Source organism: Caulobacter sp. (assembly GCF_965279145.1).
GTDB lineage: Bacteria > Pseudomonadota > Alphaproteobacteria > Caulobacterales > Caulobacteraceae > Caulobacter.
In genome coordinates, this window is sequence record NZ_OZ257139.1 from 1,186,276 (window position 1) to 1,242,225 (window position 55,950).

The following is a 55,950-nucleotide window of genomic DNA, read 5'->3' on the forward strand; positions in this document are numbered from 1 at the left end:
CAGGCGCGCGACGACAATGAGCGCTTCTTCGACCACCGCCGCGAATGGGCCCGCACCGACTGGGACGGCGGCGGCCTGCCCCGCCATGATTGGGAAGAATTGCTGGCCAAGGCCCGCAAGCTGGCCGACCAGGCCGGCCACTACCGCTTCGCCCTGCCCCGCGAATTCGGCGGCCAGGGCGGCTCCAACCTGTGGATGGCGGTGATCCGCGAGCATCTGGCCAGCAAGGGCCTGGGTCTGTTCAACGACCTGCAGAACGAGCACTCGATCGTCGGCAACAATCCCTTCGTGCTGATGATCCGCGACTTCGGCCGGCCCGACCAGCAGCACCTGATCACCGACATGCTCGACAAGGGCGCCTTCCGTCCGACCTTCGGCCTGACCGAACCCGACCACGGCTCGGACGCCACCTTCATGGAGACCCGCGCGGTGCGCGAGACCCACAAGGGCGAGAGCGGCTGGCGGATCAACGGCGAGAAGATGTGGACCACCGGCATGCACGCCGCCACCCACTGCTGCCTGTTCGCCCGCACGTCCGGCGAGGACGGCGACGCCAGGGGGATCACCGCCTTCCTGGTGCCCGCCCATACGCCCGGCGTGAAGATCGAGGAGTACCTCTGGACCTTCAACATGCCGACCGACCACCCGCGGGTCAGCTTCACCAATGTGTGGGTCCCCGACAGCGCCATGTTCGGCCCCGAGGGCGGCGGCCTCTCGCTGGCCCAGCACTTCGTGCACGAGAACCGCATCCGCCAGGCCGCCTCCAGCCTGGGCGCGGCGACCTTCTGCATAGAAGAGAGCGTCAAGTACGCCCGGATCCGCAAACCGTTCGGCAAGCCCCTGGCCGAGAACCAGGCCATCCAGTTCCCGCTGGTCGAACTGGCCAGCACCGCCGAGATGCTGCGCCTGCTGATCCGCAAGACCGCCTGGGAGATGGACCAGATGACCAAGCCGGAGGTGGAAAAGCGCCTCTCCGACAAGGTCTCGATGTGTAACTACCAGGCCAACCGCCTGGTCTGCGAAGCCGCTGACCGGGCCATGCAGGTGCATGGGGGCATCGGCTATTCGCGCCACAAGCCGTTCGAGCACATCTATCGCCACCACCGCCGCTACCGGATCACCGAGGGCAGCGAGGAGATCCAGATCCGCAAGGTGGCCGCCTGGCTGTTCGGCTATCTGGGTCCGCGCCGGAAACAGTTTGCGGAAATGGAGAAGGTTTAATTTCGAGCGACCTGACGTGGATCAAGCGACGCGCTATCTAACGTGGGTATGCGATCGCTCGCGTCCCAGGCGGCGGTGTCATGCTGAAAAGGGCGCGCCTGTTTCACGTCTCGGGCGTTGCTTGATCCGGACAAGGCTCTTGGAGGGCTGAATGAATCTTTTCGCCAAAACCGCCATGCGCGTCGCCGTGGTCGCCACCCTGGCCGCCACCCTCGCCGGCTGCGGTATCAACACCATCCCGACCCAGGACGAGGCGACCAAGACCGCCTGGGCCGAGGTGCAAAACCAGTATCAGCGCCGCGCCGACCTGGTGCCCAACCTGGTCGCCACGGTGAAGGGTTATGCCGCTCAGGAAAAGGGCGTGCTGGTCGAGGTGACCCAGGCCCGCGCTAGCGCCACCCAGGTCAAGGTCGACGCCTCGACCATCACCGACCCGGCCGCCTTCCAGCAGTACGCCGCCGCCCAGGACAAGCTGTCGGGCGTGCTGGGCCGACTGATGATGATCCAGGAGAACTATCCGGACCTGAAGTCGAACCAGAACTTCATGGCCCTGCAAAGCCAGCTGGAAGGCACGGAAAACCGCATCACCATCGCGCGGCGCGACTACAACGAGACCGCCCAGAAATACAACACGACGCTGCGGACCTTCCCCAGCATCTTCTGGGCCAAGACGCTCTACAGCAGCCAGAAGCCGGCCCAGCTGTTCCAGGCCACGGCCTCGGCGCAGAGCGCGCCGACCGTCAGCTTCGACTCGGCGCCGCCCGCCTCGGCTCCGGCTCCGGCTCCGGCTCCGGCCCAATAGGGTGAACACCCCAGCCAAAAACCTTGTCATCCCGGAAGCCTCGCAGAGGCTCTCCGGGACCCAGGGACCGGCGCACAGTGGTCGCCCCTGGGTCCCGGCGCTACGCGCTGCGCGCTCCGGCCGGGATGACAAGACGGGCATGGGCGGCTTGGTGATCGCGGTGCTGGCCGCGCTCTACCTCTGTCTCTCCCTGGCCCTCCCCGCCTTCGCCGCGCCGAAGTTCCCGGCCCTGTCCGGACGGGTGGTCGACGAGGCCAACATCCTCTCGCCCCAGGTCGAGCAGGACCTGACCGAAAAGCTCAAGACGCTGGAAGACACCACCGGCCGCCAGGTCGTGGTCGCCACGGTCCCGACGCTGCAGGGCTATGAGATCGAGGACTATGGCTACCAGCTGGGCCGCACCTGGAAGCTGGGCCAGAAGGACAAGGACAATGGCGCGATCCTGCTGGTCGCGCCCAATGACCGCAAGGTCCGCATCGAGGTCGGCTACGGTCTGGAGCCGGTCCTGACCGACGCCCTGTCCAGCGTCATCATCCAGAGCGCAATCATTCCGAAATTCAAGGCCGGCGACATGGAAGGCGGCGTGGTGGCGGGGGCCGACGAGATCCTGGCCCAGCTGTCTCTGCCCGACGACCAGGCCAAGGCCAAGGTCGCCCAGGCCGCGCAGCCCCAGGCCAGCCAGAGCAGCGGCGGCGGTGGCGGCCTGGCGGCGATCCTGGTCGTCCTGGTCATCTTCTTCCTGATCACCCGGCTGCTGTCCGGACGGCGCGGCCGTCGGCACGGCGGCGGCCTGGGCTCGGCCCTGCCCTGGATCATCCTCAGCGCGCTCAACAGCGGCGGACGGGGCGGCGGCTCCGACTGGGGCGGCGGTGGCGGCGGCGGTTTCTCCGGCGGCGGCGGCTCGTTCGGCGGCGGCGGAAGTTCGGGGAGCTGGTGATGCGAAAAATGACTCCCGAGGACCAGGCCCGCATCGCTTCGGCGGTGGCGGCGGCCGAAAAGACCACCGCCGGCGAGATCTTCTGCGTGCTGGCGCCCGAGGTTTCCGACGATCGCGAGACCCCGCTGGTCTGGGCGGCGGCCACGGCCCTGGTGCTGCCGGCGGCGGCCCTGCTGGCCGGCCTGCGGCCCGACATGCTGACGAGGCTGTTCGGCGGCTGGACCGTCGGCCACGCCACCGCGATCGACACCGCCATCTTCTCGACCCTGACGGTCTATATCGCCCTGCAGGCGGCGGTGTTCATCCTGTCGGCCCTGTTCGTGTCGATCCCGCCCGTGCGCCGCGCCCTGACGCCCGGCGCGCTGAAGACGGCGGCGGTCAAGCGGGCGGCCATGGACCAGTTCATGAGCCACGGCCTGCACCTGACCCGCGACCGCACCGGCGTGCTGATCTTCGCCGCCTTGGCCGAGCATCGCGTGGAGGTCATCGCCGACGAGGGCATTTACAAGGCCGCGCCCAACGCGGTCTGGGACGCGGTGGTGGCCGACCTGGTGGCGGGCATGAAGCAGGACAAGGTCGCCGATGGCTTCGTCGCCGCCGTCGCCCGGGTGGGCGAGATCCTGTCCAACCATGTGCCGGTGCGTCAGGCCGACACCAACGAACTGCCCGACGGCCTGACCATCCTGCCCAAACGGTAAACGACAACGAGACGCGCCATGTCCAGCATCGACCCAACCCGCGAGCAGTTCGACGCCTTCAAGGGCCTGCCGCGCGACACGCCGATCCAGATGCTGAACCTGGTGCGGCTCAAGGCCGTCGCCGACTATCCGGTCGATCATCCCGAGCGCGGCAAGGGCCGGTCGGGGCTGGACGCCTATCGCGCCTATGGTCGCGAGACGGCCGCGCTGTTCGCGAAACTGGGCGGCCGGCAGATCTGGGCGGGCAAGCCCGAACTGGTCCTGACCGGGCCGACGGACGAGCGCTGGGACCTGGCCTTCATCGCCGAATATCCCAACGCCGGGGTCTTCTTCGCCATGGTCACCGACCCGGACTACCGCGAGTTCGTCAAGCACCGGCAGGCGGCGGTCGAGGACTCGCGGCTGATCCGGCTGTCGCCGCTGACGCCGGGCGAAGGCTTCGGGGAGTAAGGCTACTCCGCCGCCAGGGCGATCGGCGCCGACCTTGCCCCGCGCACCAGCCGCCCGGGCAGGGCGCCTGTCGGCTCGCCGTCGCGATAGGTGACGGTCCCCGCCACGATGGTCGCCACATAGCCGCGCGCCGTCTGGGTCAGCCGCCGACCGCCGGCCGGCAGGTCGTAGGCCACGCGCGGCGCCTCCAGGCTCAGGCCCTCATAGTCGATGACATTGAGATCGGCCCGATAGCCCGGCGCGATCAGGCCGCGATCCATCAGGCCCACGGTCTGGGCGGTGTCGCGGGTCTGCATCGCCACCATGGTCTCCAGCGCGATGCGCGGACCGCGCGTGCGGTCACGGGTCCAGTGGACGAGATTGCTGGTCGGGAAGCTGCCGTCGCAGATCATGCCCACATGCGCCCCGCCGTCCGACAGGCCGGGCACGGTGTCCCTGTGGTTCAGCATCGCGAAACTGGGGTCCAGCGAGCCGTCGGCATAGTTCAGGAACGGATTGTAGAGCATGCCGCGCCCGCCGTTCTCCAGCAGGACGTCCAGCGCCACCTCGGCCGGATCGCGCCCCGAGGCCGCTGCGCGGGCGGCCACGGTCATGTCGGCGGTCGGTTCATAGTCGGGAGCCGCCGCCATGGGGAAGAGATTGTCCCAGGCCCGCAGGGTGCGGATCGTGAACGGCCCGGCGGCCTCGCCGTCATAGGCCAGCAGGCGGGCGCGGAAGTCGGGGTCGGACAGGGCCGCGACCTTGTCGGCCAGCGAGGCCTTGGCGATCTCGCCGAAGACCGGGTTTTGGCTGAAGGGGTTGAGGGTCAGCTCCAGGCCAAACAGCACGCCCACGGGGCGGCCGCAGACCTGGGCCTTCATCGGCTGGCCGGCGTCGACGGCGGCGCTCAGTTCCGCCAGCATCGCCTTCCAGCCGTTCGGCGAATGGGGACTCTGAACCAGCGAGAACGACAGCGGCCGGCCTGACGCCTCGACGATCCGGCGGACCATGGAAAGCTCGGCCAGCCCGTCGGGATGGAAGTCCGAGACCAGTTGCAGCACGCCCTTGCCGGCGGCGGCCAGGCCCATGGCGATGCCGGTCAGCTCGTCCTCGCCCGCCGTCAGGGTCGGGGTGGGCTGGCCGTCGCTGGTGCGGTGATTGAGGGTGCGCGAGGTGGAAAAGCCCAGGGCCCCGGCCTCGACCGCCCGTTTGGCGATGGCGGCCATGGCGGCGATGTCGGCGGGCGTCGCCGGCTCGCGATGGGCCCCGCGCTCGCCCATCACATAGACCCGCAGGGCCGCATGCGGCAGCTGGGCGCCGATATCGACGTCGAAGGCCCGCGCCTCCAGCGCGTCGAGATAGTCGGGAAAGCTCTCCCAGTTCCAGGGCAGGCCCTCGGTCAGCACCGGGAAGGGAATGTCCTCCACACCCTCCATCAGACGGATCAACCGGTCGCGGTCCTCCGGCCGGCAGGGCGCGAAACCGACGCCGCAATTGCCCATCACCACCGTGGTCACGCCGTGGCCCGAACTGGGCGTCATGCGCGCGTCCCAGGTCGCCTGGCCGTCATAGTGGGTATGGATGTCGACAAAGCCGGGGGTGACCAGACGCCCTCGGGCGTCGATTTCCTCGCGCCCGGCGGCCAGATCTGGCCCGACGGCGGCGATCAGGCCGCGCCGGACGCCCACGTCGGCGACGAAACCTGGCGCGCCGGATCCGTCCAGCACCGTGCCGCCGCGCAGCACCAGATCATAGGCGTGATCCGCCATGGCCGCCGCCTCCCATATATTATCGTTGTTAACCAGCGTCCGCCCACCTGCCGCGAACGTCAAGCCGCTTTACGTTCGCGTGACCTTTCCCGCGCGGAATTCCGAGTCTAGGGTGGCCGCCAATTCAAACTAACGTTTAACGGGGAGAAGCGCCCAATGCGCGAAGCGGTCATCGTCTCTTACGCCCGCACCGGTCTGGCCAAGTCCAACCGCGGCGGTTTCAACAACACCCACGGCGCGGCCATGGCCGGTCACGCCATCCAGCACGCCGTGTCGCGCGCCGGCCTTGACGGCGGCGAAGTCGAAGACGTGGCCCTGGGCTGCGGCGGTCCCGAAGGCGCCACCGGCATGAACGTGGCCCGCAACGCCGCCATGTGGGCCGGCCTGCCGGTCACCACCTCGGGCCAGACCATCAACCGCTTCTGCTCGTCGGGCCTGCAGGCCATCGCCACGGCGGCCAACTATGTGCGCAACGACGGCGCCAATGTCGCCATCGGCGGCGGCGTCGAGTCGATCTCGCTGGTGCAGGGCGGCGGTCACATGAACCGCTTCCACATCACCGAAGAGAAGCTGATGGGCACCCATCCGGCCCTCTGGATGGCGATGATCGACACCGCCGACATCGTGGCCAAGCGCTACAACATCAGCCGCGAATACCAAGACGAATACGCCCTGCGTAGCCAGCAGCGCATCGCCGCCGCCCAGGCCGCCGGCCTGTTCAAGGACGAGATCGTCCCGATGGCCACCAAGATGAAGGTGGTCAACAAGGAAACCAAGGAAGAGAGCTTCGTCGACTACGTGGTCGACAAGGACGAGTGCAACCGCGCCGACACCACCCTGGAAGGCCTGGCCAGCCTGAAGCCCGTCATGGGCGAGGGCAAGTTCGTCACCGCCGGCAACGCCAGCCAGCTGTCGGACGGCGCCGCCGCCGTGGTGGTGATGGAAGCCGCCGAGGCCGCCCGTCGCGGCCTGACCCCGCTGGGCGCCTTCCGCGGCTTCGCCGTCGCCGGCTGCGAGCCCGACGAGATGGGCATCGGCCCGGTCTATGCCGTGCCGCGCCTGCTGGAACGCCATGGCCTGAAGGTCGACGACATCGACCTGTGGGAACTGAACGAAGCCTTCGCCAGCCAGTGCCTCTATAGCCGCGACAAGCTGGGCATCGATCCGGAAAAGTACAACGTCAACGGCGGCTCCATCGCCATCGGCCACCCCTTCGGCATGACCGGCGCCCGCTGCGCCGGCCACCTGCTGATGGAAGGCAAGCGTCGCGGCGCCAAGCTGGGCGTGGTGACCATGTGCATCGGCGGCGGCATGGGCGCGGCGGGTCTGTTCGAAATCTTCTGATTTCGATCAGGACGGACAAGAGGCGCCCATCACTTTTGAAGTGGCTGAAATCGCATTCGCGATTTCAGCGCGGCGCGGCGGGTCTGTTCGAGATCTTATAGCGTGAATGAGCCCTCCCCCTCGATGGGGGAGGGTTGGGTGGGGGTGATCGGGCGCTTGCCGGCTGAACCGCCGCGTCACCCCCATCCCTGCCCTTCCCCCATCAAGGGGGAAGGGAATCGAAAATCGGGCCGGAACCCTCCATCGGGGTCCCGGCCCGTTCCGTATTCTGGCGGTGCTTGAACCCCGCGCCTTCGTAACCATCTGTGTTGCTGAAGGCGGATCACGCGATGTTCGCGTCGACGCCAGACCAGAGACCCGCCATGGCCATCAAGGCCTTCTTCGCCCTCGCCCTCGTACTGTCCGTCGCCATCGGCCTGCTCATTCCCACGCCCGGCGCCGGCAGGCCGCAGGCCAAGACCTCCGCGTTCCAGACGATCGAACTGCGACACAGCTAGGGTTTGGGCTGGGCCGTCAGCTGGTCGGTGTGATCGGCGCAACCCGCCAGCGTCTCCCCGTCGATCCACACCTCGGCGCGGAACCGGTAGACGCGGTCCGACATGCCGTCGGTGCAGACGCCCGGCGTCAGGCGCACCACCAGCCGTCCCTCGCCTTCCCTGGCGCCGTTTGAGTCCCACACCCCCTGCTGGCCGTCCAGCCGAACGCCGGGATTGGCGTTGCTGACGTCGGGATGATCGGGCCGCGTCAGGGCGACGCCGCCTGACCGGATCCTGACGGTCCAGAACGGCTCGGTCCCCAGCACGTCGATATCGCCGGTATAGTCCGGCCCGCTGGCGGCCGGCGCATCAGCGGGCGGTGTCGCCTCCTCCGAAACGCCCATCGACTCGCCACAGGCGGCCAGGGTCAGGGCGGCGGTCACGACCAGAGCAAGCGTGGCGATGGTGCGAAGCATGGCGGCGGCTATCCCCTTTTACCCGACTGAGGCTAGACTCCGGCAGCATGACTCGAAAAGCCTCTCGCACCTTCCTGGAATTCTTCGCCGGCGGCGGGATGGCCCGCATCGGCCTGGGAGACGGCTGGTCGTGCGCCTTCGCCAACGACTTCGATCCGGTCAAGGCGGCGACCTACCGCGCCAATTTCGCCGACGCGGCAGAGCATTTTCATGAGGGCGACGTTTGGGCGATCGAGTCGCAGACCCTGCCGACCACGGATCTGGCCTGGGCCTCAAGCCCCTGCCAGGACTTCAGCCTGGCCGGCGCGCGAGCGGGTCTGAGCGGCGGCCGGTCCTCGGCCTTCTTCGGGTTCTGGCGGCTGATGCAGGCCCTGAACGCCCAGCAGCGCGGGCCCGACACCATCATTGTCGAGAACGTCGTGGGGCTTTTGACCTCGCACGAGGGACGCGACTTCACCGCCCTGTGTCAGGCCCTGACGGGCGAGGGCTATCGCTTCGGCGCGCTGGAGGTGGACGCCTCGCGCTTCACCCCGCAGTCGCGGCCGCGCGTGTTCGTGGTCGCCACCCGCAAGCCCGCCGACGCCCTGAGCGGTCCCAGCCCCTTCCAGACCCGCGCCGTGAAGGCCGCCTACGACCGCCTGCCCGAAGACCTGCAGGCCGGCTGGATCTGGTGGGGTCTGGACGCGCCGCCGGCCCGCAACACCGACCTGGCCGCCATCCTCGAACCCGACGCGGATGCGCGCTGGAGCAGTCCGGAGAAGACCCGAGCCCTGCTGGCCCTGATGGCCCCCGCTCACCGCGCCGCCGTGGACCTGCGCGTCAGGACCGGCGAGCGCGCCGTTGGCTCGGTCTTCAAGCGCATGCGGGCGGGCGAGCAGCGGGCCGAGGTGCGGTTCGACGGCCTGGCGGGCTGTCTGCGCACGCCGCGCGGCGGCTCTTCGCGCCAGACCCTGCTGGTCATCGACCAGGGCCAGATCCGCTCGCGCCTGATCAGTCCGCGCGAGGGCGCCCGGCTGATGGGCCTGCCCGACGGCTACGCGCTGCCCGGCAGTCAGACCGCCGGATTGCACGTGATCGGCGACGGCGTCGCCCCGCCCGTGGTCCGCTGGCTGGCAGAGCGCCTGCTGGAGCCGCTGGTCGATAGCAAATCTGCAAGCCTTGCCGCCGAATGACCCGCTGACAGGCAAAACCCCACGCCGTAAGGTGAGATTAGACCCGCCAACCTTTCGCGAGAAACTCCCATGGCCGATGGCGCCCCCTCCTATGATGCGGCCCGCTTCAAGCGTTCCGGGCGCGGCAAGATCTATGACTCCATCCTCGACACCATCGGCGACACCCCGCTGATCCGCCTGCCGCGCCTGTCGGCGCAGATCCAGCCCAAGGGCGAGGTCGTGGCCAAGCTGGAGTTCTTCAATCCCCTGTCGTCGGTGAAGGACCGCATCGGCGTGTCGCTGATCGAGTCGCTGGAGGCCCAGGGCCTGCTGACGCCGGGCGACACCATCGTCGAGCCCACCAGCGGCAACACCGGCATCGCCCTGGCCTTCGTGGCCGCCGCCAAGGGCTACAAGCTGATCCTGGTCATGCCGGAAAGCATGTCGATCGAGCGCCGCAAGATGCTGCTGCTGCTGGGCGCCAAGCTGGAACTGACCCCGGCCGAGAAGGGCATGCGCGGCGCCGTCGCCCGCGCCCAGGAGATCATCGAGGCCACGCCCAATTCGGTGATGCCGCAGCAGTTCGAGAACGCCGCCAATCCGCTGATCCACCGCGTCTCGACCGCCGAGGAGATCTGGAACGACACCGCCGGCGCCGTGGACGCCGTGGTCTCGGGCGTCGGCACCGGCGGCACCATTTCGGGCGTCGGCCAGGTGCTGAAGGCCCGCAAGCCCGGCCTGAAGATGATCGCGGTGGAACCGGAAGCCTCGCCGGTGCTGTCGGGCGGCGCGCCCGGCCCGCACAAGATCCAGGGCATCGGCGCCGGCTTCGTGCCGGGCATCCTGGATCGCGGCGTGATCGACGAGATCGTCCAGGTGTCGAACGACGACGCCTTCGCCATGGCCCGTCGCTCGGCGGCCGTCGAGGGTCTGCCGGTCGGCATCAGCTCGGGCGCGGCGCTGACCGCCGCCTTCGACCTGGCCCTGCGCGACGAGTACGCCGGCAAGCTGATCGTGGCGATCATCCCCAGCTTCGCCGAACGCTACCTGTCCACGGCCCTGTTCGAGGGGCTGTAGGCGCCCGGCCCGGCGTCGCCTCTATGGCGAGGCGACGCCGAGACCCTTCGCGATGACCACCGACGTCTATGACAAGGCCAAGCGCTCGGCGGTGATGGCGCGGGTGAGGAGCCGGGACACCAAGCCCGAGCTCCTGCTGCGAAAGACCCTGACCAGCCTGGGCGCCCGCTATCGCCTGCAGCGCAAGGACCTGCCGGGCAGGCCCGACCTGGTGATGCCGGGGCGCAAGCTGGCCTTCTTCGTCCACGGCTGCTTCTGGCACGGCCACGACTGCGCGCGCGGCGCCCGCGTGCCCAAGGCCAATCGCGACTACTGGCTGGCCAAGGTGGCGCGCAACAAGGCGCGTGACACCGCCTCGGCGCTGGCGCTGGAGGCCGCCGGCTGGCGGGTCGAGACGATCTGGGAGTGTCAGATGAAAGACGCGCCGGCCCTGAAAGCCCGGTTGGCGGCGATTCTGGATCAGACGGCCGCGGCCGGCGTCAGGCTCGCCCCGTCCCGCTCGTCGCCGGACAGAACCTGAGCCAGGGCCGCATAGAGTTCGATCGGATCGATCGGCTTGGCCACGTGAGCGCCCATGCCGGCGGCCAGGCAGGCCTCCCAGTCCTTGGGCGTGGCCGAGGCGGTGACGGCGATCACCGGAGTGTCGCGGTTGGGGCCCGAACCGGCGCGCAGGATCCGGGTGGCCTCGCGGCCGTCCATGCCGGGCATGTAGACGTCCATCAGCACCGCGTCGAAGACCTCGGCGCCCAACAATTCCAGGGCCTCCTCGCCGGACTCGGCCAGGGTCGCCTCCACGCCGAACGGCTGCAGGACCAGCTCGATGGCGCGGCGGTTGACCACGTGGTCATCGACCACCAGCACCCGCGCCCCGGCGATCGACGGGCCCATCTCGCCGACCTCCGGCGCCTGGGCGTGCTCCAGAGCCAGTCGCACGGTGAAGGTCGCGCCGCGGCCCGGGGGGCTTTCGACGGTCAGGTCGCCGCCCATCAGCCGGGTCAGCTCACGGCTGATCGTCAGACCCAGGCCCGAGCCGCCGTGCTGGCGCACGACAGAGGCGCTGAGCTGGTCGAAAGGCGTGAACAGGCGCGGCAGCGATGCGGCGGAAATCCCGCGACCGGTGTCGCTCACGGCCACCGTCAGGTGGTGGACCATGTCATCGCTGACACAGCCCAGTCGCACGGTGATCGCGCCGCGTTCAGTGAACTTGATGGCGTTGGACAGCAGGTTGTTGAGCACCTGGCGCAGGCGCAGGGCGTCGCCGGCCACCCAGCGGGGCAGGCTGGCGGCCCCCTCGACGCGAAGGCGCAGGCCCTTGCGAGCGACGTCCGGCCGCCAGAAGCGCAGGGTGTCGGACACGGTCTGGCGCAGGTCGAACGGGGCCTTCTCGATGGCCATGCGGCCGGCCTCCAGGCGCGAGAAGTCCAGCAGATCGTTGAGCAGGGTTCGCATCAGGCCGCCGGCGTCGCTGATCAGTTGCGCGTGGACCTTGGAGCTGGCCTCGGGAACCTCGCTGTGCAGGCGCGCCGCGCCCGCCAGGATGGCGCTGATCGGGGTGCGCAGTTCGTGGCTGATCATGGCCACGAAGGCCGACTTGGCGGCGACGGCCTCCTCGGCCTCGTGCCGGCGGCGCTCGGCCTCGTCCTTGGCGGCGGCCTCGGCGCTGAGGGCCGCCGACAGCGTCCGGTTGGCGACCGCGACCGAGCCCACCAGCAGCAGGGCTCCAAACCACAGGGCGTTGGCCAGGGGCGCGCCCGGATTGGCCATGCGGGCGATGAAGGGCACGATCAGCAGATACAGCAGATGCGGCGCCGCCGCCGACAGGGTCGCCAGTCTCAGGCTGGCGTTGACCGCGATCACGTTCAGCAGGGATCCGGCCAGCAGCATGGCGCCCAGGGTCGGGGCGAACCGCTCGTGCGAGGCGAACAGCGGGATCGAGAGCGAGCCGAAGATGGTCGAGGTCAGGACCGGCGAGCAGGCCATGGCCCGGCGTCGCCATCGGGACGGAACGCGTTCCGGCTCAAGGATGATCGGTCGCCCGACCCACAGCTCGACGCCCTGGGCCAGGGTGTAGAGCCCGGCCCAGACCCATACCCATTCCATGCGGATATAGAGGTGCAGCAGGACCGCGATCATCAGGGTGGCGGTCAGGCGGAAAAGGGTCGCGGCGCGTCTCGACGCCGCGGCGCGCGCGTAGTCTCCCTGCGGCTGCTCAACCCCCATCGGCGCCAGATCCCCCCCCCGGTTGGCCGTTACATCCTGTCGCGCTGGCCATCTGTCCCGCCGAGACCCTAAGATGACGTGAAGCACCACCTTTCCGTCAATGGTCCGGAACCCGACATTTCCTTGGGTTGCTTGCAATTTTAATGGCGAACGCGACCGCCCGGGGATTCAGGAGAGGTATATTTTACCCCATCGGCACGGATAACGCCACATTCTGGGGATCAGGGCTTGGCGCCGAACACCCGCTCCAGATCGGCCTCGTCCACACCGTCGATCTCGAGCCGTTTGAGGCGCGCGGTCGCGCCGGCCGCGAGGCGCACGGCCGATCTGGGAACCTTCAGGCTCTTGGCGATGAACGCCGTCAGGGCGGCGTTGGCCTCGCCCTCGACCGGGGCGCTGGTCACCCGCACCTTCAGATAGGGACGCCCCTCGGCGTCCGCGGCCCAGCCGTCGGCCCCGTCGCGCCCACCCCGGGGGGTCAGGCGGACGGCCAGGATGACGGCCAAGGCGGTCGGCCTAACCGAGCGCGGCCACCAGCGGGCCGGCCAGATAGACGTTGAACAGGATCTGGATGACCTTCAGCGCCAGCCACGCCACGATCGGGCTGATGTCGATGCCGCCGATGCTGGGCAGGACCCGCGCGATCGGGTTCAGGACCGGATCGGTCAGCCGCTCCAGCATCATCAGGATCTGACCCACCACGCGATTGCGGGTGTTGATGATATCGAACTGGACCAGCCAGCTGACGATGGCCCGCACGAAGATCAGCATGATCAACAGGCCGATAATCGTATTGAAGAGCCAGACGATAGCCGAACCCATGGTCGTTCCTTTGCGTGACGTGTCGCAGGGGGATGTAGCGCTTCGACCGCCTAAGTCCAAGGGCGCGCATTCCCCCGCTTGACGCGAGCCCCGGCCCGCCTTATTCCCGCGCTTCCTTGGGGCCGTAGCTCAGATGGTAGAGCGCCTCGTTCGCAATGAGGAGGTCAGGGGTTCGATTCCCCTCGGCTCCACCAAGGACCTCTAAGTCGTTGAGTGACTTAGAAACTCCGCAAAATCAGCAGCTTAAAATGATCGAGCCTCCTGCGTCTGCTACACACGATGCAGAGGGTAAGATGCCGACTGGTCTCATTCGTCGCGGGGCTCGCTACTCCATTCGACGCCGCATCCCGCTTGATGTGCTGCATCACTACCCGCCGCCGAAGAAGGAAATCACGCGGGCGCTCGGGACTGCCGACCCGAAGCATGCAAGAAAGTTGCTGCCGCTGAAATGGGCGGAACTTGAGCGGGAGTTCGATGCTCACCGCGCAAAAGGCGTGCGGACCACCGATGGCCAGTCCCGTGCGCCCGCATCGCCACCCACAGTCGCGAGCAAGGGAGTTGACCCTTTCGCCACCATGAGCGAGGCCGAGTGGATCCACCACATCGAAGGCGCTGAGCTTAACCAGCAGGAGGAAGACTTCGCAGATGAGAGGCGCGAGGCTTTGGATGAGTATGAACGCAAGATTATGCCCGGAGACGGCTCGGGCCTGACGTCCGAGCAGAGCCTCGCTCGCGACCTTGTGACGCACCAAGCTTACTTTAGGAAAGTCGCCGAAGAACAAGCCGCGATCGCCAGATCGGAGATAGAGCGGCTTCGCGCCGCCCAAGCCCAACAGTCCGCGCCCAATCTTAGCGGAAACACAGCCACTCCCGTAGCTGCGGTGACCAGCGAAACGCCCCTCGATAAGGTCGTCGACAAGTGGGCAGTAGAGCGAAAAGTCGACCCGAAAGGGGTCGATGCACACCGGGCGGTTGCTCGCTGGTTTAATGAGCGCACGGGCGACCTCCCAGTGGAGAAGATCACCAAACGGGATGTGCTCACCTTCAAGGACAAGCTGCTGGCGGAAGGTACGACAGCAGCCAACGTGAAGGTCAAACTATCGCGCCTGCGGACCCTGCTGAACTACGCCGTATCGAATGACTACATCCCGGTGAACCCGGCCCAGGATGTCACGCTCATCGTACCGGACGCGGAGAAAAACAAGCGCAAGCCCTTCGACCTTCCGTCGCTCGCGGCGATCTTTGGCAGCCCGATCTACGCGCAAGACGAACGTCCGACCGAGGGCAGAGGCGAGACTGCCTACTGGCTTCCGCTCCTCGCGCTATTCACGGGTGCGCGCATGGAGGAGTTGGGTCAGCTCCGTCCATCCGACGTGCGGGAGGAAACCTATCCCGACGCCGACGAGGAAGAGCGGACGGCCTGGTTCATTCATGTCATGGAAGACGAGGAAGATGACCTCAAGCTCAAGAACGCTGGCAGTGAACGCGTCATTCCTGTGCATCATTCGCTAGTGCAGCAGGGCTTCATTCGTTTCGTCCAGGCCGCCAAAGATGTGGGACAGGCTCGGCTCTTCCCTGCGCTCCGACCGAACAAGTATGGGCGTCTGACCGCGAAGTGGGGGGAGTGGTTCAACGACTATAAGCGCCAAGTTGTTGGTATCACCGAGGGGCGAATGGTATTTCACTCGTTCCGTCACACCTTCAAGCGGTACGCCCGCCATGTGAAGATGGTCGAAGGCGTGCAGCGGCAGATCATGGGTCATAAGGGCAAGGACGCTGCTGACGACTATGGCGACGGTTACACGCTTCACCAGCTTGTCGAAGGGATGCGCCAGTACAAGGTGCCGGGGTTCAAGCTCCCGCCGCTGCCGCCTGCCTTCAGGGCGGGTGACTAGCTCATACCCTCGCACCACTTCGTGGAAGACGTGGGTTGAATGACCGTAGAGTGCAGGCGTCACGGAACTCTATGGCCCGCGTCTGCGCGCGCTTGCGCTCCCTAAAGCCCTGCCGCCGATATGATTTCTGAGGGCTTCACGCTCATTGCTTCAGCTATGCGCACGATGTTCAAGAACGTGATGTTCCGTTTCCCGCGCTCGACCTCACCCATGTGCGAGCGATCCACGCCTGACGCGTCCGCCAGAGCCTCCTGAGACATACCCAAGGCCAGCCGCTGCGCACGGATAGCCGCGCCCAGCTTCAGCAGGCGTTGATCGCTATCTGTTTTTCCTGAGACCCGTGGCACGGCCGGGAAGGTCGCGAGATGCGGGATTTTCAACCACGGGATTTACGCACCAAAATGAGGCGCCTATAGGTGATGAAGCTCACCGGCCGAAGCCCACCGGGTTCAATGGTGTGAGCCACAGGGGAACGCCATGCTGGGATGGATCAAGAACACTGCGCGCAAGAGCGAGGCCGCCGTTCTCGTTCAGCAGGCGCTAGACCACCACATCCTCATGGGCATGAAGCCGTTCGATACGGATAAGGTCTCCAACGCACTTGTGGCGCTGGTCTGGGACAGAAAGCCGGAACTGTTTGAGGGCAAGATGGGAAAGCGGCCGCATAAGATGTCTGTCGCAGCAATCGCTCTCGCTACAGGCCTTCACGAGTTCGAAGACGGCGGCGTTGCGCAGAAGACAATCTTGCTCGCTCTAGGCGCTGTGCTCATGGAAATCGCGAACAACGGTAGATTTTATGATCTAGGCGGTGCTGATCAATGGATGATCGATAGAGCCGATCAGGCTTACGGCGAGATAAGCGAAAAACTTCAGCCGAGCCAGGATGCTATTCTCGGTAGCTTTGTGTAATACTCCGGGCAATCCGCGATCATCGAGCGTATTTGAGACAGATTGCTCTCTCGCTTTCGCAGCTCACGTATTCCGTCGTTCTTATTATATGCCCGTGCTCATACAGACATCTATCAAATGTCGACATGCTGCCTAATGACTACTCCCATATGTCATATTCGGTGATTTCACATCGATATGCTTACCTTGGATTGTAAGATAGAGGTACGTATTCTCTCCGGGCATATTCCAGTAAATAGATGCAGCCCATACGCGGTAGCGCACAGCCCTTGCGCAGGATCAGGCCGGGGAGTGAGCCCACTCCACAAGGCTTCTGTGCATGATGGTAGCGAAACCCGGCCAAGCGCCATCTGTGCAAGATGGTATCAAAACCCCTGATCAGCCCTCGCCATTCCGTGCCCACCAGAGCCCAAAACGAGCGCGTTGGCCTCGCAGGTGCTTCAGTGAGCCAAACCGGCCACAACGCGGCCCGAGGGGGGCGGCATGGCCCATCTTGGTCAGCCTCCCGCTGCGCCGTACCGCTTCACCGTGGCCTCTGAAATCCCGAAGTGCCGCGCCGTGTCGCGGATCGACCGTCTCTCCTCCCCGACACCCCGCCACGCCCTCACAGAAGCCGCGTCGCAGGCCTTCGGACGGCCGAGGCTGTCTTTCCCTCGGTGCGTCTTCCCCGTGGCCTGTAGCGCCGCCCTGGCGGTGGCACGTCCCGCCTCCGTCCGTTCCCTGATCTTGTGGCGCTCCATGTCCGCCACCTGGGCGAGGACCGCGAGGATGATTTCCCCCACGCCCCTGCCAATCTGCCCGAGGCCGTGAATGTCCACCGTCACGCCCATATCGAGCAGGCTGCGCACGGTGGTCTGCACATCCAGCGCATCCCGGCCTAGCCGGTCCACCGCATAGACGCAGACTGTATCGCCCTTGCGGAGTTGCCCTAGCAGCTTGGCGAAGCCGAGCCTGTCTGCAGCCATGGTCCCGCCGCTGACGCCGATGTCCTCATACTCAGCATCGAACTGACCGCCCAACGCATGGCGCTGAGCTTCAATGCTCTGATCCCCGGTGCTGACCCGGTAGTAGGCAAGGCGGTGGTTCACGGCGGATAGCTCACAAGTTAGGGGCTCGATTTCCCTAGCTCATAACCGTGGCTCAATAAGCCCGTCAAGTACCTTTAGAGCCACGGCTTATAACTTACAACTTATGCGCCATCGCACCTCATGACGGCCACGCCGAAACAAGCTGAGTTGTCCGCCCAAGCCCGCGCCAGCAAGCACCTAGTTCTCGCTCATCCCTAAACTTTCACCCGCCAACAACGCGACAGGCCTCGCTGTCACCAGCGCAGTACGGGCGGCGAGGCGCAGACGAAAGCCGTTCGCCCGAACCCACCCCAAGGGGCAACCCGGCTCATCAGAGTTTCATGAATGCCCCTCGCGAAAGCACATCATTTTTTCGGTCCACGAGAAATCTCGTGGTCAAGGTTGAGCCAGAGTGGGATTGTTGCACCATGCTCAAGACCTTCACAGCGATACGGGACGAAGCGCACGCGCACCGCGAATGGTTTGAAGTCGTAGGCCAGAGCCTTGTTACCCAAGCGGTGCCGCAAAGCGTATTCGCCCTAGCGTCTACGTTCTGCGCAAGCGGTGCGGAACTGGATGGCCGCCCAGTCACACAGTCAGATTGCAATGTCGTCGTTGCGGCCCTCGTCCAGTCGTTGAAGGTGTTCGAGGACTGCAAGCTGATTAGCGGGACCGAGGAAGTTCGCTTCACCGAAAGGCTCCGCCTGCCGGTGTCAGAGCGCGCCGCCCAACTCACATCGCGCGGAAGGGCAATCCTGGCGCTTCCGCATTGGCAGATCGAGTTTCTGTTTCAGCGCCACCTTATAGCTAAGCTTATTCGAGGGGCGTGGAAGCCGTTCGCGGGTGCCGTAGCTGTCGCGAGCACGGTGGCTGGAGTGCTGAAGTTGATACTGTTGTGGCGCTCCGAACAAGCTGCGGTGACAGGCGCGCTGGTTGGCGCTGCGATGCTGATTGGCCATCTATGGCAGCATCGCCGATGAGCAACATTTACGCGCACCATGAAATCGGCGCCCCAAATAGTCGATCATGAGCAAGGGTCTCAAGATAACGCGCAATGCGCCCTGCCCTTGCAGGAGCGGCAGGAAGTTTAAACACTGCCACGGGAAGCTTTCTAAGGACGGCCGCTTTCCTTCGAAATCATTGGATGCGTCGGACCTGCCACCAGACTTGATTAGCGCGATCAAAAATATGAACGCCAAAGTGCAGCGAGAGCTTTCTTGGCCACAAGTCCACGGTGCAATCCTTCCTTCCGCTCACACCTCGATGGGGGACGGACGCCGCTTAGCTTCCGCTGGGAACGCCCTCTGGCTGCTTGAGCACGATGAGACGTGGCACGGCTTTCTGTATGATCTATTGCGCGAGCAACTAGGTAATGATTGGTTTAATGCCGAACTCTCCAAGTCGCCTGAAGAACGTCACATATTGGCACGTTGGTATATGGAGGTCTGTAAACTTGAGTTAGATGATAATCAGCGCTTCACAAAGTGGACACCACTTCAGGATACCGGCGCAACTCTGGCGTTTAGATCAGTAGCTTATGATACCTTCTGCATGATGCAGGCAATGAGCCTGACCCCCAAACTGCTCGCTCGCCTACGTCACCCCGACCAGTTTGAAGGAGCGCGGTATGAACTGTGGGTGGCCGCAACGCTCGCTCGCGCTGATTTCTCGCTGGAGCTTTTGAACGAGGATGACCGGCGCTCAAGGCACGGGGAACTGATTGCGACCCATCGCAAGTCCGGCTCAAAGTTCTGGGTTGAGGCTAAGAGGCGACACCGGCAAATCGACAAGGTCGTGGGCAATGCTGGGGCAGTGCAAGTTGACGTTCAGGGATTGATCGCAGATGCGGTCGGTAAGCCTGCCAATCATGCTCGATTGATCTTTATCGACGTCAACCTCCCACCATGGCACGGAACAATAGAAAATGCGCCGTGGGTTCGTCAGTTTAGGACTTCAGTCAACGTACTGGAAAGACAGCCTCTATATAGGGGACGCGATGACTTGCGCGCCTATGTCATGGCGACTAACCACCCCTACCATTATAACTCAAATACGATACCAGATCCTCGGCATCATTTCATTGGTACGAGTTTCAATATGCCAGACCTCGATCCAAGGAGGCTGAATGAGCAGCATCCCGTCATTATGGAGCTAATGCACTCGATCAGTCGCCACTTTGCGATCCCGGACCAGTTTCTTTGATCCTTAGGTAGCCAAGTGAGACCGCCCTGCGATGTGACGGCGCAAGGCGCTTCTCAGTCGCCCCATGCTCTGCTACACAGGCGCACCACAAACGTAGCACGCAGCGCTTGTTAAGTAGTTGATTTTGCTGGACTGGGGGCGTTTCCCCTCGGCTCCACCAAGGACCTCTCCCCAGACATCCTCGTCCGTCGCGCGTCGCTATGTCGGGAACCCGGCAGTCGCGCGCCGCGCCAGCGGTCATAGTGCCGTTTCCCCGCCCGGACGCCGGACGCGGGGCCGAGGCCCGACATGACCTTCTTTTGCTACGTCTATTCGCGGGATTCGGATGTCCCCCACATGGAGGCCCTGGGCAGCCCGACTCTGGCCGACGCCAAGGCCCGGGCTCGCCGGATGCTGGATGAGCACGCCGCCACCATGCGGGCCGAGCTGTTCCACGACGATTTGCGCGTCGCCATCATCGCGCCCGACGAGATCGATTGCGCCCACGCGTCAGGCTGATCGCCGGGGCATGTTCATCCCCCTTTTGGCCGCAGCCGCGTCATTCTGACGCGGAATAGACCCGCGACGACTCGTCACAGGCTTCAAAGCCGCCCGTTAACGGGATATCCGTCGCCTCACGTCATGGTCCCGGAAAGCGTTCGACAGAAATTCGAACCGCGAGGGATGACAGAATGCGCGCGACGACAGGCCATCACGCCAAAGGAAAGACTTGCCGAACCCTGGCTGGCCTTCTGGCGGCGGCCTCTGCTCTGGCGGTCTCTGGCGCGGCGTTCGCAAGAGACGACAAGGCGGCCGCGCTCGACCTGAGCGTCAACTACACGGCCGATGTCGCCGGCGTGGTCAGCGGCGGCGTCGCCAAGCGCGGCCGCTTTCTCGACAATCTCGACATCGCCGCCGACCTGGATCTGGACAAGGCCCTGGGCTGGCGCGGCGCCACGGCCCACGCCCTGCTGCTGAACAACAGCGGCGGCATGCCCAATGACGACGCCGGAACGGCCCAGGGCATCGACAATATCGAGGTCTCCCGCCATCGCACCCGTCTGTTCGAGGCCTGGATCCAGCAGTCGTTCGCCAACGACAAGGCCTCGGCCCTGGTGGGTCTCTACGACCTCAACAGCGAGTTCTATGCCGATGACTCGGCCGGCCTGCTGATCGCGCCCGCCTTCGGCATCGGGTCGGAACTGGCCGCCACCGGCCCCAACGGCCCTTCGATCTTTCCCTCCACCGCCCTGGCGGTGCGGCTGAAATGGACCCCCGCCGAAGACGTCTATGTCCAGGCCGCGGCCCTGAACGCCGACGCCGGCGTGCTGGGCGATCCGGGCGGCGTCGACACCTCGTTCAACCACGGCGCCCTGCTGATCGCCGAAGCCGGCTGGACCGGCGCGGGCAAGGTCGCGGTCGGCGCGTGGCGCTACACCAAGAAGCAGGACGACATCCGGGATCTGACCCCCGCCGGCGATCCGGCCCAGCGCAACGCCGTGGGCGCCTATCTGCTGCTGGAGCATCGACTGACCGGCGAGGACGCCGCTCGCCAGGCCACCGCCTTCGCCCGACTGGGCGTGTCGGACGGCGACACCACCGACTTCAGCAGCGGCTGGCAGGCCGGCGTGCTGGTCGAAAAGGTCTTCGCCAGCCGTCCCGACAGCGCCTTCTCGTTCGGCGTCAACCAGGCCTATTTCTCGAAGAAGGCCCGCGCCGCCGCGATCGACGCCGGGGGTCGGCTGAAGCGCGCGGAATCGGCGATCGAGGTGACCTATTCCGACAGGATCGGCCCGGTCACCCTGCAGCCCGACCTGCAATATGTGATCGACCCGGGCGGCGACGCTGGCATCGGCCACGCGCTGGTGGCGGCCCTGCGCGTCAGCTTCGGGTTCTAGGGCGCTCGTCCGAGGCGGAAGACCGCCTCGCGATGAAGCAGGAAGCCGTTCCCCCTCACGCTATCGCATGCCGTTGGTGTCCAGAACGCCCGGAAAGGTGCGACAAGGCCGGACGCCGGTCCGCCACCGCCGGAAGCGCCGAGGTCAGTGTCGATCCCGGATCATCGCGCCGCGCGCCCGTCCGGCAAGCATCCATCCTTCGTCATATGCGATAGCCCTGGGCCGAGCGGGGGCGGCGGCCTCCACGCTCCCCTGACACGAAAACGGGCTCCCCGGTCGCCCGGGGAACCCGCCTCTTATCGCCCCCCAGTGGGCAATCGGATCAGAACTCTTCCCAGTCTTCCTTGACCGCGGCCGCGGTCGAGCCGCGCCCCGGGCGAACGGCGGTCTTGGGTCGGGCGTGGTGAACGGGCGCGGGCGCCGCGCGGGGCGCCTCGGCGGCTCCGCCCGCGGCGACCTTGAAGCGGCCGACCAGGCTGGAGAGTTGGTTGGCCTCGCCTTTCAGCGCGTGGGTCGCGGCGGTGGCCTGCTCGACCATGGCCGCGTTCTGCTGAACCACCTGGTCCATCTGGTTCACGGCCTGATTGACCTCGTGCAGGCCCGTGGACTGCTCGCTGGCCGAGGCGGCGATCTCGTTGACCAGGCTGTCGATCGAGGCGACCTGCTCGACGATGCGGCGCAGCGCCTCGCCGGTCTGGCCCACCAAATCGACCCCGGCGCCGACCTGGGCGGTCGAGGTCGAGATCAGGGTCTTGATCTCCTTGGCCGCGTCGGCCGAGCGCTGGGCCAGGGCCCGCACTTCCTGGGCGACCACCGCGAAGCCGCGACCGGCCTCGCCCGCCCGCGCCGCTTCGACGCCGGCGTTCAGGGCCAGAAGGTTGGTCTGGAAGGCGATCTCGTCGATCACGCCGATGATATTGCCGACCTGTTGCGAGGAGCCCTCGATCTGGGTCATGGCCGCGACGGCCTGGCTGACGATCTCGCCCGAGCGCTGGGCGTCGCCGCGCGCGGTGGCGACCACCTGCGAGGCTTCCTTGGCGCCCGAGGCGGTGCGGCGGACCGTGGCGGTGATCTCGTCCAGGGCGGCGGCGGTTTCTTCCAGGCTGGCGGCCTGCTGCTCGGTGCGACGCGACAGGTCGTCGGAGGCGCGAGCGATCTCGTCGGAGCCGGCGCTGACGCCGTCGGTGGTGGCGGCGATGCTCTTCATCGCGTCCTGCAGACGTCCGGCGGCGGCGTTGAAGTCGGTCTTCAGCTGCTGGGCCTTGGGCGCGAACTCCACCACGATGCGGTGGGTCAGGTCGCCATTGGCCAGGCGGTCCAGGGCCTCGCCCAGAGCGCCGAACGCAACGGCGTCGGCCTGGATCTCGGCGGCCTTGTCGGCCTCGCGCTCGGCGCGTTCGCGCTCGGTCAGGGAGCGCTGGCTGGCGGAGTCGCTTTCCAGTCGCTCCTTGGCGATGGCGGCTTCCTTGAAGGTGGTGACGGCGGCGGCCATCTGGCCGATCTCGTCCTTGCGGCCGGAGGCGGGCACCTGGATCGTGTGATCGCCCGAGGCCAGGCGGCGCATGGCGGCGGTCATGGCGGCCACCGGCGCGGCGATGCCGCCCGACAGCATCAACCCGCCGACAACGGCGATGGCGGCGGTGATCAGGATGCCGATCGCCAGGGTCAGGGTCGAGGCGGCGGAGGCCTTCTTCTGGGCGGTGGCTTCGGCGGCCAGGACCCCCTCGCTGTCGGTGACAATGGCTTCGATGGCGTTCTCGACAGGCTCGACGGCCTGGTCGGCGACGCCGTCATGCTTGACCAGTTCGATGGCCTGCGGACGCGTGGCCGGATCGGCCCCCAGGCTCTCTCCCGGCTCGATGGCCTGCTTGCGGTATTCGGCATAGGCGGCGTCGACGGCGGCGATACGGGCCAGACCCGCCTCGTTGCCGTCGGCCAGCTTGCGCAGCTCGTCCAGGGCGCCGAGGAACTTGGGCTTGTGAGCTTCTTCCAGGCGCTTGACGTAATAGTCGTCGCCCGACAGCAGGAAGCCGCGCAGCGAGTTCTCCTGGCGGGTGAGGCGGAAGGCGGCCTTGTCGGCGGCGCGCAGCGCTTCATGCGCGCGCTCGGTCCGGGTGACCGACTTCTCGTAGCCCAGCTTATTGGCGTAGAGCGCCCCACCCATGAGCATGATCGTGGCCAGCATGACCGCGAACACGGCCATCAGCTTGTGGGGAATTCTCAGATCGCCGAACGACAAAACACCCTCCTGGGTTTAGCTTCAGCGCCGGAAAACCTTCAAAGACACAGGCAGTTACCACCCGAGCCCCAACCTCGGCGCCAGCCTAGCTGTGCCATCGGAAGAGTTTCCGCGGGATTAACCGTGACGCGGCGTAAGGTCGCGGCCAGGGCAATGTCGCTCATTTTTTGATCAGTGCGCCTCATCCCAGTTGAGCGCGGCCCGCGCCTCCACCGTGAGAGGCACCGAGATCGCCACGGCCGGTTCGGCGGCCTTCTCCATCACGTGACGGGCGACAGCGCAGGTGGCCTCGGCCTCGGCTTCCGGGGCTTCGAAGACCAGTTCGTCGTGCACCTGCAGCAGGACCCGGGCCGACAGCCCGGCCTCGACCAGGGCGGCGGGCATGCGGATCATCGCCCGGCGCATGACGTCGGCCGCGGCCCCCTGGATCGGGGCGTTGATCGCCGCGCGCTCGGAGAACTGCCGCTGCGCCGCCGACTTGGCGTGGATCTCGGGGATGTTGATGCGGCGGCCGAAGATGGTGCTGACATAGCCGTGCTGACGCACGAAGGCCCGGGTCTCGTCCATATAGGCCTGGATGCCGGGGAAGCGCTCGAAATAGGTCTTGATATAGGCCCCGGCCTCGCCTTGGCCGATGCCCAGCTGGTTGGCCAGGCCAAAGGCGCTGATGCCGTAGACGATGCCGAAATTGATCGCCTTGGCCCGGCGGCGCACGTCGGACGGCATGCCCTCGATCGGCACGCCGAACATCTCTGACGCCGTCATGGCGTGGATGTCCAGGCCGTCCTGGAAGGCCTTCTTCAACTGCGGGATGTCGCCGATATGGGCCAGCAGGCGCAGCTCGATCTGGCTGTAGTCGGCGCTGATCAACACCTTGCCCGGCGCGGCCACGAAGGCCTTACGGATCTTGCGGCCCTCCTCGGTGCGGATCGGAATGTTCTGCAGGTTGGGATCCGACGACGACAGCCGCCCCGTGGTGGTCGCCGCCAGGGCGTAGGAGGTGTGGACCCGGCCGGTGTCGGGCGAGATCGCGGCGATCAGGTTCTCGGTATAGGTGCCCTTCAGCTTGGACAGCTGGCGCCAGTCCAGCAGCACGCGCGGCAGTTCGTGCTCCAGGGCCAGGGCCTCCAGCACGTCGCTGTCGGTCGACCACTGGCCGGTGGCGGTCTTCTTGCCGCCCTTCAGGGCCATTTCGCCAAACAGCACGTCGCCGACCTGCTTGGGGCTGCCCAGGTTGAACGGGTGGCCGACCAGCTGCTGCGCCCGGGCCTCGAAATCGGCCATCCGCATCGAGAACTCGTTGGAGAGCCGGCGCAGGGTCTCGGGATCGACGCGGATGCCGTCGTTCTCCATCGCCGCCAGCACCGGCGGCAGCGGACGCTCCAGCGTCTCATAGACCGTCAGCAGCCCCTTGGCCGCCAGCTGGGGCTTGAGCACATGGTAGAGCCGCAGGGTGACGTCGGCGTCCTCGGCGGCATAGGCCGTAGCCTCGGTCAGGCCCACATGCTTGAAGCTGATCTGGCTCTTGCCCGTACCCGCCACCTGCTTGAACGGGATCGGCTTGTGGCCCAGCCACAGCTCCGACAGCTCGTCCATGCCGTGACCGTGCAGACCCGCCTCCAGCACGTAGCTGATCAGCATGGTGTCCTCGATCGGGGCCACCTGCACGCCATAGCGCGACAGCACGGCGATATCGTACTTGCCGTTCTGGGCCACCTTCAGCACCGCCGGGTCTTCCAGCAGGGGCCTGAGGACGGCGATCGCCTCGGCCAGCGGGATCTGCTCCAGGCTGGCGGCCGTCTCGAAGGCCAGGCCCTCGGCCTTTTCCTCGTGGGCCAGCGGGATGTAGCAGGCCTCGCCCGGCGCGACGGCCAGCGACACGCCCACCAGGCCGGCGGTGGCCGAGCCCAGGGCGTCGGTCTCGGTGTCGAAGGCCACGACACCCTTGGCGCTCGCCCTGGCGACCCAGGCCTTCAGGGTGTCGAGGTCGCGCACGCAGGCATAGGCGCTGGTGTCGATGACAGCCGGCTGGGCGACCGGCGTCGCGGCGGCGCGGGCGGCCGCGCCCATGTAGGAGACCGTGGCCACGGGCGCGCCGGGCGCGGCGGCGGGCCCTCTGTCACCAAGCGGGCGGTCCAGGCTGCGCGGCGCCGCGGCGGCGCTGCCGTCCCCGACCCGGCGGGCCAGGGTGCGGAACTCCATCGTCTCCAGGAAGGCGGCCAGCACGTCCTTGTCGGGCTCGCGCAGCACCAGGTCGCTGATCGGTTCGGGCAGCGGCGTGTCGCAGTCCAGCTGCACCAGCTGGCGCGACAGGCGGATCTGGTCGGCGAAGTCGATCAGGGTCTCGCGGCGCTTGGGCTGCTTGATCTCGCCGGCCCGGGCCAGCAGCGTGTCGAGGTCGCCATACTCGTTGATCAGCTGGGCGGCGGTCTTGATCCCGATGCCCGGCGCGCCCGGCACGTTGTCGACGCTGTCGCCGCACAGGGCCTGAACGTCGACGACCTTCTCGGGATAGACGCCGAACTTCTCGAACACCTGCTCGCGGTCGATCCGCACGCCCTTCATCGGGTCGTACATCGACACCCCGTAGCCGACCAGTTGCATCAGGTCCTTGTCGGAGCTGACGATCACCGTCTCGCCGCCCTGCTCGCGCACCCGGCAGGCATAGGCGGCGATCAGGTCGTCGGCCTCGTAGCCGGGCAGCTCGATGGCGGGCACGCCAAAGGCCAGGGTCGCCTCGCGCACCAGCGGGAACTGCGGGATCAGGTCTTCCGGCGGCGGCGGCCGATGGGCCTTGTACTTGTCGTAGAGCTTGTTGCGGAACGTCTTTTCCGAATGGTCCCAGATCACCGCCAGGTGGGTGGGCGTATCGCCCTGCATGTCGCGCAGCAGCTTCCACAGCATGTTGCAGAAGCCCTGCACCGCGCCCACCGGCAGGCCGTCGCTCTTGCGGGTCAGGGGCGGCAGGGCGTGATAGGCGCGGAACAGATAGGCCGAGCCGTCCACGAGGAACAGCCGCACGGGCGCCCCCTCTGCGGCGGGCGTCGAGGCGGGCGCGGAATCGGCGGGAGCGGCGGTGTCGGTCATGGCCGGAACATAGGCCGGACCCCGTGCGCCGCAAACCCTCCCGCCGCCTCGCGAAGACCATTGGCAAGACGCTCGGCCGTGGGTTAGGCTCTACCCAAGGCTGCAAGCCTTCATCGCCCACGTTCAGGCGGCGATGGGTTCCGGGGAGTTTTCCGATGCTGCGTTCATGGACCCTGGCGATCCTGGTCGCCGCGATCGCCGCCCCGGCCCTGGCCCATGACGATGACGACGACGCCCCGGGCTGGCGTGCGCAGTTCATCGCCGGCGCCAAGCCCGCCGACATCAAGGCCGCCTATCCCAAGGCCGCCTTCGACCAGAAGATCTCCGGCGACGTCGCTTTGGCCTGCGTGGCCGACGCCGACGGCCGGCTCAAGGACTGCAAGGTCTTCCAGGAAGATCCCGCCGGACAGGGCTTCGGCGCGGCGGCCCTGACGCTGGTCGGGAAGGAGCGGATCAAGACCAGGGACATGTCGGGGGCCTCGGTCGCGGGGCGGCCGGTCAAGACCTACTTCCAGTTCCTGGCCCCAGGCGACGCCAATCCGCAGTGGGTCAGGAAGCCGAGCAGCGCCGATCTGGCCGGCGTCTTCCCCACCGCCGCCGTCAAGGCCTCAAAGGACGGCCGCGCGGCCATCAACTGCGACGTCACCGTCGAAGGCTTCCTGCAGAACTGCAAGGTGGTGTCCGAGGACCCGCCCGGCCTGGGCTTTGGCAATGCCGGCCTGCAGCTGGCCCCGCAGTTCCGGATGAGCCCGAAGATCCGCGGCGGCAGGGCCATGGCCAGCGAAATCACCGTGCCGATCATCTGGGCGGGACTGACCAACGGCAATCTGCGCCCCACCGGCCAGAGCCTGGTGCTGGACCCGCCCTGGATCCAGGCCCCGACCGTCGCCGAGGTGACCGCCGCCTGGCCCGCCGAGGCCGGCGACCTGCCCTCGGGTCAGGCGGCCCTGCGCTGCGACGTCAACAAGGCCGGCGGCCTCACATCATGCGACGTCATTTCCGAGAACCCCAAGGGCAAGGGCTTCGGCAAGGCCGCCAGGACCCTGTCCCGATCCTTCAGGATCAATCTGGGCGGCGACCCCGCCAAGGACCATGACAACTACAAGATCGACGTGCCGTTCCGCTTTCGCAATCCGGCCACGCCCGACACCCGCAGGGTGACCAAGCCGCGCTGGATCCGCTCGCTCAGCCCCGAAGGCATGGCCGACATCTACCCCGTGGCGGCGATGAAGGCCGGGGTGATGGCCGGCCTGGGAACGGTGACCTGCCAGATCACCGCTCTGGGCGAACTGACCGACTGCCAGGCCGCCGGGGAGGAGCCCGCCGGCCTGGACTTCGCCGCCGCCGCGATCAAGGCCGCCGGCGTCATGCGGATGAACCCCTGGACGCGCGAAGGCGACCCCGTCGAAGGCCTGCGCATCACCCTGCCGATCCGGTTCAGTTGGGAAGGACCGGCGGACGAGGACGACAAGGCGCCGGCCAAGCCCTGACGCCTATAAAACGCGCCCGCGACGGGCCCAATCCGGGCTCGCGGGCGGCGTGGCCTTTTGAAGCCCCCCAAAAGCGTCGAAAACCTGCTATGGTGTGTGACGCGCTGATGTCAGCGCCGTTTCCATCAGCGAAATAGCCCTCTCGGCGTCACGGCTTCGCGAACGGTCACCGGACCGGATCGCGTGGCCGCGCATTTCGCGCGGACCCAGAAAGTAACATGACAAAACGCGCCGAAATCATTTGGGCCGCTCAAAACGGTCGTCACAGCACCTATGAGCGGATCACCCATATCGGCGGCGGCGTAGCCAATCCCTGGAAGCTGACGATCAAGGACGCCATCAAGCTGGTCGACAACGGCAAGTGGCGCTTCTTCGTGATGCGCGACGGCGTCGAGGTGAAGGTCGAGGCCCTGACCAGCCGCACCGGCTGCCGCTATCTGAAGACCGCCAACGACCGCAACGAACCGCACGACCTTCTGACCCTGCCGGATTTCCCGGCCGAGGAAGAGACCGCCGCGCCGGCCCTGACGGATCAGGCCACCGCCTGACCTGTGGGCGGGGCGACCCGCCTTGATAAGCCGTGATCCGGCGCCCAGTTAGGACCAGCCAGCCCTGTCTGGCTGGAGTCCTGCATGCTGGTCCTGATCCTGTGCGCGGCCCTGGCCGTGATGATGATCTTTCCTGACACGCCGACCGGAAAGACCCTGCGGCGCCTGCTGGTCGAAGCGCCGGCCAGGACGCTGTCGCGCCTGACACCCGGCCACCTGCTGATCGCGCTGGCCTTGATCGGGATGAGCGTCCTGGTCGCGGCTCTGTTCGAGACAGAGGGCCTGCGCCTGCTGGGCATGGCCCTGCCGGAGGGCCTGGCCTGGCTCGCGGCCTTCGATGTCGCGACCTTCCTGGATATCTTCGCCGCCGCCGCGATGATCGCCGCCACCGCCCGCCTGCGCGCCCTTCAAGACCTCGCCCGGTCAGCCCGGACCTGGGCCCGATCCCTGGCGTCGCGGATCCCGCGGACGCCCCGGCGGGCCGGTCGCGGCCGCCGACGCCGCTCGCCCCGGCCCGGCTCACCGCCCGCCAAGGGCGATGACGGCGAGGGCGCCTGGCCTGCGGCGTGGGCGCCCGCCTGGGCCTAGGACGCGGTTGGCTTCCATCGAAGCGACCACCCCAAATCCCCGTCTCCCCGGCGAAGGCCGGGGCCCAGATTCATCCGGAGCGTCTCGTGGGTTTCATCTAGGTCCCGGCCTTCGCCGGGAAGACGGGAAATTTGGATGCGTGATTCAATCTGAAGCAAACTCGCCCTAGCCCGCCACCAGCTTGCCGATCGCGGCGATATAGGCCGCGAAGGCCACGCGGCCGGCCTCGGTCATCCGCGCGCGGGTCAGGGGCTTGCGGCCCAGGAAGCTCTTGTCGATCGACACATAGCCGGCCTCCTCCAGCTTGCGCAGATGGATCGACAGATTGCCCTGGGTGGCGTCGAGCACGGTCTTCAATTCGGTGAAGTCGGCGACCTCGACGTCGGCCAGATAGGCCATGATGCCCAGGCGCAGGCGGCCGTGGATCACCTCGTCGATGCCGCCGATGTCAAAGGCGCCCATGGCGGCTCAAACCTCGCGGCGGGCGTCGCGCGCCATGATCGCGCCGGGCACGGCCAGCCAGGCGAAGCAGGCCAGGGCCGCCACCAGGTTGAACGTCGGCGTTCCGATCACCAGGCCCATCACCACCGACGTCGTCAGACAGCCCAGCGAGACCGTCAGCATCCAGATCTTCCAGCGCAGCATGAAGGCCACGTACCAGGCCGCCCCCTGCAGGGCGAAGACCACACACGGATAGAGCATCCAGATCATGAAATCGTGCTGGCGCCAGGCGTTGACGCCGAAGATCGCCATCAGCGCGATATTGGCCAGGCCCGCGCCCCCGAAGGCGGCGTTCAGTGCGCGCGAGCCCGTGCCGGCGCCGACGCCCTTGGTCTTGTCCCGGACGATCAGCACCACCATCACCAGCACGAACAGCAGGGTGCAGCCGGCCACGAAGGCCAAGGTCGCCGACTCCGACAGCTGGATCAGGTTGATGGACTGCCCCCAGTGCACCAGGGTCTCGGCTCCATAGATCAGGCCGGCGGCCATGTAGATCAGCGCCCCGGCCATGCGCGGGCGGCCGCCCTGCTCCACCACGGTGCGCATATAGGCCAGGTCGTCCTGGGCCGATTGGGTCTTGGCGGTCATCGGGAGGGTCCCCCTCGGGCGTCTGGCGCGGACGAGCCCTCGCCCTGGCGGCTCGCAGGATGAGTTAGCGCAGACAGGTTTATTTTGTAAACTTGTTTTTGTATCGAGCACGGGGATCGGGATCGCGCTGTCCACGGATGGGCACGGGGATCGACGCCCCAGATCCTCCCCCTGAAGGGGGAGGCGGCCGGAGGCCGGTGGGGGAAGACCGCATTGAGTCTGCAGGACTTCCCCCTCCGTCGGCTTCGCCGACACCTCCCCCGCTAGGGGGAGGACCGACGCGAGCATCCAGACAATCGACGCAGCCGCGTTCAAACCTGCCGCATAATCATCTCACCTCGTCGCGAGGAAAGGGCGCAAGGCCAGCGACCATGGCGGCGGCGGGGTGTGATCGAGCGGGCAGCTCAATCGATGGCGGGAGGAGCGCTTTGCGCTCCGGGCCGTCAACCTCGTTGTTCTCTGGCGGCGGTCGGCCGTGGAAAACTAAAACGACGTGGCTTCGAGGGTCGAGCGAGCAACAGGCGGGCTGAAAGGCCTCGCGGTCCAGGTGGGAGTCGCTCTCCCCCTGCCCGTCGGAGGCGTCGAGGGCGAGGCGATAACACCGCCGGGCCGGAAGCGCTTTCGCCAGAACGATCACGCGGAGCGTCGGTCTTCGTCGAAACGGTAATCTCTAACTCACATCCGGACGTGGTCCGGACGCTCCGCGACCCTTTCCATCACTCAGCGAGATTTCGCGTGAGGCTGCAACGCCGTGTCCGCCAGACTGGCCCCCTCCGCGCCTTCGGCGCTCCTCCCCCGGCGGGGGAAGATGAAGACGCCGCCCTTAGGGCAGAGGTCTCGGTTTGCGGTGCTCGTCGATGGCCACGAAGGTGAACATGCCCTCGGTGACCTTGTGGGCCTGCTCGCCGTCGCGGCGGCGACGCCAGGCCTCGACCCCGACCTTCAGCGAGGTGCGACCGGTATGCACGACCTTGGCGAACAGGCTGACCTCGTCGCCGACAAAGACCGGGCTGATGAAGGTCATGCCGTCGATGGCGATGGTGGCGCAGCGGCCCGCCGCGCGGTGGAAGGCGATCGAGGCCGCCGCCAGGTCCATCTGCGACAGCAGCCAGCCGCCGAAGATGTCGCCTTCGGGATTGGTGTCGGAGGGCATGGCGATGGCGCGCAGCACCGGCGCTTCATGCGGCCATTCCGCCGCCGCCCAGGCCTCGGCCAGGGTCTCGGCGCGGCGCGAGGGCGGGATGTCGTTCACGACCTAGTGGCCGCCGGAGCCTTCATAGACCCCCGGGGCCAGACGCTCGTCCTCGTCATGGCCGGCGGCCGTGGTCGCCACGAAGCGGCGGTCGCAATAGGGGCAGTCGACGAAGCCGGCCGCGCCCAGTTCCAGCCAGACGCGCGGATGGCCCAGGGCCCCGCCGACGCCGTCGCAGGCGATGCGGTGCGAACGCACCATGATGGTTTCCGGCGCGGGACCGGCGCCGATGGCCGTGACGGTGACGTCCATGGCGGTCGGAGCGGTGGCGGTGACGGTCTTGGCCTTGCGCGCCATGTTCGAAAAACCCTTGAAGTCTGGACGCGGCCTTGGCGTGGCGGCGATGCAGGCATACCTATGCGACCTGTCGCGCCGCCGTCAATTCAAGCCGCGCGCCTTGCGTGTTCTAACGTCCCTTGCGGGACCTGCTTTGGCCCCTTCGTCCCGTTCGGGACCTGTCTGGACGTTCCATGGATCTGCCCGCCTACGCCATCGAAGCCGAAGGCCTGTTCAAGACCTACGCCGCCACCAAGACCTCCCCCGAGAAACGCGCGCTGAACGGCATCGACCTGAAGGTGCCACGCGGCTCGATCTTTGGCCTGCTGGGGCCCAATGGCGCCGGCAAGTCGACCTTCATCAACATCCTGGCCGGCCTGACCCGCAAGACCAGCGGCACGGTGCGGATCTGGGGCCGCGATATCGACCAGCGCCCGCGCGACGCCCGCGCCGCCATCGGCGTGGTGCCGCAGGAACTGGCCACCGACGTCTTCTTCACCCCGCGCGAATCACTGGACGTCCAGGCCGGCATGTACGGCGTGCCCAAGAACGAGCGGCGGACCGACGAACTGCTCAACGCCCTGGGTCTGTCCGACAAGGCTAACGCCTATGTGCGCCAGCTGTCGGGCGGTATGAAGCGTCGCCTGATGGTGGCCAAGGCCATGGTCCACCAGCCGCCGGTGCTGATCCTCGACGAGCCGACCGCCGGCGTAGACGTGGAACTGCGCCGCCAGCTGTGGAGCTATGTGAAGGGCCTGCACGACCAGGGCGTCACCATCGTGCTGACCACCCACTACCTGGAAGAGGCCCAGGAGCTGTGCGACCAGATCGCCATCGTCAATCGGGGCGAGGTCGTCGCCTGCGAGCCGACCTCGATGCTGCTCAAGCGCATGGACAGCCGCAATGTGGTGGTCACGCCGGAACAGCCGGTGACGGCGGCTCCGGTCCTGGCCGGCTTCGAGACGAAAATCCGGGCCGGCGGGGCCTTCGCGGTCAGCTATCGCACCGGCCAGTCCAGCGTCGAGCAGGTGCTGGCGGCGGTGCGGGCCAGCGGCATGCTGATCAAGGACATCGCCACCGAAGACCCGGATCTGGAGGATGTCTTCGTCTCCCTGACCTATGGCGACCCGAACGCGGCCGATCCGACCAAGGACTGACCAGGAGCGCTTGCGTTCCCGAAGCGCTTGGACAAACTCCACCGCTCAAGTTGGGGGTGCGTTGATGAGTTTCCTGGAAAAGCAGTTCGGGCTGAAGGCCCAGGGCACCAGCCTGCGCACCGAGGCGCTGGCCGGGTTCACCACCTTCCTGACGATGGCCTATATCGTCATCGTCAACCCGACGATCCTGGGCGAGGCGGGAATGCCCGTGGCCGCCGTGGCCGCCGCCACCTGCCTGGCGGCGGGGATCGGCTGCATCCTGATGGGGCTGATCGCCAACTATCCCATCGCCCTGGCCCCGGGCATGGGGCTCAACGCCTATTTCACCTACACCGTCGTGATCGGCATGGGCGTGCCCTGGCAGACGGCCCTGGGCTGCGTGTTCCTGTCGGGCGTCGCCTTCCTGGTGCTGACCGTGGCCGGGATCCGGCAGCTGATCGTCGGGGCCATTCCCCGGCCGCTGTTCTCGGCCGTCGCGGCGGGGGTGGGCCTGTTCATCGCCTTCATCGGGCTGAAGGAAGCCGGCATCATCGTCGCCAACCCCGCCACCACCGTGGCCCTGGGCGACCTGACCAAGCCGACCGCCGTCCTGGCGATCCTGGGCCTGCTGATCATCGGCGCGCTGATGGTCTGGCGGGTGAAGGGGGCGATCCTGATCGGCATCCTGGCGGTGGCCGTCGCCGGCTGGTTCATGGGCCTGACCAAGATCGCGCCGGGCGGCTACAGCCTGGCCGAGCTGTCGGCGACCGCCTTCAAGCTCGACATCCCGGCCGCCCTGAACCTTGGCGGCGGAAAGGGCGGCGTGGCGATGGCCATGACCCTGGCCGAGATCGTCTTCGTCTTCCTGTTCGTGGACCTGTTCGACAATGTCGGCACCCTGGTGGCCGTCACCAAGAAGGCCGGCCTGGTGGCGCCGGACGGTTCGATCCCGCGCCTGAACCGCATCCTGATGGCCGACTCGGTGGCCACCATCGCCGGCTCGATGGCCGGCACCAGCACCGTGGTCAGCTATATCGAGAGCGCCTCGGGCGTGCAGGCCGGCGGCCGCACGGGCCTGACGGCGGTGATCGTGGGACTGCTGTTCCTGGCCACCCTGTTCTTCGCGCCCCTGGTTCAGGCCATCCCAGCGGCGGCCACCGCCCCGGCCCTGATCCTGGTCGGGGCGATGATGATCGGGGCGCTGAAGGAGGTGGACTGGGAAGAGCCCGGCGTGGCCATTCCGGCCTTCCTGACGGTGATCACCATCCCGCTGACCTTCTCGATCGCCAACGGCCTGGCCTTCGGCATCACCAGCTACGCGGCGCTGAAGCTGGTTCGCGGCCAGGCCCGCCCCGCCGACTGGCTGCTCTACCTGCTGGCCGCCCTGTTCATCGCCCGCTTCATCTACCTCGGACAAGAATAGGAGAGCCACGCAAGAGGCCGTTTGCGCCCGCCCCGCCTTTCGGCTAAGACGCCGTTCCCCGCAAGGCGGACGCACTCGTAGCTCAGCTGGATAGAGCGCTGCCCTCCGAAGGCAGAGGTCACAGGTTCGAATCCTGTCGAGTGCGCCAGACTCCTCACATCGCTAGACGAACCGGTAGCCGACGCCCGGCTCGGTCACGATGATCCTGGGCGCGGCCGGATCGTCCTCCAGCTTCTGACGCAGCTGGCCGACGAAGACCCGCAGGTACTGCACGTCATGCTCATGGGCCGGCCCCCACACAGCGGTCAGGATCTGCTTGTGAGTCATCACCTTGCCGCCGCCCCGCGCCAGGCAGGCCAGCAGGTCATACTCCTTGGGCGACAGGCGGACCGGCGCCTGGCCCCGGGTGATGCGGCGGTTCAGCAGATCAACCGTCACCGCGCCCGAGGTCAGGACCGGTTCGGCGCCGTCCTGCTTAAGCCGATGGCGCAGGGCCACCCGTAGCCGGGCCAGCAGTTCGCCGACCCCGAAGGGCTTTTCGACATAGTCATCGGCCCCGGCGTCGAGCGCGTCGATCTTCTCGGTCTCGCGGTCGCGGGCCGACAGGATCAGGATCGGCCCCTCATAGAAGGCCCGCGCCCTGGCCAGCACCTCGCGGCCGTCCATGTCGGGCAGGCCCAGGTCGAGCACCACCGCGTCGGGGGCCTTGCGGGCGATTTCGCGCAGGCCCGACGTGCCGTCGTCGGCCCGCACGCACTCATAGCCGGCGGCGTCGAGGGCCGGGCCCAGGAAGCGGTGGATCTGGGGTTCATCGTCGATGACGAGGATGCGGGGGCGCCAGGCGGTCAAAGCATGTGTCCAGGGGTGGGCGTGTCCTTGCGCAGGCTGATCAGGATCCGCGTGCCGCGTCCATCATGGATCGGGCTGGCGGCGGCGATTCGGCCACCCATGGCCTCGACGAAGCCCTTGGCGATCGCCAGGCCCAGGCCCGAACCCTTGCCGCGCTCGCCCTTGCGGTCGCTGGCCTCCTCCATGCGGCGGAAGCGCTCGAACACCCGCTCCAGCTCGGCGGTGGGGATGCCCCTGCCCTCGTCCTCGATCGACAGCACGACATTGCCGCGATCCTCGTAGGCGGCGACCTCGATGCGCGAGCCGTCAGGGCTGTAGGCGATGGCGTTCTCCAGGATGTTGACGATCGCCTGCTCCAGCAAAGACCCATCGGCCCGCACCATCGACAACGATGCCGGATAGTCGCGCGACAGATCCCGCGCGCCGAGGCGACGCTCGACCCGCTCGATGGCGGCGGCCAGCACGTCGCGGACGTCGATCCAGTCGCGACGACTGACCAGGGCCCCGCCCTCCAGCCGCGTCATGTCCAGCAGGTCTCCGACATAGCGATTGAGCCGCTCGGCCTCCTCGCGGATCGACAGCAGAAGGTCGGCGCGAACCTTGGGCTGCAGCGACTTGCCGAAGTCGATCAGCGTCGTCGCAGCGCCCAGCACCGTCGACAACGGCGTGCGCAGGTCGTGGCTGACCGAGTTGAGCAGGGCCGAGCGCAGGCGGTCGGACCGGCGCAGGGCCTCGGCGTCGGCGGCCTGGTCCGCGAACTCGGCGCGCTCCAGGGCGACGGCGCCCTGGTCCAGCAGGGCGGCGGCGAAGCGCTCGTCTTCCTCGGCCGCCAGGGCCTTTGGGTCGAGGCCCGCGACGCCCGAGCGCGCCTTCACCCCCTGCAGCGGCCGGAAGGTCCAGGCGGCGTTGGGCAGGGTGCCAGTGCCCGCGCCGGCCGGCTCGCCCCGCTCCCACGCCCAGCGGGCGGCGGCCATGTCGGCGGTCGAGAGCAGGGCAAGCTTCGGCGCGCTGGCGGCCGTGGCGATCTCGCCGTCGGCGGCGGGCAGCAGAACGACGGCCGCGCCGCCGGTGGCGGCAGCCAGCTGTTCGGCCAGGGCCTCGGCGGCCGTCTCCTTGCGGGCCGCGCCCGACAGGCGACGACTGGCGGCCAGCAGCGCGGTGACGGCCGAGGCCCGCCGGGCCGTCGCCCGGGCCTGGTCGCGCACACGGCCCGTCAGCCACCCCGTGGTCAGGGCCACGGCGAAGAACACCACGAAGGTCAGGACATCGGCCGGATGGCCGATCCAGATCGTCAGCCGGGGCTCCAGAAAGAAGAAATTGTAGAAGAAGGCGGCCAGGGTCGCGGCCAGCACGGCCGGCCAGAAGCCGAACGCCAGCCCGCTGACGAGTACGCTGAGCAGGAAGATCATCGCCAGATTGGCGTTCTCGACCCGCTGGTCGATCACCATGGACAGCGCCCCAGCCAGCGCGACCAGCAGCGTCGCGGCCAGATGTCCGCGCCAGTTGACGGCGCGCGACGACGGGCTGCGAGCGACGACAGGCTCGGCCGTTGTCGGGCCCTCGGTGATGATGTGCAGCGCCACCCCGGTCGAGGCCTTCAGCAGGGCGGGGGCGAGAGAGGGGCGGAGCAGACCGCGCCAGCCCGCATGTCTGGACCGGCCCAGGACGATCTGGGTGACGTTGTTGCGGCGTGCGAAACCCAGGGCCCCGGCGACGAGATCATCGTCATTGAGCACCACGGTCGCCGCGCCCAACTGCTCGGCCAGCTTCAAGGCCTCGTTCAGGCGCACGCCGCGCTGGGGATCGCCCGCGGCGGAGCCGCTGGGGCGCTCGACATGGGCGACCGTCCAGGGGGCGTCCATCATCATGTCCGACAACCGCCGGCCGGCCCGCACCAGGGAAGCGGCCATGGCGTCGGGACCGATCAGGACCAGGATGCGCTCACCCGCCGCCCAGGGCCCCTCGACCCCGGCCCGCTTCATGGCCTGGTTGAGCTGATCGTCCACCGTCTGGGCGGCGCGGCGCAGGGCCAGCTCGCGCAGGGCCGTCAGATTTTCGGGCTTGAAGAAGTTGTCGGCCGCCAGCCGCGCTGTCTCGGGCACATAGACCTTGCCCTCGGCCAGCCGCTGGCGAAGCTCCGACGGCGTGATGTCGATCAGTTCGATCTCGTCGGCCCGCGACAGGGCGCTGTCAGGCACGGTTTCGCGCTGGCGGGCCCCGGTGATCCGCAGCACCACATCGACCAGGCTTTCCAGATGCTGGACGTTCAGCGTGGTCCAGACATCGATGCCGGCCGCCAGCAGCTCCTCGACGTCCTGCCAGCGCTTGGGATGGCGCGAGCCCGGCGCGTTGGAGTGAGCGTACTCGTCGACCAGAAGCAGGCCGGGCTTGCGCCGCAGGGCTCCATCGAGATCGAATTCCAGATAGGTGCGATCGTTATGCTCCAGCGGAGCGCGGGGCAGAACCTCCAGATCCTCAAGGAGACTCTCGGTCTCGGCGCGGCCGTGGGTCTCAACCACGCCGACCAGCACCTCGCCGCCCGAAGCTTGCAGCTTGCGGGCGGCGCTGAGCATCTCGAAGGTCTTGCCCACGCCCGGAGCCATGCCCAGGAACACCTTGAGCCGTCCGCGACCGGGGCGGCCGGTCGCGGCGAGCAGGGCGTCGGGATCAGGGCGGGGCGGTTCGTCTGGCGTCATCGCAAACTCAGGACCGGGCCTCGCGGTTCAGGGCGTCGAGGGCGAGGTTGACCTTGAGCACATTGACCCGGCTCTGGCCAAGAAAACCCAGCGTCGGACCACGGGTCTGGGCGGCGATGACCGCTTCCACGCGGCCTGGGGCCAGCTTTCGCGCGGCGGCGATGCGGGCCGCCTGACGCTGGGCGTAGGCGGGCGAAACATCGGGATCCAGGCCCGAGCCGGAGGCGGTGACCGCGTCGACCGGGATGGCGCCTGGGCCGGCGGCGCGCAGGGCGTCGGCGTCGGTCTTGACCCGGGCGGCATAGTCCGGGTTCAGCGGACCATAGTTCGAGCCCGACGAGGCGGCCGCGTCATAGCCCTTGCCGGCCGCTGACGGGCGCGGATGCAGATAGGCGTCGCCGGTGAAGGCCTGGCCGATCAGGTTCGAGCCGACGACCTTGCCGCCCGAGCGGATCAGCGAGCCCGAGGCCTGGGCCGGGAACAGGGCGCCCGCCGCGCCGGTGACGGCCAGGGGATAGGCCAGTCCCAACAGCACGGTGAAGAACAGGGTCGAGACGATGGCGGGACGAAGGTGGGAAAGCATGGCGCTTGTCCTTTGGACAGATCAGGCCGCGCCCAGACAGGCGCAGGCGACGACGATGGCGATCATGGTCAGGGAGGCGATGAGGTCCTTCATGGCCTCAGGCCAGACCGAGGGCGGAGACCAGCAGGTCGATCAGCTTGATGCCGACGAACGGCGCGACCACCCCGCCCAGGCCGTAGACCAGCAGGTTGCGTGACAGCAGCCTGGCGGCGCCGACGGCCCGATAGCGCACGCCGCGCAGGGCCAGCGGGATCAGGGCCGCGATGACCAGGGCGTTGAAGATCACCGCCGACAGGATCGCGCTCTGCGGGCTGTGCAGCCGCATGACGTTCATGCCGCCCAAGGCCGGCAGGGCCGCCACGAACAGGGCCGGGATAATGGCGAAGTACTTGGCCACATCGTTGGCGATCGAGAAGGTGGTCAGGGCGCCGCGCGTGATCAGCATCTGCTTGCCGACCTCGACGATCTCCAGAACCTTGGTCGGATCGCTGTCGAGATCGACCATGTTGCCGGCCTCGCGGGCGGCCTGGGCGCCGGTCTGCATCGCCACACCGACATCGGCCTGAGCCAGGGCCGGGGCGTCATTGGCGCCGTCCCCGCACATGGCCACCAGCCGTCCCTTGGCCTGCTCGGCGCGGATCAGCCGCAGCTTGTCCTCGGGCGTCGCCTCGGCCAGAAAGTCGTCGACACCGGCCTCCGAGGCGATGGCGGCGGCCGTCACCGGGTTGTCCCCGGTGATCATCACGGTGCGCACCCCCATCAGTCGCAGTTCGGCGAAGCGCGCCTTGACGTTCGGCTTGACCACGTCCTTCAGGTGGATGACGCCGACCAGGGCGCCATTCTCGCTGACCGCCAGGGGCGTGCCGCCGGAACGGGCGATGCGGTCAACCGCCTGGCGAAACTCGGCCGGCGTATCGGCGTCAGTCAGGCCCTGCGAGCGGACCACCGCGTCGACCGCGCCCTTGCGCCAGCTGTCCTTGCCGGTGTCGAGACCCGACTGACGGGTGACGGCCGAGAACGGGATCACGGCGGCCCCCTCGGGGATCTCGGCCGTCAGTCCCGCCTGGCGGGCCAGGTCGACGATCGAACGGCCTTCCGGCGTCTCGTCGGCCAGGGAGGCGTTCAGCGCGGCCCGCATTGCCGTATCGGCGCGGATGCCGGGGGCCGGGATCACCTCGGTGGCCATGCGGGCGCCAAAGGTGATGGTGCCCGTCTTGTCCAGCAGCAGGGTGTCGATGTCGCCCGCCGCCTCGACCGCGCGGCCCGAGGTGGCCAGCACATTGTGCTTCATCAGCCGGTCCATGCCGGCGATGCCGACGGCCGACAGTAGGCCGCCGATCGTGGTCGGGATCAGGCAGACGAACAGCGCGCCCAGCACCATCGGGTCCAGTTTCACGCCCGAATAGGCGCCCAGGCCCAGCAGGGTGACGACGGCGATCAGGAACACCAGGGTCAGGCCGGCCAGCAGCACGGCCAGGGCGAGTTCGTTGGGCGTCTTGCGACGGTCGGCGCCCTCGACCATGGCGATCATGCGGTCAAGGAACGACGAGCCGGGCTGCGAAGTCACCCGCACCTTGATCCAGTCGGAAACCACGGTGGTGCCGCCCGTGACGGCCGAGCGGTCGCCGCCGCTCTCGCGGATCACCGGAGCGCTTTCGCCGGTGATGGCCGCCTCGTTGACGCTGGCGACGCCTTCGATGATCTCGCCGTCGGCGGGGACCACGTCTCCGGCCTCGACCAGGATGATCTCGCCCAGGCCCAGCTTGTGGGCCGGTGTCGGAATCCAGGTTCCGGTCGTCGGATCGATCAGCAGCTTGGCCTTGGTGTCAGTGCGGGCCGCGCGCAGGCTGTCGGCCGCCGCCTTGCCGCGCCCTTCGGCGACGCTCTCGGCCAGGTTGGCGAACAGCACCGTGGCCCAGAGCCACAGGGCGATCTGGATGGCGAAGGCGGCGGGCTGGCCCGAGCCGATCGCGACGGCCGCCGAGACGGTGGCCAGAACGGCGACCACCTCGGTGGCCAGGATCACCGGATTGCCGACCAGCTTGCGCGGATCCAGCTTGACGAAGGCGTCCTTGACCGCGCGGGCGATGACCGGGGCGGTCAGGCCGGCGCCGAGGCTGGACTTGGTCTGCTCGCCGACCGAGGCGGCGGATGCGGAAGACATGGAGGTCGTCCTTGAATGAGGAGTCATGAAGCTCAGCGCGCCGCCGCCAGCACCTGGAAGTGCTCGACGATCGGGCCCAGCGCGAGCGCGGGGAAGAATTGCAGGCCGCCCAGGATCAGAATCACGCCGATCAGCAGGCCGATGAACAGGCCGCCATGGGTCGGCAGTGTGCCCGCCGTGGGCGCTAGCTTCGGCTTGGCGGCCAGAGATCCGGCCATCGCCATCACCGGCACGATGTAGGCGAAGCGGCCCAGGATCATGCAGAGGGCCAGGCTGGTGTTCCACCAAGGCGCGTTGGCGGTGAGGCCCGCGAAGGCCGAGCCGTTGTTACCGGCCGCCGACGAGTAGGCGTAGACGATCTCTGTCAGGCCATGCGGTCCATGGTTCAGCAGGCCCTGCAGCGCCACCGGCAGCACGGCGGCCACGGCCGAGAAGCCCAGGATCGCGATCGGGAGGATCAGCACCGCCAGCATGGCGTACTTGATCTCCCGGGCCTCGATCTTCTTGCCCAGATACTCAGGCGTGCGACCGACCATCAGCCCGGCGACGAACACGGCCAAGAGGGCCATGATCACCATGCCGTAGAGGCCCGAGCCGACACCGCCGGGCAGGATCTCGCCCAGCTGGATCAGGAAAAGGGCCACACCACCGCCCAGGGGCGTGAAGCTGCCGTGCATCCCGTTGACGCCGCCGTCCGAGGCGCCGGTCGTGAAGGCGGCGAACACAGCGGTCGACGCCGCGCCGAAGCGGGTCTCCTTGCCTTCCATGTTCGGACCGCTGGCGACGCCGGCGGCCTGCATCGCCGGTTGCGGCGTCAGGGTCTCGGCGGCGTAGATCGCGCCGGCTCCGGCCCCGACCAGGATGACCATGGCCGCGACGAGCGCCTTGGCTTCCTTGCGGGCCATGGCGACCCGGCCGAAAGCGATGACACAGGCCAGGCTGAGGACGTTCATCCCGACCGTCTCGATCAGATTGGTCCAGGCGTTGGGGTTCTCGAACGGATGAGCGGAGTTGGCGTTGAAGATCCCGCCGCCGTTGGTGCCGAACTGCTTGATGATCTCCTGGCTGGCCACCGGGAACAGGGCCAGGGTCTGGGCGCCGCCCTCGACCGTGACGGCCTGAGCGTTCGCGGCCAGGCTCTGCGGCACGCCCAGGGCGACCAGGGCCAGGGCCCCGAGGATGGCGACGGGCAGCAGGACGTAGAGGCTGATGCGGGTGACATCGACCCAGAAATTGCCCAGGTCCTGGCCGCGATTGGCGGCGAAGGCCCGCGCGACGGCGGCGGCGATGGCCAGGCCGGCGGCGGCCGAGACGAAGTTGTGGGTCGTGAGGCCCGCCATCTGGGTGAAGGTCGAGACCGTCGCTTCAGGGACGTAGGACTGCCAGTTGGTGTTCGTCACGAAGCTGACGGCGGTGTTGAACGCCAGATGCGGCGACAGGCCGCCAAAGCCCTGCGGGTTGAACGGCAGCACGCCCTGCAGGCGCAGGATAGCATAGAGCAGCAGGAAGCCGGCGGCGCTGAAGGCCAGAACACTGGCCGCATAGCTCAGCCAGGTCTGGCCCTTGGCGCGATCGACGCCGAACGCCGCATAGGCGAACGCCTCGACGGGCTTGAGAATGGGATCGAGCCAGGTCCGTTCACCGGTCCAGACCCGCGCGAGATAGAGGCCGAGCGGAACGCTCAGCAAAACCGTCAGGCCGATCGTGAACACGATCTCGGCCCAGCCCCGCCAGTCCATGCGAGGTCTCCTTGTTGTCTCGAGGAAATCAGAAGCGGTCGGGGCGGATCAGGGCCGCGACCATGTAGACGCCCAGGCCGATCGCGGCGGCGGCGTAGAGCAAGGTGAGAAGCATCGGCTCACACCTTGCGCAGCAGACGCGCATAGAGGCCCAGGAGCGCGAAGCTCCCAAGTCCCAGCGCGATGAAGATGAGATCCGCCATGGGGCGCCTCCGGTGAAACTGGACCGGAGGGATGCGCCTCAAGGGCGTCAGGATGCGCCGGGGAAGACAAGCCCCGCGCATAAGGGCCGCATAAGGATCAGGCGGCGGCGGACTTGGCCATCGGCGGCGCCAACGTGACCGACTCCTTGGTCTGAACCAGGCAGCCGTACCATCCCAGACCCTTGTAGGTCTCGTAGCCCGGGGTCAGGGCGTAGCCGACGGTAAGGTCGCCCTCGGCATAGCTGCCCATCGCGCCTTCCGAGGTGTTGAGCGGGAAGGTCTCGGTCAGCACGCCGCGACCGTCCGAAGCGGCCAGGACGCGGCCCTTCTGGTCCAGCAGCATCACCCGCGAACGGCCGCGCTCCTCGGTGGTCAGGCGCACGCCGTCGACCACGGCCTGGGCCTGCGGCTTCCAGTCGAAATGCACGCCCAGCACGCCCAGCACCTTGCCGTTGCTCAGACCGCCGTCGCGAATGGCGGTGGCGTAGGTGGCGACGGGGGCCTCATTCAGCGCCTTCACCCGCTCGATGTCACAGGCGATGAAGTCGTCGCCCGTGGCGGTCTTCATGGCGTCGCGGAACCAGGGGGCGTCGGCCACCGAGATATTGCGAGCGCCGGGGTAGCGATCGGGACGCCCCGTCGCCACCACCTTGCCCCGGGCGTCGCAGATCCACAGATCAAGATAGACGGTGTAGGCGTCCAGGATCACGCCCAGCCGCTGGGAGGCATGACGAGCGCTGTCAGGCGAGGCGTCGTCGACACAGGCGACCACGGCCGAATCGGTGGCCCACCAGCGGACGTCGCAGGTGCGCTCATAAAGATTGCGGTCGACGATCTCGATGGCGTTCAGCGCGAGGTCGGCCAGGCGCTGACCACGCATGTGACCCAGGATCGCCCCGCCGATCGCGGTCAGCTCGTCGAGGTCGGCGCGCACCTGGCTTTCCAGAGCGGCGGCCACGGCGTCGATCTCGGTGGAGATCTTCTTGAACTCTTCAGCGACGATGGCGAAGCCCTTGCCGGCCTCGCCGGCGCGCGCCGCGACGATCAGGGCGTTGATCGAAAGCATCTTGGCCGCGCGGTTCACGCGGGCGATCTCACCGATCTTTTCCCCGGCTACCGTGCTCAGGCGCTCGGACAGGTCCAGAATCCGTTCCGGACGCAGACTGGCGTCTTGTTCCAACCTAGGCGAGCCTCACGCAAATACTGAACCGAATCAGTGAAGGCTCGCGCAAAATGACGCTCGCGTCACGCGCACATCTCACCCTCAGCCGCAGATCAATTCCTTTCAGCCGTCAGGCGAAAAAAGTCTGGCGTAACGGCGGTATTTTAGGCCTTGAGCGCTCGAAAAGCTGGCATTTTGCCTTCAGCGCCTAGGGCGTCGCCGCGCCTCGAACGACGAGGGCGGTCAGGTATTCGCGCGGGGTTCTGGGTCGATCCAGACCCAGGCGGCGGAGACCGCTCACAAGCGGATCGCCGCGCAGACCCTTCCAGGCCAGGGCGACCATCGCTGACGGATCGGCTTGCGCGGCCTTCAGGCGGCCCAGGACGGGAAGCAGGGCAAGTTCCTGACTGTCGAAGTCCGAGCCGAACGGCAATGCGGGCGTCAGGCCGGCCGCCTTGACCGAAGCGAGCGCGGCGGAGACACGTTCGGGCGTGTTGTCGCGGAAGGCGGCCGGGATCGCATAGTCGCGCTCGATCTTGCCGGCGGCCTTGGCGGTGTCGAGCAGCGGTCCCTGAAAGCGGGTATCCGTGACATTCAGCAGAGCCGCGATGACGTCGCGGTCGGTGCGGCCGCGAAGGTCGGCGACGCCATATTCCGTGATGACGATATCCCGCAGGTGGCGGGGTATGGTGCCGTGGCCATAGGACCACAGCACGTTCGACGCCGCCTTCGGGCCGGCGCCCCGCACGGCGTCCAGCGTGATGACCGACTGGGCGTCGTCGAGAGCGAAGGCCTGGGCGACGAAATTGTACTGGCCGCCGACCCCGCTGACCACGCGGCCATCTTCCAGCCCATCGGAGACCACCGCGCCCAGCAGCGTGACCATCATCGCGGTATTGATGAAGCGCCCGCCGACCCGCGCGGCGCGCTTGGCGTCTTCGTCTCCGTAGAGCTCGTTGATGCCAGAAATGGCCTTCATCTGGAATTTGGCGCGGTCCTCGCGCGGCATCTCGCGCAACGCCGTATAGAAGGCCCGCGGGCCCAGGAAGAAGCCGCCATGCAGCACCGCGCCCTCGATCTCGCGCTTCAGCACGCCCGCCTTCCAGAGATCGAGCAGGCAATCGACGAACATCTCGGTGGCGGCGTAGAGGCCGTGCTCGAAAGGCTCAACGTGGCGAGGCGCGGCGCCGGGTGACAGCCGCTCCAGGGTCTCGCGGAAAGCGCCGGTGTGGCGGTGGCGGACGATCAGCGCCTGCGCCACGGCGTCGCTGATCGAGCCGATCCCCATCTGCAGGGTGCCGCCGTCGGGCACGAGACTGGCGGCATGAAAACCGATGGCGTAGTGGGCCTCGCTGACCGGCTCCTTGGGCGGGGCAAACAACGGGAACTGCACAGCCTCGCCGTCGAGCACGTGGCTGAAGGCTTCCCTCGGCAGATCGCCGTCGCCGGGCATGAACGGCAACTCGTCATTGACCTGGCCGACCAGCAGGAAGTCCGCCCTGCCCGCCTTGCGCGCCGCCAGCAGGTCGAGGGTGATGTCGGTGTTGCAGGAGAGGCTGTAACGATCCCCCTCCCGCGCCACCAGCTGGGCCAGAACGTTCACCCCGCGATCCATCAGATAGCGCGCGGCATGGGTGTAGTTGGCCGAAATGTAGCTGCGCTGAGCGCTCTCGACGCCCAGCCGCGTGCCGGCCTGGAAGAAGAACTCATCGACCTGGATATTGCCCGGCAGGGCGTCACGGCGCTGGACCTCGGCATAGGCCAGGGCCGGATAGCCGCCCATGGTCCGCGCGATGATCGGCCCCAGGAACCGCGCCTCCAGGTCCGACTTCGGTCGAGGCGGCTCCAGGGTCAGGGCCGAGAACACGTGCAGATGGATCGACGGATCGGCCATGGCCCGCGCGAACAGGGCGTTGGCCACGTGGTTTGCCTTGCCCAGCCCAAGCGGCAGGCCCAGCACGACCTTTCGGCCGACCTTGTCGATGATGGCCTGAGCCAGGAGGTCGGGGTCGGTGAAGTTGGCGGTCATCTCGCCAGTTTGGACCATCCCGTCACCGGCTTGAAGCGCTGGTCGCGCCTAGCCTCGCGTTCGTTCCGCCGACCCGCGGCGCGCCAACGCCCCGGCAAGGGACATCGCAGCCGCCCCGGCGCGGTGCGCCAGGGCGGCTGATGGAAGCGCCGCTTGGTCGCCGGCCCTAAAGCCCTCCAGCGCCGCCGAACTTGTGGGTCAGCTGCAGGTAGTAGCTGCGCCCGGTCGAGTCGAACCAAGAGGTGTCATAGTAGGGATAGCTCGAATAGGTCGGATCGCGCTGCGGCCCTTTGTCCAGCAGGTTGTCGACCGCCAGGCTGATCCGGGTGGTGTCGTTCAGGTCGTACTGGATGGTGGCGTTGTAGAGATAGCTCTCCTTGATCCAGCCATCCTCGGCGTAGTTGGGCAGGCGATCCAGGCGCTGGCCATGCACGCCCAGGGTCAGGCGATTCAGGGTCCAGTTGATCGAGCCGGTGCTCTTGGAGCGCGGGATGTCGTACCCACTGTCATAGGCCAGCTGGTTCTCGATCGGATCACCCGGATACTGACGGCTGGTGTGATTGTGCACCCAGGTGTGGGTCAGGCCGAAATTGAACGTTCCAAAGCTTTCGGTCGGCCAGCGATAGTGGGCGGCCACGTCAACGCCGCTGGTCTTTTCAGTGGCGACATTGATCGGATTGATCGTCACGGTCGCGATGGCGCCCGGATTGATCGCCGCAGTCAGCGAGTTGCGGGTCACGCGGGCCAGGGCGTCGACACAGGTTGGCGACGACGCGCTGACCGCCGTACCGGCGCTGGTCTTGCCCAGCCGGCAGTCGGCCTCCTGGCGCAGCACGCTGTCCAGGCTCATGTCGAGTACGGCGTTGTCGAGCTGAACGCGGAAGTAGTCGACCGAGATGTCGAAGTTGCGAACCGGTGACCACACCGCGCCATAGTTCAGCGACTTGGAGGTTTCCGGCTTCAGCTTGGCGTTGCCCAGGCGAACCTTGACCAGACCCTCACCGGCATAGCTGCAGTCGCCGATGTCTTCATTCGGCTCCTCGCTGCGGCAACGATAATAGTCCGTGCCCGAGGGGTGGCTGATGCCTTCCTTGGCGAATACATAGTGCAGGTCGGGAGCCCGGAAGCCGGTGCCATAGGCGCCGCGCACCAGCAGCGTCTTGACCGGACGCCACTCAAGCCCGCCGTTATAGGTGAACTTGTCGATGGTGTTGCCGCCGTATTTGTAGCCGTCGTAACGGCCGGCGGTGCTGAGCTCGAGACTCTTGAGCAGTGGCGCGCGGAACTCGTAGCCAGCGCCCCAGCGCTTGCGGGAGCCATCGCCGTCGGCGTCACGCAGACCGTAGTAATAGTTCTGGGTGGCCAGCGGATCGAGGCCCAGCTTGTAGGACTGCTTGCCCAGCTCGGCGACGGCCGCGAAGCCGACCGGACCGGCCGGCAGGGTGAACAGGTCGGCCTTGTTGACCTGGAACGAGACGCCCTGCTGACGGGCCACCGGCTTGTAGGTGGTGCGGGCGGTGATCGAGTCGAACTCGGCCACGGTCAGAGGCCTGTAGAGGCGGGCCGGATCGGCGTTGAAGATCGGGTAGCCGCTGTCGTCATCGACGCCGCGCTGCGCGCCCAAGAACAGGGCCGTGGCCTTCGAGGTCACGACCTTGGGCCAGCTGATCGACGACTTGTACTGGCTGAAATTATAGAAGGCCTCATAGTCCCAGCCGCCGCCCAGCGAGCCCTTGACGCCCGGGGTGATGCTGAAGGTGCGCGAGACGTTCTTGATGTAACCCTTGCTCAGGCCACCCATCTCCTCGGGCGTGAAGTTGCGGTGCCACAGATCCAGCGCGCCCGTGAACTGGTTGTAGAAAATGCCGTCTTCGCTGCCGTTGGCGTCCTGGTATTCCCAGTTCAGCACATCCTGGAACTGGCGCGTGCGGCTATAGCCGGCGGAGATGTCGGCGAAGAACGACAGGTCATCGGTCTTGGCGTAGGTCAGCGAGGCGACGACATTGGCGCTCTTGCGTTCGCTGATGATGGTGCCGTAGCCGATCGAGCTGTAGCTGCCGCAGTAGTAACCGGGGCCATAGTCGTCCAGAGCATCGTCATAGGCTCCCCAGCGCGGCCGGCTGGCGTACTCCACGGAACCGCCATTCAACTTGCCGAGGCTGGCGCAGGTGGCCTTGCCTGGATCGACATATTCCTCTGCGTCGGGATCGATGCGGAGGAAGTCGCGGCGCGCGATGCGGGCGCGGGCCGTAGGGGCGTCCTTGGTGCTGTCCTGAATATCGCGGTCATAGGCCCAGAGCGGCTTCTGGTTGACGAACTCGCCGCCAATGACGAGGTCGAAGTCACCCTGCGAAAAGCCGCTGGAGACATTGACGCGCTGGCTGCTGGCGCCGCCGTGCTCGAGACCGCCGAAGGTGACATCGACGATCGTGCCGTCGGCCTTCTTCTTCAGATTGAAGTTCACCACGCCCGAAATCGCGTCCGAGCCATAGACGGCCGAGGCGCTGCCGCTCAGCACCTCGATGCGGTCGATCATGCCCAGCGGGATGGAGGAGGTGTCGGTGAAGGCGCTCTTGCCGTTGAACGGCAGGGGGAAGTCGGCGATGCGGCGACCGTTGACCAGCACCAGCGTGTGGTTGGGACCCAGGCCGCGCAGGTCGACCTGCTGGGCGCCGGGCGTCCAGTCGGCGCCGCTGGACGACTGCTGGGTCTGGGTCTCGCCGGCGTTCTGGGTGAGACTGCGCAGCACGTCAGGCACGCTGTTGAAGCCGGCGGCCTTGATGCTCTCACTGGTGATGACGGTGACCGGGGCCGGCCCCTCAGTGGCGATCCGGGGAATGCGCGACCCGGTGACGACCAGGGCCTCGACCGCGTTCTCGTCGGTCTGCGGGGTGGACTGCGCAAGCGCCTGACCCGTGATCATCAGGCCCGCCGCGCCGGCAAGGGCGCTGGCCCTCAGCAGATGCATTTTCATCATTGTCCCCTCATTTTGGCGGCGCATCCATTCCCGTGGACAAGCCGGACGCCGGGTTGCACCCCCAGACCGCTTCATGTTGGATTGCATTTCGCACAAATTGAAAGCTGAAAAGATCAAATTGTCAGATTTGATGGACACAATGTGTTCCGCGTGCAGCTTTGATGCACAGAGCCCGGATCGGTGGCGTCGGCGCGGAAAAGCCTCGGCGGCGGTCCGGCGCGAGGCGGAACCCTGGACCTGGCGCGATACGCACGCGCAGGGTCGCACGAGGCGAGGACTGGACATGATGCTGGCTAGACTTTCGGCGATCGCGATGGCGACGGCCCTGTTCCTTCCCTTCGCCGCGCGCGCGGCCGATGCGCCCGCCAAGGGTCCCGACGCCGTCGGACCGGGCTACGAGTATTATGTGATCGGCGACATCGCCGCGCCGACGCCGGGCAAGACGGGGCCGCTGCTGGCCCTGATGGGGGGCGGCGACTGGCCGATGGACGCCTTCCGGCAGTTCGTCAAGCAGTCCGGCGGCGGTCACATCGTGGTGCTGCGGGCCCGCGGCGGTCGCGAACTTCAGGACGAGATCTACAAGGACGTCGGCGGCGTGGCCTCGGTCGAGACCCTTGTGATCCACGACGAGGACGCCGGCGAAGACCCCAAGCTGCTGGCGGTCATCGCGCGCGCCGACGGGATCTTCTTCGGCGGCGGCGACCAGAGCAACTACATCCGAGCCTGGAAGGGCACGGCCCTGAACAGGGCGCTTGACGCCCATGTAAAGGCCGGCAAACCCATCGGCGGCACCAGCGCCGGCCTCGCCATTCTGGGCGGCTATTCCTACGGTTGCCTGGATTCCATCAGCATCACCTCGCCCGAGGCGCTGAAGAATCCCACCGGGGCCAGCGTCACCCTGGTGCGCGACTTCCTGCATCTGCCCTATCTGTCGAAGGTCATCACTGACAGCCACTTCGACAAGCGCGATCGCCAGGGCCGCCTGGTGGCCTTTGTCGGCCGGTTGATCCAGGAAGAGGGCGATCCATCGATCACGGGCCTCGGCATCGACGAGGGCACGGCCATGCTGATCGACGGCGAGGGCGTGGGCCGGTTCTATGGCCCCGGTCACGCCTGGCTGGTGCGACCGATGGCCAGGCCCGCCACGATCATCGCCGGCAAGCCCCTGACCTATGCGCCCTTCCCCATCATCGGCGTCGGTCCGGACAGCCGCCTAGACTTCAAGACCTTTAAGGTCACCAAGCCAGCCTTCACCTTGACCGCCCGGGTCAAGGACGGCGTGCTGATCCGCAGCGACCGCTGACCGCCTGTTTCCTCGCGTTCCTTCCTTCGAGCTCCCGCCCGGGGCTGACACCGATCTGCTTAAGAGAGTTGCGATGATGACTTCCCGTATCCGCTCGCTCGGTCTTTCGATTCTGGCCCTGTACGCGGCGTCCGCGCCGGCCATGGCGGCCGAGGGCAAGTGGTCGCTGGCCGTTCATGGGGGGTCTGGTGTTCTGGATCGCGCCGACCTGACGCCCGAAAAGGAAAAGGCCTATCGCGCCGGTCTCGACGCCGCTCTAGAGGCGGGGGCCAAGGTGCTGAAGTCCGGAGGCTCCAGCCTGGACGCGGTCGAGACGGTGGTGCGGACCCTGGAGGACAATCCGCTGTTCAACGCCGGCAAGGGCGCGGTCTTCACCGCCGAGGGCAAGAACGAGCTGGACGCTTCGATCATGGACGGGGCTACCCTGAAGGCCGGGGCCGTCGCGGGCGTGACCCGCACCCGCAACCCGATCAGTTTGGCCCGAGCCGTGATGGAGAAGTCCCCGCATGTCATGCTGACGCGGGAAGGCGCCGACCAGTTCTCCAGGGAGCAGGGCCTGGAGCAGGTCGACCCCAGCTATTTCCGCACCGAGGAGCGCTGGAAGCAGCTGGAGACCTGGCGCAAGGACCATCACGCGGTTCTGGATCCCACCCACCTGTTCGGCACCGTCGGCGCGGTGGCGCTGGATCAGTCCGGGCACATCGCGGCCGCCACCTCGACGGGCGGCATGACCGGCAAGCGCTGGGCGCGGGTCGGCGACACGCCGATCATCGGCGCCGGCACCTATGCCCGGGATGGCGTCTGCGCGGTTTCAGCCACGGGATCGGGCGAGTACTTCATCCGCGAGACCGCCGCCCGCCGGGTCTGCGACCGCATCGCCTGGAAAGGCGAGGACGTTCAGACGGCGGCCGACCAGACCATGGCTTCGATCACAAAAATCGGCGGCGATGGCGGCCTGATCGCCATGGACGGCCAGGGGCGGGCGGCCTTCGGCATGAACGACCTGGGCATGTATCGTGGAGCCATATCGTCAGCCCTGCCGACGCCGCGCACGGCGATCTACACCAACGAACCTTCGCCGAAGTGAGCCCGATGGTCCGGACAGACTCAGGGAGGAGCCGATGAAGTCGGACGACCAGAACCTTGCCGAGGTCGACCGGCGATTGCTGGCGATGCTGCGCGAGGACTCGCGTCAGCCGGTGACCAAACTGGCCGCCGACCTTGGGCTCTCGCGGGCCAATGTCTATGCCCGCCTCAGCCGCCTGGAGCAGGATGGCGTCATCCAAGGGTACACCGTCCGCCTGGGCAGCGACTATGACCGCCGCCAGATCCGCGCCCAGGTCATGATCAAGGTCCAGCTGAAGCTCGCCAAGGTGACCGAAGAGGAATTGGCCGCCATCGCCGAGCTGTCGGCCCTGCACGCCATCAGCGGCGAGTACGATCTGATCGCGCTGATCGAGGCCGAGACCGTCGCCGAACTGAACGCCCTGATCGACCGCATCGGCGCTCTGGAAGGCGTTGAGCGCACCACCTCCTCGATCCTGCTGGCGACCAAGATCCTGCGCTGAGGGGCGCTGGCGAGCGTTTCTCTCGCAACACCGGCCAAACACGGCGTTTTTCGAGGCCTCCGCCAAACTAAACTCTCCGCGATGAGTGAGGGAGTTCAGCCTTGATCGCCGTCGAGATCGCAAGTCCGGCCTTCCTGGGCGTCGCCGCTGACCGCGGAGACGCAGCCCTGCGGGCCCATGTGATGATCCAGGTCGCGCCGCGCGACGCCGCCGAGGTTGGCGCGCGCTTGGCCGAGATGACCGAATTGACCGCTCTGCACCAGATCACCGGCGACTATGACCTGGTCGCCGTGGTCGAGGCCGGGCGGGCCGAGGATCTTGAGCGGACCGTGGACCGGATCCACGCCTTGGCCGGCGTTCGGCACGCCCTGGCTTCGGTTGTCCTGCCCCGCCGCCCCGCCATCCGCCCCCTTCACCCGGCTACAGGCGACTGATTGTCCCCGCCGGCGCGCGGGTCATCGGTCTCGAACCCAACTGACGACGTCTATAACGAGGTGCTGTCGTGGAACTGCCCTATCCCTGCCTGATGTTCCTCGGAGACGTGGACCGGGTCAGCGCCAAGACCGCTTCAGGCGTGGCCCACTGGCGTCCCGACGCCTGCGTCGGTCAGCTTCGCCTGCCCGGCTGCGCGGCCGATCTGGGTCTGGCCGACATGACGCCCAAGGCCGCCCACGCGGCCGGGGCCCGCTCGCTGCTGCTGGGCGTGGCCAATGCCGGCGGCTATATCCCGCCCCATTGGGAAGCTGTCATGATCGAGGCGCTGGAAGCGGGACTGGACCTGGTCTCGGGCCTGCACACACGCATGGCCAGCCTTCCCAAGGTGCGGGAGACCGCCGAGCGTCTGGGCCGAAAGCTGATCGAGGCGCGGGAGCCGTCGCCAGAGTTCCTGGCGGTGGGAACCGGCGAAAAGCGCGCCGGCCTGCGTCTGCTCACGGTCGGCACCGACTGCGCCGTGGGCAAGATGTACGCGGCCCTGGCGATCACGAAAGAGCTCAAGGCGCGCGGCGCCGAAGCCGACTTCCGGGCCACCGGCCAGACCGGCATCTTCATCGCCGGGTCCGGCGCGCCCATCGACGCGATCATCTCCGACTTCGTCGCGGGCGCGGCTGAGCAACTGAGCCCCGCTGCCGCGCCGGACCACTGGGACGTGATCGAGGGTCAGGGCTCACTGTTCCATCCGGCCTATGCCGGCGTGACCCTGGGCCTGCTGCACGGCAGCCAGCCGGACGCTCTGGTGCTGTGCCACGACGCCACCCGCACCGCCATCGACGGGCTGGAGACCTTCCCCACGCCGTCCCTGGCCGAGGCCATCGCCCTGAACCTGCGACTGGCGTCCCTGACCAATCCGGCCGTCCGGATGGCCGGGATCTGCATCAACACCTCGCGCCTGACGCCCCAGGCGGCGGCCGACTATCTGCGCGACACCCAGGCCGCCCTGGGCCTGCCGTGCTGCGATCCCGTGCGGACCGGCGTTGCGGCCATCGCCGACCGCCTGCTGGCGCCGCAAGCGCGCTCGGACGCCGCCTGATGCGGCTGACCGCCCGGATCGAAGCTCACGCCTTGACCGAGCCGTTCGTCATCGCGCGCCACGTCTATACCGAGGCCAATGTGCTTCACGTGGAGATCGAGGCGCGCGGCGCGATCGGACGAGGCGAGGCGGCGGGCGTCGACTATCTGGGCGACACGCCCGAAGCCATGCTGGTTCAGGTGCGGGCCCTGGCCCTTGAGCTTGAGGCGGGGATGCTTCTGGACCGCGCCGTCCTCGCGACCTGCCTGCCGCGCGGCGGCGCGCGCAACGCCGTTGACTGCGCGCTGTGGGACCTGAAGGCCAAGCTGACCGGCGTTCCGGTCGCCGTGCGCGCGGGTCTGGCCCCGCTGCGTCCGATCGAAACCTTCGTCACCCTGGGCATGGATGCGCCCGCCGCCATGGCCGCCAAGGCCGCGCGCTGGGCCCCCGACTTCCCCTGCTTGAAGGTGAAGCTGGGCGATACCCTGGACCTGGAGCGGCTGGAGGCGATCCGCGCCGCCGCCCCCCGCGCCCGCCTGATCGCCGACGCCAACCAGGGCTGGACGCTGGAGCAGCTGAACGCCTACGCCCCCAGCCTTTCAGCCCTGGGCGTCGAACTGGTGGAGCAGCCCCTGCCGGTCGGACAGGATGACGCCCTGCTGGACTATCGGGGTGAGGTGCCGCTCTGCGCCGACGAGTCGTTCGACGACCGCGCCGACCTGGACCGCATCGTCGGGCGCTACGCCTTCTGCAACATCAAGCTCGACAAGTGCGGTGGCCTGACCGAGGCCTTGGCCCTGACGCAGGCCGCCCGCGCCCGGGGCCTGCGACTGATGATCGGCTGCATGGAAGGCACTTCGCTGGGCATCGCCCCGGGGTTGCTGGTGGCCCAGGGCTGCGAGGTGGTCGACCTGGACTGCCCGATCCAGCTGGTGAGCGATATCGAGCACGGGTTCGGCTATCGCGACGCGATCCTGCATCCTCCCTCGGCCGCCCTGTGGGGTTAGTCGTCGAGGTCTCCGGCGGTGGCCAGCAGCTTGGCCAGATCCAGCCCCGCCTCGCCCTTCAGCTTTTTGGTCACCGGGAAAGTCACATAATCGAAGGGCGCGTTCAGGGTGTCGAGCAGCCGCTCCATGATCGTCTGATAATGCTCGATGCCGAAGGCGGCGACGGTGATCAGATAGTCCACCTCGCCCAGCACGGCCTGGCACGCGATGATGTTGGGGTCCGCCGCGATGCCGGTCTCGAAGGCCTTGGCCTTGGCGTAGGAGAAGTCGGTGAGCTTGATCTGCACCACGAAGGTCGAAAGCTTGGCCAGCCGGCCCAGATCCACCTCGGCGTGATAGCCGCGAATGATCTTGGCCTTTTCCAGCTTCTTCATCCGCTCCCAGCAGCGCGACGCCGACAGGCCCACGGCCTCGCCCATCGCGGCCTTGGTCACCCGCCCCTGCCTGTGCAGCAGGGCCAGGATCTTGATGTCGATGCGGTCGATGTCCTTGCGCGGGTCGTTCGACGTCATCCCGAAATCCTTGCTGATGTCGCCTTCCTGCTTAGCGCAAACCACGCGCGGGGTAAGGTCGCGATCGCCACAAGGCCCTGGCGATCCTGTCGCCGGGAGGGCGGGAAACGGCGAAAACCCTCGCCGGCGCGCGCTATTCTGAACACCGGACTCCGGAAGGCCGAGACATGACCCGCAACCTCTCCCGCGCAGCCATCGCCCTGGGCCTGTCGCTGCTGATGACCTCCACCGCCCTGGCCTCGACCCTGATCGTCGGCGCCCGCGTGGTGGACGGTACGGGCGCGCCGTCGCGAGCGGTCAGCGTCCGCCTGGACGGCGACCGCATCGTCGCGGTCGGCAAGCTGGCGCGCAAGCCCGGCGACACGGTGGTGGACGCCAAGGGCCTGGTCCTCGCGCCGGGCTTCATCGACGCCCACAGCCATCACGACCGGCAGGCGGAGCAGACGCCCGCCATGACTCCGGTCACCGCTCAGGGCGTCACCACCATCGTCGCGGGCCAGGACGGCGAGTCGTCGTTTCCGCTGAAAGCCTACTTCGCCGGCCTGGAAAAGGCGCCGCTGGCCATCAATGTCGCCTCCTATACCGGCCACGGCTCCCTGCGCGAGCGGGCCATGGGCGCCGACTACCGGCGCGCCGCGACGCCGGCCGAGATCGCGGCGATGCAGACTGAGCTGAAGGCCGATCTCGAGGCGGGTTCGCTGGGTCTGTCGACCGGGCTGGAATACGACCCCGGCATCTTCTCGACCCCGGGCGAGGTCATGGCCCTGGCCAAGACGGCCGCCGCCGGACATGGCCGCTATATCAGCCATCTGCGCAGCGAGGATGTGAAGCTGGACGCGGCGATCGACGAGATCATCGCCATCGGCCGCGAGGCCAAACTGCCGGTCCAGATCTCGCACCTGAAGATCGCCATAGTCGACCGCTGGGGGCAGGCGCCGCAGATCCTGGCGAAGCTGGACGCCGCCCGCGCCCAGGGCGTGGACATCACCGCCGACGTCTATCCGTACGAGTACTGGCAGAGCAATCTGGCGGTGCTGTTGCCGGAGCGGGACTTCAACGATCTGGCCGCCGCCCGCTTCGCCCTGACCAAGCTGACCACCCCGGCCGGCATGCGGCTGGCGGTATTCGCGCCCGATCCGTCGCTGGTGGGC

51 protein-coding genes and 2 tRNA genes (2 of these 53 cut by a window edge) are annotated in these 55,950 nt (G+C 67.4%); 30 read left to right on the top strand and 23 right to left on the bottom strand.

The annotated features are described in order from the left end of the window. The 5 genes from ACQY9P_RS05510 to ACQY9P_RS05530 all read left to right on the top strand — a co-directional run. Positions 1-1,221: the 3' portion of an acyl-CoA dehydrogenase family protein gene (locus tag ACQY9P_RS05510; protein WP_421736268.1), read on the top strand. It extends 81 nt beyond the left edge of the window; only the last 1,221 of its 1,302 coding nucleotides appear in the window; the start codon falls outside the window, past its left edge; the stop codon is at positions 1,219-1,221. Positions 1,222-1,372: 151 nt separating this feature from the next. Then, on the top strand, positions 1,373-2,023 hold the full coding sequence (locus ACQY9P_RS05515; protein ID WP_421736267.1) for a LemA family protein: 651 nt from the start codon (positions 1,373-1,375) through the stop codon (positions 2,021-2,023). A 139-nt stretch (positions 2,024-2,162) separates the two neighbouring features. Further along, positions 2,163-2,960 carry a TPM domain-containing protein gene (locus ACQY9P_RS05520; RefSeq protein WP_421736266.1) on the top strand — a complete coding sequence of 266 codons (798 nt, stop codon included), beginning with the start codon at positions 2,163-2,165 and terminating at the stop codon, positions 2,958-2,960. After that, the gene (locus ACQY9P_RS05525) at positions 2,960-3,658 is read left to right on the top strand and encodes a TPM domain-containing protein (protein ID WP_421736265.1); all 699 of its coding nucleotides are present in this window, start codon (positions 2,960-2,962) and stop codon (positions 3,656-3,658) included. Before ACQY9P_RS05520 ends, ACQY9P_RS05525 begins: the two co-directional genes overlap by 1 nt. Before the next feature lie 18 nt (positions 3,659-3,676). Further along, positions 3,677-4,108: a DUF1330 domain-containing protein gene (locus ACQY9P_RS05530; RefSeq protein WP_421736264.1), complete on the top strand. Its 432-nt coding sequence runs from the start codon at positions 3,677-3,679 to the stop codon at positions 4,106-4,108. 2 nt (positions 4,109-4,110) lie between these two features. Here ACQY9P_RS05530 and ACQY9P_RS05535 read toward each other — a convergent pair whose 3' ends face one another. Next, positions 4,111-5,856 carry an N-acyl-D-amino-acid deacylase family protein gene (locus ACQY9P_RS05535; RefSeq protein WP_421736263.1) on the bottom strand — a complete coding sequence of 582 codons (1,746 nt, stop codon included), beginning with the start codon at positions 5,854-5,856 and terminating at the stop codon, positions 4,111-4,113. 156 nt (positions 5,857-6,012) lie between these two features. Here ACQY9P_RS05535 and ACQY9P_RS05540 point away from each other — a divergent pair, with 156 nt between their 5' ends. Beyond that, positions 6,013-7,200 carry an acetyl-CoA C-acyltransferase gene (locus ACQY9P_RS05540; RefSeq protein ID WP_421736262.1) on the top strand — a complete coding sequence of 396 codons (1,188 nt, stop codon included), beginning with the start codon at positions 6,013-6,015 and terminating at the stop codon, positions 7,198-7,200. A gap of 329 nt (positions 7,201-7,529) precedes the next feature. Further along, positions 7,530-7,697: a hypothetical protein gene (locus tag ACQY9P_RS05545; RefSeq protein WP_421736261.1), complete on the top strand. Its 168-nt coding sequence runs from the start codon at positions 7,530-7,532 to the stop codon at positions 7,695-7,697. On the opposite strand, the gene ACQY9P_RS05550 is transcribed toward ACQY9P_RS05545, so the two are convergent. After that, positions 7,694-8,152, bottom strand: coding sequence for a COG3650 family protein (locus ACQY9P_RS05550; RefSeq protein WP_421736260.1), 459 nt, complete (start codon positions 8,150-8,152; stop codon positions 7,694-7,696). The genes ACQY9P_RS05545 and ACQY9P_RS05550 overlap by 4 nt on opposite strands. A 47-nt stretch (positions 8,153-8,199) precedes the next feature. On the opposite strand from ACQY9P_RS05550, the gene ACQY9P_RS05555 reads away from it, so the two are divergent. The 3 genes from ACQY9P_RS05555 to ACQY9P_RS05565 all read left to right on the top strand — a co-directional run bounded on the left by ACQY9P_RS05555 (position 8,200) and on the right by ACQY9P_RS05565 (position 10,900). Beyond that, on the top strand, positions 8,200-9,324 hold the full coding sequence (locus tag ACQY9P_RS05555) for a DNA cytosine methyltransferase (protein WP_421736259.1): 1,125 nt from the start codon (positions 8,200-8,202) through the stop codon (positions 9,322-9,324). Between the two features lie 69 nt (positions 9,325-9,393). Continuing rightward, positions 9,394-10,380, top strand: a complete 987-nt coding sequence (cysK, locus tag ACQY9P_RS05560; RefSeq protein WP_421736258.1) for a cysteine synthase A — start codon at positions 9,394-9,396, stop codon at positions 10,378-10,380. 52 nt (positions 10,381-10,432) lie between these two features. Next, positions 10,433-10,900, top strand: coding sequence for a very short patch repair endonuclease (locus tag ACQY9P_RS05565; RefSeq protein ID WP_421736257.1), 468 nt, complete (start codon positions 10,433-10,435; stop codon positions 10,898-10,900). Here ACQY9P_RS05565 and ACQY9P_RS05570 read toward each other — a convergent pair. The 3 genes from ACQY9P_RS05570 to ACQY9P_RS05580 all read right to left on the bottom strand — a co-directional run bounded on the left by ACQY9P_RS05570 (position 10,840) and on the right by ACQY9P_RS05580 (position 13,422). Further along, complete coding sequence (locus ACQY9P_RS05570; protein WP_421736256.1) at positions 10,840-12,600, bottom strand: ATP-binding protein; 1,761 nt, start codon at positions 12,598-12,600, stop codon at positions 10,840-10,842. The genes ACQY9P_RS05565 and ACQY9P_RS05570 overlap by 61 nt on opposite strands. A 221-nt stretch (positions 12,601-12,821) precedes the next feature. After that, positions 12,822-13,106, bottom strand: coding sequence for a DUF167 family protein (locus ACQY9P_RS05575; protein ID WP_421736255.1), 285 nt, complete (start codon positions 13,104-13,106; stop codon positions 12,822-12,824). Between the two features lie 10 nt (positions 13,107-13,116). Then, on the bottom strand, positions 13,117-13,422 hold the full coding sequence (locus ACQY9P_RS05580) for a YggT family protein (RefSeq protein WP_421736254.1): 306 nt from the start codon (positions 13,420-13,422) through the stop codon (positions 13,117-13,119). Positions 13,423-13,540: 118 nt separating this feature from the next. Here ACQY9P_RS05580 and ACQY9P_RS05585 point away from each other — a divergent pair. Continuing rightward, positions 13,541-13,616, top strand: a tRNA-Ala gene (locus ACQY9P_RS05585). 99 nt (positions 13,617-13,715) lie between these two features. Next, positions 13,716-15,317: a DUF6538 domain-containing protein gene (locus ACQY9P_RS05590; protein ID WP_421736253.1), complete on the top strand. Its 1,602-nt coding sequence runs from the start codon at positions 13,716-13,718 to the stop codon at positions 15,315-15,317. Positions 15,318-15,418: 101 nt separating this feature from the next. On the opposite strand, the gene ACQY9P_RS05595 is transcribed toward ACQY9P_RS05590, so the two are convergent. Next, positions 15,419-15,697, bottom strand: a complete 279-nt coding sequence (locus ACQY9P_RS05595; protein WP_421736252.1) for a helix-turn-helix domain-containing protein — start codon at positions 15,695-15,697, stop codon at positions 15,419-15,421. A 97-nt stretch (positions 15,698-15,794) separates the two neighbouring features. On the opposite strand from ACQY9P_RS05595, the gene ACQY9P_RS05600 reads away from it, so the two are divergent. Next, a complete protein-coding gene (locus tag ACQY9P_RS05600) occupies positions 15,795-16,226 on the top strand; it encodes a hypothetical protein (RefSeq protein WP_421736251.1) in 432 nt (143 codons plus the stop codon). Between the two features lie 497 nt (positions 16,227-16,723). On the opposite strand, the gene ACQY9P_RS05605 is transcribed toward ACQY9P_RS05600, so the two are convergent. Then, positions 16,724-17,314, bottom strand: coding sequence for a recombinase family protein (locus ACQY9P_RS05605; protein ID WP_421736250.1), 591 nt, complete (start codon positions 17,312-17,314; stop codon positions 16,724-16,726). A gap of 407 nt (positions 17,315-17,721) precedes the next feature. Here ACQY9P_RS05605 and ACQY9P_RS05610 point away from each other — a divergent pair, with 407 nt between their 5' ends. From ACQY9P_RS05610 to ACQY9P_RS05625, 4 genes are all read left to right on the top strand, one after another. After that, on the top strand, positions 17,722-18,273 hold the full coding sequence (locus ACQY9P_RS05610; protein ID WP_421736249.1) for a hypothetical protein: 552 nt from the start codon (positions 17,722-17,724) through the stop codon (positions 18,271-18,273). A gap of 46 nt (positions 18,274-18,319) precedes the next feature. Then, entirely contained in the window at positions 18,320-19,495 is a 1,176-nt protein-coding gene (locus ACQY9P_RS05615; RefSeq protein WP_421736248.1) for a YecA family protein, read from the top strand. A gap of 288 nt (positions 19,496-19,783) precedes the next feature. Beyond that, entirely contained in the window at positions 19,784-19,993 is a 210-nt protein-coding gene (locus tag ACQY9P_RS05620; protein ID WP_421736247.1) for a hypothetical protein, read from the top strand. A gap of 173 nt (positions 19,994-20,166) precedes the next feature. Beyond that, positions 20,167-21,372 (top strand): carbohydrate porin, encoded by a 1,206-nt coding sequence (locus ACQY9P_RS05625; protein ID WP_421736246.1) that lies wholly within the window; start codon positions 20,167-20,169, stop codon positions 21,370-21,372. Positions 21,373-21,694: 322 nt separating this feature from the next. On the opposite strand, the gene ACQY9P_RS05630 is transcribed toward ACQY9P_RS05625, so the two are convergent. After that, positions 21,695-23,611 carry a methyl-accepting chemotaxis protein gene (locus tag ACQY9P_RS05630; protein ID WP_421736245.1) on the bottom strand — a complete coding sequence of 639 codons (1,917 nt, stop codon included), beginning with the start codon at positions 23,609-23,611 and terminating at the stop codon, positions 21,695-21,697. A gap of 171 nt (positions 23,612-23,782) precedes the next feature. Next, positions 23,783-26,698 carry a DNA polymerase I gene (gene polA, locus ACQY9P_RS05635; RefSeq protein WP_421736244.1) on the bottom strand — a complete coding sequence of 972 codons (2,916 nt, stop codon included), beginning with the start codon at positions 26,696-26,698 and terminating at the stop codon, positions 23,783-23,785. A 155-nt stretch (positions 26,699-26,853) separates the two neighbouring features. On the opposite strand from polA, the gene ACQY9P_RS05640 reads away from it, so the two are divergent. The 3 genes from ACQY9P_RS05640 (at position 26,854) to ACQY9P_RS05650 (ending at position 29,324) form a co-directional block, all read left to right on the top strand. Continuing rightward, positions 26,854-28,188 carry an energy transducer TonB gene (locus ACQY9P_RS05640; RefSeq protein ID WP_421736243.1) on the top strand — a complete coding sequence of 445 codons (1,335 nt, stop codon included), beginning with the start codon at positions 26,854-26,856 and terminating at the stop codon, positions 28,186-28,188. A 218-nt stretch (positions 28,189-28,406) separates the two neighbouring features. Continuing rightward, positions 28,407-28,736: a DUF3892 domain-containing protein gene (locus ACQY9P_RS05645; protein WP_421736242.1), complete on the top strand. Its 330-nt coding sequence runs from the start codon at positions 28,407-28,409 to the stop codon at positions 28,734-28,736. An 84-nt stretch (positions 28,737-28,820) separates the two neighbouring features. Beyond that, a complete protein-coding gene (locus tag ACQY9P_RS05650; protein WP_421736241.1) occupies positions 28,821-29,324 on the top strand; it encodes a hypothetical protein in 504 nt (167 codons plus the stop codon). Positions 29,325-29,489: 165 nt separating this feature from the next. Here the strand turns inward: ACQY9P_RS05650 and ACQY9P_RS05655 are convergent, their stop codons facing one another. The 4 genes from ACQY9P_RS05655 to ACQY9P_RS05670 form a co-directional block, all read right to left on the bottom strand. Continuing rightward, the gene (locus ACQY9P_RS05655; protein ID WP_421736240.1) at positions 29,490-29,786 is read right to left on the bottom strand and encodes a winged helix-turn-helix domain-containing protein; all 297 of its coding nucleotides are present in this window, start codon (positions 29,784-29,786) and stop codon (positions 29,490-29,492) included. Between the two features lie 6 nt (positions 29,787-29,792). Next, positions 29,793-30,413 carry a hypothetical protein gene (locus ACQY9P_RS05660; RefSeq protein WP_421736239.1) on the bottom strand — a complete coding sequence of 207 codons (621 nt, stop codon included), beginning with the start codon at positions 30,411-30,413 and terminating at the stop codon, positions 29,793-29,795. An 823-nt stretch (positions 30,414-31,236) separates the two neighbouring features. Continuing rightward, positions 31,237-31,584, bottom strand: coding sequence for an acyl-CoA thioesterase (locus ACQY9P_RS05665; RefSeq protein WP_421738250.1), 348 nt, complete (start codon positions 31,582-31,584; stop codon positions 31,237-31,239). Positions 31,585-31,668: 84 nt separating this feature from the next. After that, complete coding sequence (locus ACQY9P_RS05670; protein WP_421736238.1) at positions 31,669-31,962, bottom strand: zinc-finger domain-containing protein; 294 nt, start codon at positions 31,960-31,962, stop codon at positions 31,669-31,671. A 173-nt stretch (positions 31,963-32,135) separates the two neighbouring features. Here ACQY9P_RS05670 and ACQY9P_RS05675 point away from each other — a divergent pair, with 173 nt between their 5' ends. The 3 genes from ACQY9P_RS05675 to ACQY9P_RS05685 all read left to right on the top strand — a co-directional run bounded on the left by ACQY9P_RS05675 (position 32,136) and on the right by ACQY9P_RS05685 (position 34,648). Then, positions 32,136-33,098: an ABC transporter ATP-binding protein gene (locus tag ACQY9P_RS05675; protein WP_421736237.1), complete on the top strand. Its 963-nt coding sequence runs from the start codon at positions 32,136-32,138 to the stop codon at positions 33,096-33,098. A 64-nt stretch (positions 33,099-33,162) separates the two neighbouring features. Next, on the top strand, positions 33,163-34,500 hold the full coding sequence (locus ACQY9P_RS05680; protein ID WP_421736236.1) for an NCS2 family permease: 1,338 nt from the start codon (positions 33,163-33,165) through the stop codon (positions 34,498-34,500). 71 nt (positions 34,501-34,571) lie between these two features. Then, positions 34,572-34,648, top strand: a tRNA-Arg gene (locus ACQY9P_RS05685). 14 nt (positions 34,649-34,662) lie between these two features. Here the strand turns inward: ACQY9P_RS05685 and ACQY9P_RS05690 are convergent. From ACQY9P_RS05690 to ACQY9P_RS05730, 9 genes are all read right to left on the bottom strand, one after another. Further along, positions 34,663-35,349 (bottom strand): response regulator, encoded by a 687-nt coding sequence (locus ACQY9P_RS05690; RefSeq protein WP_421736235.1) that lies wholly within the window; start codon positions 35,347-35,349, stop codon positions 34,663-34,665. After that, complete coding sequence (locus tag ACQY9P_RS05695; protein ID WP_421736234.1) at positions 35,346-38,045, bottom strand: DUF4118 domain-containing protein; 2,700 nt, start codon at positions 38,043-38,045, stop codon at positions 35,346-35,348. The genes ACQY9P_RS05690 and ACQY9P_RS05695 overlap by 4 nt, the downstream gene beginning before the upstream one ends. Before the next feature lie 7 nt (positions 38,046-38,052). Continuing rightward, positions 38,053-38,628 (bottom strand): potassium-transporting ATPase subunit KdpC, encoded by a 576-nt coding sequence (gene kdpC / locus ACQY9P_RS05700; RefSeq protein WP_421736233.1) that lies wholly within the window; start codon positions 38,626-38,628, stop codon positions 38,053-38,055. Between the two features lie 97 nt (positions 38,629-38,725). Then, entirely contained in the window at positions 38,726-40,792 is a 2,067-nt protein-coding gene (gene kdpB / locus ACQY9P_RS05705; protein WP_421736232.1) for a potassium-transporting ATPase subunit KdpB, read from the bottom strand. Between the two features lie 32 nt (positions 40,793-40,824). After that, the gene (gene kdpA / locus ACQY9P_RS05710; protein ID WP_421736231.1) at positions 40,825-42,531 is read right to left on the bottom strand and encodes a potassium-transporting ATPase subunit KdpA; all 1,707 of its coding nucleotides are present in this window, start codon (positions 42,529-42,531) and stop codon (positions 40,825-40,827) included. A gap of 28 nt (positions 42,532-42,559) precedes the next feature. Continuing rightward, a complete protein-coding gene (locus ACQY9P_RS05715; RefSeq protein WP_421736230.1) occupies positions 42,560-42,703 on the bottom strand; it encodes a potassium-transporting ATPase subunit F in 144 nt (47 codons plus the stop codon). A gap of 128 nt (positions 42,704-42,831) precedes the next feature. Beyond that, on the bottom strand, positions 42,832-43,914 hold the full coding sequence (locus ACQY9P_RS05720) for a methyl-accepting chemotaxis protein (RefSeq protein WP_421736229.1): 1,083 nt from the start codon (positions 43,912-43,914) through the stop codon (positions 42,832-42,834). Between the two features lie 190 nt (positions 43,915-44,104). Next, positions 44,105-45,943: an acetyl-CoA hydrolase/transferase C-terminal domain-containing protein gene (locus ACQY9P_RS05725; RefSeq protein ID WP_421736228.1), complete on the bottom strand. Its 1,839-nt coding sequence runs from the start codon at positions 45,941-45,943 to the stop codon at positions 44,105-44,107. A 148-nt stretch (positions 45,944-46,091) separates the two neighbouring features. After that, positions 46,092-48,899: a TonB-dependent receptor plug domain-containing protein gene (locus tag ACQY9P_RS05730; RefSeq protein WP_421736227.1), complete on the bottom strand. Its 2,808-nt coding sequence runs from the start codon at positions 48,897-48,899 to the stop codon at positions 46,092-46,094. Between the two features lie 289 nt (positions 48,900-49,188). On the opposite strand from ACQY9P_RS05730, the gene ACQY9P_RS05735 reads away from it, so the two are divergent. The 6 genes from ACQY9P_RS05735 (at position 49,189) to ACQY9P_RS05760 (ending at position 54,287) form a co-directional block, all read left to right on the top strand. After that, positions 49,189-50,205, top strand: coding sequence for a cyanophycinase (locus ACQY9P_RS05735; RefSeq protein WP_421736226.1), 1,017 nt, complete (start codon positions 49,189-49,191; stop codon positions 50,203-50,205). A 73-nt stretch (positions 50,206-50,278) separates the two neighbouring features. Then, positions 50,279-51,292, top strand: a complete 1,014-nt coding sequence (locus tag ACQY9P_RS05740; RefSeq protein ID WP_421736225.1) for an isoaspartyl peptidase/L-asparaginase family protein — start codon at positions 50,279-50,281, stop codon at positions 51,290-51,292. A 34-nt stretch (positions 51,293-51,326) separates the two neighbouring features. Next, positions 51,327-51,773 (top strand): Lrp/AsnC family transcriptional regulator, encoded by a 447-nt coding sequence (locus ACQY9P_RS05745; protein WP_421736224.1) that lies wholly within the window; start codon positions 51,327-51,329, stop codon positions 51,771-51,773. Positions 51,774-51,874: 101 nt separating this feature from the next. Next, entirely contained in the window at positions 51,875-52,207 is a 333-nt protein-coding gene (locus tag ACQY9P_RS05750) for an Lrp/AsnC family transcriptional regulator (RefSeq protein ID WP_421736223.1), read from the top strand. A gap of 68 nt (positions 52,208-52,275) precedes the next feature. Beyond that, a complete protein-coding gene (locus tag ACQY9P_RS05755; RefSeq protein ID WP_421736222.1) occupies positions 52,276-53,301 on the top strand; it encodes a DUF1611 domain-containing protein in 1,026 nt (341 codons plus the stop codon). Next, on the top strand, positions 53,301-54,287 hold the full coding sequence (locus tag ACQY9P_RS05760; RefSeq protein WP_421736221.1) for a dipeptide epimerase: 987 nt from the start codon (positions 53,301-53,303) through the stop codon (positions 54,285-54,287). Before ACQY9P_RS05755 ends, ACQY9P_RS05760 begins: the two co-directional genes overlap by 1 nt. Here the strand turns inward: ACQY9P_RS05760 and ACQY9P_RS05765 are convergent. After that, positions 54,284-54,799, bottom strand: coding sequence for an Lrp/AsnC family transcriptional regulator (locus tag ACQY9P_RS05765; protein ID WP_421736220.1), 516 nt, complete (start codon positions 54,797-54,799; stop codon positions 54,284-54,286). The genes ACQY9P_RS05760 and ACQY9P_RS05765 overlap by 4 nt on opposite strands. A 167-nt stretch (positions 54,800-54,966) precedes the next feature. Between ACQY9P_RS05765 and ACQY9P_RS05770 the strand changes: the two genes are divergently transcribed. Continuing rightward, positions 54,967-55,950, top strand: partial view of an N-acyl-D-amino-acid deacylase family protein gene (locus ACQY9P_RS05770; RefSeq protein ID WP_421736219.1) — the 5' portion only. Its footprint extends 543 nt past the window's final position; 984 of the gene's 1,527 nt are visible here — the first part of the coding sequence; its start codon is at positions 54,967-54,969; the stop codon falls past the right edge of the window.

What these genes read in the sequence shown, in the direction of transcription:
- ACQY9P_RS05515 (WP_421736267.1), top strand. Translation starts at nt 1,373, where the DNA reads ATGAATCTTTTCGCCAAAACCGCCATGCGCGTCGCCGTGGTCGCCACC.
- ACQY9P_RS05520 (WP_421736266.1), top strand. Translation starts at nt 2,163, where the DNA reads ATGGGCGGCTTGGTGATCGCGGTGCTGGCCGCGCTCTACCTCTGTCTC.
- ACQY9P_RS05525 (WP_421736265.1), top strand. Translation starts at nt 2,960, where the DNA reads ATGCGAAAAATGACTCCCGAGGACCAGGCCCGCATCGCTTCGGCGGTG.
- ACQY9P_RS05530 (WP_421736264.1), top strand. Translation starts at nt 3,677, where the DNA reads ATGTCCAGCATCGACCCAACCCGCGAGCAGTTCGACGCCTTCAAGGGC.
- ACQY9P_RS05535 (WP_421736263.1), bottom strand. Translation starts at nt 5,856, where the DNA reads ATGGCGGATCACGCCTATGATCTGGTGCTGCGCGGCGGCACGGTGCTG.
- ACQY9P_RS05540 (WP_421736262.1), top strand. Translation starts at nt 6,013, where the DNA reads ATGCGCGAAGCGGTCATCGTCTCTTACGCCCGCACCGGTCTGGCCAAG.
- ACQY9P_RS05545 (WP_421736261.1), top strand. Translation starts at nt 7,530, where the DNA reads ATGTTCGCGTCGACGCCAGACCAGAGACCCGCCATGGCCATCAAGGCC.
- ACQY9P_RS05550 (WP_421736260.1), bottom strand. Translation starts at nt 8,152, where the DNA reads ATGCTTCGCACCATCGCCACGCTTGCTCTGGTCGTGACCGCCGCCCTG.
- ACQY9P_RS05555 (WP_421736259.1), top strand. Translation starts at nt 8,200, where the DNA reads ATGACTCGAAAAGCCTCTCGCACCTTCCTGGAATTCTTCGCCGGCGGC.
- cysK (WP_421736258.1), top strand. Translation starts at nt 9,394, where the DNA reads ATGGCCGATGGCGCCCCCTCCTATGATGCGGCCCGCTTCAAGCGTTCC.
- ACQY9P_RS05565 (WP_421736257.1), top strand. Translation starts at nt 10,433, where the DNA reads ATGACCACCGACGTCTATGACAAGGCCAAGCGCTCGGCGGTGATGGCG.
- ACQY9P_RS05570 (WP_421736256.1), bottom strand. Translation starts at nt 12,600, where the DNA reads ATGGGGGTTGAGCAGCCGCAGGGAGACTACGCGCGCGCCGCGGCGTCG.
- ACQY9P_RS05580 (WP_421736254.1), bottom strand. Translation starts at nt 13,422, where the DNA reads ATGGGTTCGGCTATCGTCTGGCTCTTCAATACGATTATCGGCCTGTTG.
- ACQY9P_RS05590 (WP_421736253.1), top strand. Translation starts at nt 13,716, where the DNA reads ATGCCGACTGGTCTCATTCGTCGCGGGGCTCGCTACTCCATTCGACGC.
- ACQY9P_RS05600 (WP_421736251.1), top strand. Translation starts at nt 15,795, where the DNA reads ATGCTGGGATGGATCAAGAACACTGCGCGCAAGAGCGAGGCCGCCGTT.
- ACQY9P_RS05610 (WP_421736249.1), top strand. Translation starts at nt 17,722, where the DNA reads ATGCTCAAGACCTTCACAGCGATACGGGACGAAGCGCACGCGCACCGC.
- ACQY9P_RS05615 (WP_421736248.1), top strand. Translation starts at nt 18,320, where the DNA reads ATGAGCAAGGGTCTCAAGATAACGCGCAATGCGCCCTGCCCTTGCAGG.
- ACQY9P_RS05620 (WP_421736247.1), top strand. Translation starts at nt 19,784, where the DNA reads ATGACCTTCTTTTGCTACGTCTATTCGCGGGATTCGGATGTCCCCCAC.
- ACQY9P_RS05625 (WP_421736246.1), top strand. Translation starts at nt 20,167, where the DNA reads ATGCGCGCGACGACAGGCCATCACGCCAAAGGAAAGACTTGCCGAACC.
- polA (WP_421736244.1), bottom strand. Translation starts at nt 26,698, where the DNA reads ATGACCGACACCGCCGCTCCCGCCGATTCCGCGCCCGCCTCGACGCCC.
- ACQY9P_RS05640 (WP_421736243.1), top strand. Translation starts at nt 26,854, where the DNA reads ATGCTGCGTTCATGGACCCTGGCGATCCTGGTCGCCGCGATCGCCGCC.
- ACQY9P_RS05645 (WP_421736242.1), top strand. Translation starts at nt 28,407, where the DNA reads ATGACAAAACGCGCCGAAATCATTTGGGCCGCTCAAAACGGTCGTCAC.
- ACQY9P_RS05650 (WP_421736241.1), top strand. Translation starts at nt 28,821, where the DNA reads ATGCTGGTCCTGATCCTGTGCGCGGCCCTGGCCGTGATGATGATCTTT.
- ACQY9P_RS05655 (WP_421736240.1), bottom strand. Translation starts at nt 29,786, where the DNA reads ATGGGCGCCTTTGACATCGGCGGCATCGACGAGGTGATCCACGGCCGC.
- ACQY9P_RS05660 (WP_421736239.1), bottom strand. Translation starts at nt 30,413, where the DNA reads ATGACCGCCAAGACCCAATCGGCCCAGGACGACCTGGCCTATATGCGC.
- ACQY9P_RS05670 (WP_421736238.1), bottom strand. Translation starts at nt 31,962, where the DNA reads ATGGCGCGCAAGGCCAAGACCGTCACCGCCACCGCTCCGACCGCCATG.
- ACQY9P_RS05675 (WP_421736237.1), top strand. Translation starts at nt 32,136, where the DNA reads ATGGATCTGCCCGCCTACGCCATCGAAGCCGAAGGCCTGTTCAAGACC.
- ACQY9P_RS05680 (WP_421736236.1), top strand. Translation starts at nt 33,163, where the DNA reads ATGAGTTTCCTGGAAAAGCAGTTCGGGCTGAAGGCCCAGGGCACCAGC.
- ACQY9P_RS05695 (WP_421736234.1), bottom strand. Translation starts at nt 38,045, where the DNA reads ATGACGCCAGACGAACCGCCCCGCCCTGATCCCGACGCCCTGCTCGCC.
- kdpC (WP_421736233.1), bottom strand. Translation starts at nt 38,628, where the DNA reads ATGCTTTCCCACCTTCGTCCCGCCATCGTCTCGACCCTGTTCTTCACC.
- kdpB (WP_421736232.1), bottom strand. Translation starts at nt 40,792, where the DNA reads ATGTCTTCCGCATCCGCCGCCTCGGTCGGCGAGCAGACCAAGTCCAGC.
- kdpA (WP_421736231.1), bottom strand. Translation starts at nt 42,531, where the DNA reads ATGGACTGGCGGGGCTGGGCCGAGATCGTGTTCACGATCGGCCTGACG.
- ACQY9P_RS05725 (WP_421736228.1), bottom strand. Translation starts at nt 45,943, where the DNA reads ATGGTCCAAACTGGCGAGATGACCGCCAACTTCACCGACCCCGACCTC.
- ACQY9P_RS05730 (WP_421736227.1), bottom strand. Translation starts at nt 48,899, where the DNA reads ATGAAAATGCATCTGCTGAGGGCCAGCGCCCTTGCCGGCGCGGCGGGC.
- ACQY9P_RS05735 (WP_421736226.1), top strand. Translation starts at nt 49,189, where the DNA reads ATGCTGGCTAGACTTTCGGCGATCGCGATGGCGACGGCCCTGTTCCTT.
- ACQY9P_RS05740 (WP_421736225.1), top strand. Translation starts at nt 50,279, where the DNA reads ATGATGACTTCCCGTATCCGCTCGCTCGGTCTTTCGATTCTGGCCCTG.
- ACQY9P_RS05745 (WP_421736224.1), top strand. Translation starts at nt 51,327, where the DNA reads ATGAAGTCGGACGACCAGAACCTTGCCGAGGTCGACCGGCGATTGCTG.
- ACQY9P_RS05760 (WP_421736221.1), top strand. Translation starts at nt 53,301, where the DNA reads ATGCGGCTGACCGCCCGGATCGAAGCTCACGCCTTGACCGAGCCGTTC.
- ACQY9P_RS05765 (WP_421736220.1), bottom strand. Translation starts at nt 54,799, where the DNA reads ATGACGTCGAACGACCCGCGCAAGGACATCGACCGCATCGACATCAAG.